The sequence below is a fragment of the Halobellus rarus genome, assembly GCF_024494595.1.
GTDB classification, from domain to species: Archaea; Halobacteriota; Halobacteria; order Halobacteriales; family Haloferacaceae; genus Haloquadratum; species Haloquadratum rarum.
The window spans coordinates 55884-111104 of record NZ_JANHDI010000010.1; the positions used below are offsets into that span (position 1 = coordinate 55884).

Annotated in this window: 55 protein-coding genes, 1 tRNA gene and 1 other RNA gene (2 of these 57 running past the window's edge); 25 read left to right on the top strand and 32 right to left on the bottom strand. The window is 67.9% G+C overall.

All coding sequences use genetic code 11. From position 1 onward, the window contains the following. Positions 1–2356: the 5' portion of a heavy metal translocating P-type ATPase gene (locus NO876_RS12445; RefSeq protein WP_256421992.1), read on the bottom strand. The gene continues 479 nt to the left of window position 1, outside the view; the window shows 2356 of its 2835 coding nt (coding positions 1–2356); it begins with the start codon at positions 2354–2356; its stop codon lies off the left edge, out of view. 100 nt (positions 2357–2456) lie between these two features. Further along, positions 2457–3050: a winged helix-turn-helix transcriptional regulator gene (locus NO876_RS12450; RefSeq protein WP_256421993.1), complete on the bottom strand. Its 594-nt coding sequence runs from the start codon at positions 3048–3050 to the stop codon at positions 2457–2459. A gap of 127 nt (positions 3051–3177) precedes the next feature. On the opposite strand from NO876_RS12450, the gene NO876_RS12455 reads away from it, so the two are divergent. Continuing rightward, positions 3178–3381, top strand: coding sequence for a heavy-metal-associated domain-containing protein (locus NO876_RS12455; RefSeq protein ID WP_256421994.1), 204 nt, complete (start codon positions 3178–3180; stop codon positions 3379–3381). 18 nt (positions 3382–3399) lie between these two features. On the opposite strand, the gene NO876_RS12460 is transcribed toward NO876_RS12455, so the two are convergent. Beyond that, a complete protein-coding gene (locus NO876_RS12460; protein WP_256421995.1) occupies positions 3400–3807 on the bottom strand; it encodes an SHOCT domain-containing protein in 408 nt (135 codons plus the stop codon). A 187-nt stretch (positions 3808–3994) separates the two neighbouring features. On the opposite strand from NO876_RS12460, the gene NO876_RS12465 reads away from it, so the two are divergent. After that, the gene (locus NO876_RS12465) at positions 3995–5947 is read left to right on the top strand and encodes an SLC13 family permease (RefSeq protein ID WP_256421996.1); all 1953 of its coding nucleotides are present in this window, start codon (positions 3995–3997) and stop codon (positions 5945–5947) included. Between the two features lie 54 nt (positions 5948–6001). On the opposite strand, the gene NO876_RS12470 is transcribed toward NO876_RS12465, so the two are convergent. The 3 genes from NO876_RS12470 to NO876_RS12480 all read right to left on the bottom strand — a co-directional run bounded on the left by NO876_RS12470 (position 6002) and on the right by NO876_RS12480 (position 8602). Continuing rightward, positions 6002–6289, bottom strand: coding sequence for a DUF6360 family protein (locus NO876_RS12470; protein ID WP_256421997.1), 288 nt, complete (start codon positions 6287–6289; stop codon positions 6002–6004). 163 nt (positions 6290–6452) lie between these two features. Continuing rightward, positions 6453–8201 carry a nitrite/sulfite reductase gene (locus NO876_RS12475; protein WP_256421998.1) on the bottom strand — a complete coding sequence of 583 codons (1749 nt, stop codon included), beginning with the start codon at positions 8199–8201 and terminating at the stop codon, positions 6453–6455. Positions 8202–8269: 68 nt separating this feature from the next. Next, positions 8270–8602, bottom strand: coding sequence for a DUF8134 family protein (locus NO876_RS12480; RefSeq protein WP_256421999.1), 333 nt, complete (start codon positions 8600–8602; stop codon positions 8270–8272). 218 nt (positions 8603–8820) lie between these two features. Here NO876_RS12480 and NO876_RS12485 point away from each other — a divergent pair, with 218 nt between their 5' ends. The 3 genes from NO876_RS12485 to NO876_RS12495 all read left to right on the top strand — a co-directional run bounded on the left by NO876_RS12485 (position 8821) and on the right by NO876_RS12495 (position 9912). Beyond that, the gene (locus NO876_RS12485; RefSeq protein ID WP_256422000.1) at positions 8821–8997 is read left to right on the top strand and encodes a hypothetical protein; all 177 of its coding nucleotides are present in this window, start codon (positions 8821–8823) and stop codon (positions 8995–8997) included. 5 nt (positions 8998–9002) lie between these two features. Continuing rightward, complete coding sequence (locus tag NO876_RS12490) at positions 9003–9143, top strand: hypothetical protein (protein WP_256422127.1); 141 nt, start codon at positions 9003–9005, stop codon at positions 9141–9143. Between the two features lie 73 nt (positions 9144–9216). Continuing rightward, positions 9217–9912 carry a DUF7119 family protein gene (locus NO876_RS12495; RefSeq protein WP_256422001.1) on the top strand — a complete coding sequence of 232 codons (696 nt, stop codon included), beginning with the start codon at positions 9217–9219 and terminating at the stop codon, positions 9910–9912. On the opposite strand, the gene NO876_RS12500 is transcribed toward NO876_RS12495, so the two are convergent. Continuing rightward, complete coding sequence (locus NO876_RS12500; protein ID WP_256422002.1) at positions 9899–12160, bottom strand: PAS domain S-box protein; 2262 nt, start codon at positions 12158–12160, stop codon at positions 9899–9901. The genes NO876_RS12495 and NO876_RS12500 overlap by 14 nt on opposite strands. Positions 12161–12355: 195 nt before the next feature. Between NO876_RS12500 and NO876_RS12505 the strand changes: the two genes are divergently transcribed. Continuing rightward, positions 12356–12429 (top strand) — tRNA-Lys (locus NO876_RS12505). A gap of 485 nt (positions 12430–12914) precedes the next feature. Here the strand turns inward: NO876_RS12505 and NO876_RS12510 are convergent. Further along, positions 12915–14345: an FAD-dependent oxidoreductase gene (locus NO876_RS12510; protein ID WP_256422003.1), complete on the bottom strand. Its 1431-nt coding sequence runs from the start codon at positions 14343–14345 to the stop codon at positions 12915–12917. Positions 14346–14558: 213 nt separating this feature from the next. On the opposite strand from NO876_RS12510, the gene glpK reads away from it, so the two are divergent. Together glpK and NO876_RS12520 are read left to right on the top strand one after the other, a co-directional pair. Then, positions 14559–16094 (top strand): glycerol kinase GlpK, encoded by a 1536-nt coding sequence (gene glpK / locus NO876_RS12515; protein WP_256422004.1) that lies wholly within the window; start codon positions 14559–14561, stop codon positions 16092–16094. Between the two features lie 5 nt (positions 16095–16099). After that, on the top strand, positions 16100–16882 hold the full coding sequence (locus NO876_RS12520; RefSeq protein WP_256422005.1) for a carbon-nitrogen family hydrolase: 783 nt from the start codon (positions 16100–16102) through the stop codon (positions 16880–16882). Between the two features lie 233 nt (positions 16883–17115). Here the strand turns inward: NO876_RS12520 and NO876_RS12525 are convergent, their stop codons facing one another. Continuing rightward, a complete protein-coding gene (locus NO876_RS12525; RefSeq protein ID WP_256422006.1) occupies positions 17116–18414 on the bottom strand; it encodes a dihydroorotase in 1299 nt (432 codons plus the stop codon). Between the two features lie 71 nt (positions 18415–18485). Further along, complete coding sequence (locus NO876_RS12530; RefSeq protein ID WP_256422123.1) at positions 18486–19136, bottom strand: lipoate--protein ligase family protein; 651 nt, start codon at positions 19134–19136, stop codon at positions 18486–18488. Between the two features lie 170 nt (positions 19137–19306). Between NO876_RS12530 and NO876_RS12535 the strand changes: the two genes are divergently transcribed. After that, complete coding sequence (locus NO876_RS12535; protein ID WP_256422007.1) at positions 19307–20278, top strand: DUF8155 domain-containing protein; 972 nt, start codon at positions 19307–19309, stop codon at positions 20276–20278. A 59-nt stretch (positions 20279–20337) separates the two neighbouring features. On the opposite strand, the gene NO876_RS12540 is transcribed toward NO876_RS12535, so the two are convergent. Continuing rightward, the gene (locus NO876_RS12540; protein WP_256422008.1) at positions 20338–20919 is read right to left on the bottom strand and encodes a cysteine hydrolase family protein; all 582 of its coding nucleotides are present in this window, start codon (positions 20917–20919) and stop codon (positions 20338–20340) included. Positions 20920–21052: 133 nt separating this feature from the next. On the opposite strand from NO876_RS12540, the gene NO876_RS12545 reads away from it, so the two are divergent. Both NO876_RS12545 and NO876_RS12550 read left to right on the top strand, forming a co-directional pair. Then, complete coding sequence (locus NO876_RS12545) at positions 21053–22510, top strand: Hvo_1808 family surface protein (RefSeq protein ID WP_256422009.1); 1458 nt, start codon at positions 21053–21055, stop codon at positions 22508–22510. A 111-nt stretch (positions 22511–22621) separates the two neighbouring features. Beyond that, complete coding sequence (locus NO876_RS12550; protein ID WP_256422010.1) at positions 22622–23788, top strand: nicotinate phosphoribosyltransferase; 1167 nt, start codon at positions 22622–22624, stop codon at positions 23786–23788. 42 nt (positions 23789–23830) lie between these two features. Here NO876_RS12550 and NO876_RS12555 read toward each other — a convergent pair whose 3' ends face one another. Continuing rightward, positions 23831–24433 carry a TIGR00296 family protein gene (locus tag NO876_RS12555; protein ID WP_103993086.1) on the bottom strand — a complete coding sequence of 201 codons (603 nt, stop codon included), beginning with the start codon at positions 24431–24433 and terminating at the stop codon, positions 23831–23833. 212 nt (positions 24434–24645) lie between these two features. On the opposite strand from NO876_RS12555, the gene rnpB reads away from it, so the two are divergent. The 3 genes from rnpB to NO876_RS12570 all read left to right on the top strand — a co-directional run bounded on the left by rnpB (position 24646) and on the right by NO876_RS12570 (position 26770). Then, positions 24646–25085, top strand: an RNA gene (gene rnpB, locus NO876_RS12560) — RNase P RNA component. A gap of 102 nt (positions 25086–25187) precedes the next feature. Beyond that, on the top strand, positions 25188–26288 hold the full coding sequence (locus NO876_RS12565) for a zinc metalloprotease (protein ID WP_256422011.1): 1101 nt from the start codon (positions 25188–25190) through the stop codon (positions 26286–26288). Between the two features lie 149 nt (positions 26289–26437). Beyond that, positions 26438–26770, top strand: coding sequence for a WNWW family protein (locus NO876_RS12570; RefSeq protein ID WP_256422012.1), 333 nt, complete (start codon positions 26438–26440; stop codon positions 26768–26770). 194 nt (positions 26771–26964) lie between these two features. On the opposite strand, the gene aceB is transcribed toward NO876_RS12570, so the two are convergent. The 3 genes from aceB to NO876_RS12585 all read right to left on the bottom strand — a co-directional run bounded on the left by aceB (position 26965) and on the right by NO876_RS12585 (position 29853). Next, the gene (gene aceB, locus NO876_RS12575) at positions 26965–28266 is read right to left on the bottom strand and encodes a malate synthase AceB (RefSeq protein WP_256422124.1); all 1302 of its coding nucleotides are present in this window, start codon (positions 28264–28266) and stop codon (positions 26965–26967) included. A 143-nt stretch (positions 28267–28409) separates the two neighbouring features. After that, positions 28410–29441, bottom strand: coding sequence for an isocitrate lyase/PEP mutase family protein (locus NO876_RS12580; protein WP_256422013.1), 1032 nt, complete (start codon positions 29439–29441; stop codon positions 28410–28412). A 1-nt stretch (position 29442) separates the two neighbouring features. Further along, complete coding sequence (locus NO876_RS12585; RefSeq protein WP_256422014.1) at positions 29443–29853, bottom strand: hypothetical protein; 411 nt, start codon at positions 29851–29853, stop codon at positions 29443–29445. A 411-nt stretch (positions 29854–30264) separates the two neighbouring features. On the opposite strand from NO876_RS12585, the gene NO876_RS12590 reads away from it, so the two are divergent. Then, positions 30265–31497: an MBL fold metallo-hydrolase gene (locus NO876_RS12590; protein WP_256422015.1), complete on the top strand. Its 1233-nt coding sequence runs from the start codon at positions 30265–30267 to the stop codon at positions 31495–31497. Between the two features lie 152 nt (positions 31498–31649). After that, positions 31650–32954, top strand: a complete 1305-nt coding sequence (locus tag NO876_RS12595; protein WP_256422016.1) for an acetamidase/formamidase family protein — start codon at positions 31650–31652, stop codon at positions 32952–32954. Positions 32955–33005: 51 nt separating this feature from the next. On the opposite strand, the gene NO876_RS12600 is transcribed toward NO876_RS12595, so the two are convergent. The 3 genes from NO876_RS12600 to NO876_RS12610 all read right to left on the bottom strand — a co-directional run bounded on the left by NO876_RS12600 (position 33006) and on the right by NO876_RS12610 (position 34642). Next, on the bottom strand, positions 33006–33266 hold the full coding sequence (locus tag NO876_RS12600) for a MoaD/ThiS family protein (RefSeq protein ID WP_256422017.1): 261 nt from the start codon (positions 33264–33266) through the stop codon (positions 33006–33008). A gap of 113 nt (positions 33267–33379) precedes the next feature. After that, positions 33380–33685, bottom strand: coding sequence for a DUF5789 family protein (locus tag NO876_RS12605; protein WP_256422018.1), 306 nt, complete (start codon positions 33683–33685; stop codon positions 33380–33382). Between the two features lie 183 nt (positions 33686–33868). Beyond that, a complete protein-coding gene (locus NO876_RS12610; protein ID WP_256422019.1) occupies positions 33869–34642 on the bottom strand; it encodes a DUF5806 family protein in 774 nt (257 codons plus the stop codon). A gap of 219 nt (positions 34643–34861) precedes the next feature. Between NO876_RS12610 and NO876_RS12615 the strand changes: the two genes are divergently transcribed. Together NO876_RS12615 and NO876_RS12620 are read left to right on the top strand one after the other, a co-directional pair. Then, entirely contained in the window at positions 34862–35230 is a 369-nt protein-coding gene (locus NO876_RS12615; RefSeq protein ID WP_256422020.1) for a universal stress protein, read from the top strand. Next, a complete protein-coding gene (locus NO876_RS12620) occupies positions 35227–35781 on the top strand; it encodes a GNAT family N-acetyltransferase (RefSeq protein ID WP_256422021.1) in 555 nt (184 codons plus the stop codon). The genes NO876_RS12615 and NO876_RS12620 overlap by 4 nt, the downstream gene beginning before the upstream one ends. A 44-nt stretch (positions 35782–35825) precedes the next feature. Here NO876_RS12620 and NO876_RS12625 read toward each other — a convergent pair whose 3' ends face one another. After that, complete coding sequence (locus tag NO876_RS12625; RefSeq protein WP_256422022.1) at positions 35826–36284, bottom strand: universal stress protein; 459 nt, start codon at positions 36282–36284, stop codon at positions 35826–35828. Positions 36285–36708: 424 nt separating this feature from the next. On the opposite strand from NO876_RS12625, the gene NO876_RS12630 reads away from it, so the two are divergent. Next, positions 36709–37941, top strand: a complete 1233-nt coding sequence (locus NO876_RS12630) for a hypothetical protein (RefSeq protein WP_256422023.1) — start codon at positions 36709–36711, stop codon at positions 37939–37941. Positions 37942–38005: 64 nt separating this feature from the next. Here the strand turns inward: NO876_RS12630 and NO876_RS12635 are convergent, their stop codons facing one another. Together NO876_RS12635 and NO876_RS12640 are read right to left on the bottom strand one after the other, a co-directional pair. Beyond that, positions 38006–39703, bottom strand: coding sequence for a glycosyltransferase family 39 protein (locus NO876_RS12635; RefSeq protein ID WP_256422024.1), 1698 nt, complete (start codon positions 39701–39703; stop codon positions 38006–38008). Continuing rightward, positions 39700–41091, bottom strand: coding sequence for an arylsulfotransferase family protein (locus tag NO876_RS12640; RefSeq protein ID WP_256422025.1), 1392 nt, complete (start codon positions 41089–41091; stop codon positions 39700–39702). Before NO876_RS12640 ends, NO876_RS12635 begins: the two co-directional genes overlap by 4 nt. A gap of 90 nt (positions 41092–41181) precedes the next feature. Between NO876_RS12640 and NO876_RS12645 the strand changes: the two genes are divergently transcribed. From NO876_RS12645 to NO876_RS12660, 4 genes are all read left to right on the top strand, one after another. Further along, positions 41182–43023, top strand: coding sequence for an ABC transporter substrate-binding protein (locus NO876_RS12645; RefSeq protein WP_256422026.1), 1842 nt, complete (start codon positions 41182–41184; stop codon positions 43021–43023). After that, positions 43023–43886 (top strand): phosphatase PAP2 family protein, encoded by an 864-nt coding sequence (locus tag NO876_RS12650; protein WP_256422027.1) that lies wholly within the window; start codon positions 43023–43025, stop codon positions 43884–43886. Before NO876_RS12645 ends, NO876_RS12650 begins: the two co-directional genes overlap by 1 nt. A 232-nt stretch (positions 43887–44118) precedes the next feature. Further along, entirely contained in the window at positions 44119–44586 is a 468-nt protein-coding gene (locus NO876_RS12655; RefSeq protein ID WP_256422028.1) for a universal stress protein, read from the top strand. A 108-nt stretch (positions 44587–44694) separates the two neighbouring features. Further along, complete coding sequence (locus tag NO876_RS12660) at positions 44695–45945, top strand: DHH family phosphoesterase (protein ID WP_256422029.1); 1251 nt, start codon at positions 44695–44697, stop codon at positions 45943–45945. A gap of 193 nt (positions 45946–46138) precedes the next feature. Here the strand turns inward: NO876_RS12660 and NO876_RS12665 are convergent, their stop codons facing one another. From NO876_RS12665 to NO876_RS12715, 11 genes are all read right to left on the bottom strand, one after another. Then, entirely contained in the window at positions 46139–46645 is a 507-nt protein-coding gene (locus NO876_RS12665) for a DUF5807 family protein (protein ID WP_256422030.1), read from the bottom strand. Positions 46646–46715: 70 nt separating this feature from the next. After that, entirely contained in the window at positions 46716–46871 is a 156-nt protein-coding gene (locus tag NO876_RS12670) for a DUF7563 family protein (protein WP_256308468.1), read from the bottom strand. A gap of 181 nt (positions 46872–47052) precedes the next feature. Next, a complete protein-coding gene (locus NO876_RS12675) occupies positions 47053–47316 on the bottom strand; it encodes a hypothetical protein (RefSeq protein ID WP_256422031.1) in 264 nt (87 codons plus the stop codon). Positions 47317–47349: 33 nt separating this feature from the next. Beyond that, entirely contained in the window at positions 47350–48186 is an 837-nt protein-coding gene (truA, locus tag NO876_RS12680; RefSeq protein WP_256422125.1) for a tRNA pseudouridine(38-40) synthase TruA, read from the bottom strand. Between the two features lie 73 nt (positions 48187–48259). Beyond that, positions 48260–48739: a universal stress protein gene (locus NO876_RS12685; RefSeq protein ID WP_256422032.1), complete on the bottom strand. Its 480-nt coding sequence runs from the start codon at positions 48737–48739 to the stop codon at positions 48260–48262. An 83-nt stretch (positions 48740–48822) separates the two neighbouring features. Continuing rightward, a complete protein-coding gene (gene hisS, locus NO876_RS12690) occupies positions 48823–50118 on the bottom strand; it encodes a histidine--tRNA ligase (protein WP_256422033.1) in 1296 nt (431 codons plus the stop codon). Between the two features lie 119 nt (positions 50119–50237). Beyond that, on the bottom strand, positions 50238–51119 hold the full coding sequence (locus NO876_RS12695; RefSeq protein ID WP_256422034.1) for an EamA family transporter: 882 nt from the start codon (positions 51117–51119) through the stop codon (positions 50238–50240). 90 nt (positions 51120–51209) lie between these two features. Continuing rightward, a complete protein-coding gene (locus NO876_RS12700) occupies positions 51210–51809 on the bottom strand; it encodes a DUF7411 family protein (protein WP_256422035.1) in 600 nt (199 codons plus the stop codon). Between the two features lie 7 nt (positions 51810–51816). Further along, a complete protein-coding gene (locus tag NO876_RS12705) occupies positions 51817–52176 on the bottom strand; it encodes a DNA-binding protein (protein ID WP_256422036.1) in 360 nt (119 codons plus the stop codon). Between the two features lie 68 nt (positions 52177–52244). Then, on the bottom strand, positions 52245–52700 hold the full coding sequence (locus NO876_RS12710) for a 30S ribosomal protein S19e (RefSeq protein WP_256422037.1): 456 nt from the start codon (positions 52698–52700) through the stop codon (positions 52245–52247). Between the two features lie 133 nt (positions 52701–52833). Further along, positions 52834–53883: a lysylphosphatidylglycerol synthase transmembrane domain-containing protein gene (locus NO876_RS12715; RefSeq protein WP_256422038.1), complete on the bottom strand. Its 1050-nt coding sequence runs from the start codon at positions 53881–53883 to the stop codon at positions 52834–52836. Positions 53884–54061: 178 nt separating this feature from the next. Between NO876_RS12715 and thiL the strand changes: the two genes are divergently transcribed. Further along, complete coding sequence (gene thiL / locus NO876_RS12720) at positions 54062–54934, top strand: thiamine-phosphate kinase (protein WP_256422039.1); 873 nt, start codon at positions 54062–54064, stop codon at positions 54932–54934. Between the two features lie 54 nt (positions 54935–54988). Next, on the top strand, positions 54989–55221 hold the 5' portion of the coding sequence (locus NO876_RS12725; protein ID WP_256422040.1) for a DUF485 domain-containing protein. The gene runs 196 nt beyond the window's last position; the window shows 233 of its 429 coding nt (coding positions 1–233); its start codon is at positions 54989–54991; its stop codon lies off the right edge, out of view.

Here is a 55221-nt window from a genome sequence, read left to right on the forward strand (position 1 = left end):
CCGCGCGGGCCGTCCGCTCGTTGTCGCCGGTGATCATATGGACGTCGACGCCGCGCTCGCGAAGCGCGCGGACGGCCTCCGCGGACGTCTCCTTGATCGTGTCCGCGTTGGCGACGACGCCGAGAACCTCGCCGGCGGCGGTGGAGGTCTCGTCGGCCGCGTCGCTCGGTTCGGTCTCGCCAGTCCGTTCGAACAGACGACCGACGAGCATCGCCGTCTTGCCCTCTTCTTCTAACCGATGCATCGTCTCCTCGGCGGGCGAGGGGTCGATACCGGCGTCTTCGAGGAGCCGACGGTTCCCCACGAGGACCGTGTCGCCCTCGACGGTGGCGCGGACGCCGTGGCCGGGGACGTTCTCGAACTCCTCGGCCTCGGGGACGTCGACGCCGCGCTCCGCCGCGCCCTCGACGATGGCCTGAGCGAGCGGGTGCTCGCTGTTCCGCTCTGCGGCGGCCGCGAGACGGAGGACCGTCGTCTCGGCGTCCTCGCCGGCACCCGCCTCAGCAGTCGCGTCTCCGTCGTCCGCGACTTCCCGGAGCGCACCGCCGTCGGGCGCGGGGTCGAGCGCATCGTCGTCGGATGCAGGATCGAGCGCACCGCCGTCCGCCGAGGGTCCGAGCGCGACGACGTCCGTCAGCGACATCTCGCCCTTCGTCAGCGTGCCGGTCTTGTCGAAGACGACCGTGTCGACGTCGCGGACGCGTTCGAGGATGTCGCCGCCCTTGAACAGCACGCCGTTCTGCGCGCCGATCGACGTGCCGACCATCGTCGCCGCCGGCGTCGCCAGCCCGAGCGCGCACGGGCAAGCGATCAGGACGGCGGAGGCGAACACGAGGACGGCGAACTCCAGCGTGGAGACCGTCCCGCCGGCCGCCGCGGGACCGCCGACCACGACGCCCCACAGGGGAAGCGCCTCGACGAATCCGGCGAGTTGAGCGGGGAACAGCATCCAGACCGTCGCCCAGACGAGCGCGTTCACGATCACCGCGGGGACGAAGTACGCCGAGATCCGGTCGGCGACGTTCTGGATCTCGGGCTGTCGGGACTGCGCCTCCTTGACGGTCTGGACGATCTGCTGAATCGCGGTGTCGGAACCGACCTTCGTCGCCTCGACGACGAGCACGCCGTTCTGGTTCACGGTCGAGCCGACGACCTCGTCGCCCGCTTCCTTCGAGACGGGGACGGACTCGCCGGTCACCATCGACTCGTCGACCGCCGACTCGCCGTCGACGACGACGCCGTCGGTCGGGATCTTCTCGCCGGGGCGGACCTTCATCCGGTCGCCGACCTCGACCTCGTCGAGCGGGACTTCTCGCTCCTCGCCGTCGACGGCTTCGCCAGACTCCGTCTGGCGGGCTGCCGAGCTTTGCTCGGCAACTTCCCCGTCTGCGGGCGGCGTCTCCGACGCCGCTCTGTCGACGAGCGTGGCCGTGTCGGCCTCCATCTCCAGGAGCGAGCGGAGCGCCTCGGAGGCCTGGCCCTTCGAGCGCGCTTCGAGGTAGTTGCCGAGCGTGATGAACACCAGGATGAGCGCGGCGGTGTCGAAGTACAGCCCCGCGTTCGGCAGGATCCCCACGAGCGCGATCACCGAGTACAGATACGCCGTGGTGGAACCGAGGGCGATCAGCACGTCCATGTTGGCCGTCCGGTTCCGCACGAGCGCGGTGTAGCTGTTCTCGTAGAACTCTCGGCCGAGAACGACCTGCACGGGCGTCGCGAGCGCGAAGGCGACCCACCCGAACGGCACGCCGGTCCCGGGGACCGTCTCCGGGAGGGCCCCGGGCGCGAACAGGTGGAGCGCGAGCATCGCCAGAAGCGGCGTCGAGAGCGCCGCGCCGAACAGCGTCAGCCGCTTCTGTCTCGTGATCTCGGCGTTTCGGGCGACATCGCGGGCGTCCTCACCGTCGCCGGTCTGGCCGTCCGCGTCGTCGCCGGTCTCCCGGACCGGCGTGTAGCCCGCCGACTCGACCGCGTCGTACAGCTCCTCGATCGAAACTTCACCGGGGACGTACTCGACCTGCGCCTCGTCGGTCGCGAAGTTCACGTCCGCGCGGACGACTCCCGGGTTCGACTCCAGCGCCGTCCGGTTCGTCTCCGCACAGTTCGCACAGGACATATCGGTGATCGCGATCGAGACCGTCTCCGAGACGGGATCGTAGCCGGCGCTCTCGATCGCGTCGTAGACTTCAGAAAGCGACACCCGGTCGGGATCGTACGTCACGCTCGCTTCGTCGGTCGCGAAGTTGACCGAGGCCGATTCGACCCCGTCGAGGGAGCCGAGGGCGTCCTGCACCGTCCCCGAACAGTTGGCGCAGGACATCCCCCTGACGTCGAGGTGGATCGTTCGTGTACTCATGGGTACTATCTAGTACGGGTCCCTCTCTTACCTCGATTGTCCCTTTCGGATCCGTGGTAGATCGGGGTTCGAAATTTCGAATCAAAAGTCGCGGGGTCGTTCACGCCGCGTCGGCCTCGAACTGCTCGTAGCGCTCGCGGAACTGCGCGAGGCACGACGGACAGCAGAAGTGATAGCGCTCGCCGCCGATGCGCTCGCTGCGGCCCTCGCTGGTGACGGTGTTGCCGCACTCGGCGCACGACAGCGCGAACTCCGCACCCCCGAGGGCCGGCGACCACTCGACGTCGCCGACGACGGTCACCTCGTAGTCGTCGACCCGGGAGAGGTCGACGAGGCGATCGAGTTGCTCGCGGACGGCATCGGCGCGGACCCGCGCGTGGAAGACCACGTCGCCCTCGGCCGTGACGAACACGTGCTCGACGGGATCAGCGCCGACGACGTCGTCGCGAACGGTGTCGACGGACTCGGGGGGGAGTTCGAGCGTCACGAGCACGGGGACGCCAGCCCGGAGCTGTGATCGGTCGACGTCGACGGTGAACCGTCGGATGACACCCGATTCCTGCAGGCGCTCGATCCGGTCTGAGACCGCCGGCGGCGAGAGGTCGACGACTTCGGCGATGTCGCTGTAGGAGCGTCGGCCGTTCTCCACGAGCAGTTCGAGGATCCGGACGTCGGTCTCGTCGAGTGTCGACATACGCCCCTTTGGGGGAGAGACGACAAGTAAGTTGCCCGTGTGAGTTTTGTTTCGAAAGTCACGAGGTCGGCAAACCGTGAATGGAAAAGCGAAAGTGCCGTAACTCGCTCGCGCTAACGACGAACCGATGACGTCGACGCGAACGATCACGGTGTCCGGGATGAGTTGTGCGCACTGCGAGGAGACCGTCGAGGACGCGCTGCTGGCGGTCTCCGGTGTCGAATCGGCGGAAGCGGACCGGGAGTCTGAATCGGCCACTGTCGAGGGGGATACCGACGTTTCAGACCTGGTCGCCGCCGTCGACGACGCGGGCTACGACGCGTCGTCGTAGCCGCTACTCCTCCGGCCGCTACTTCTCCTGTCGCAACTCCTCCTCCAGTCGCTCGCGCCGCCGGTCGTACTCCTCCTCGGAGAGGTCGCCGCGGGCGTAGGCGCTCCGCAGCTCGTCGATCGCGGAATCGCTCCGTTCGTCGCCGCTCGCAGCCCGATACAGCAGGTAGCCGCCAGCGACGAGCGCGGCCACGAGCAGCAACCGCCACAGCAGCGCGACGACCCACCACCCGCCTGCTCCGCCCGCCGTCCCGCGTCCCATCCAGCCATCGTGCATCGGCCCCCACATCCCGCCGGTCGTCCCGCCCCACATTCCACTCCCCATCGCTCCGCCGCCCATTCCGAACAGGATGGGTGCGACGAACAGCAGCGCTCCGACGGCGACGAGACCGCCGACGAGCCAGCGCATCGTGTCGGTTTCGGGCATATCGATCACCGTGTGAACGTACGCGCTCACGCCTTACTGCGGTTGTTATTTAGATGTCGAGCATCTGCCGGCGGATATCTTCGCTTTCGAAAGTCTGAGACGCGACTCCTCGTCGGGACGGACGAGTGTTCGAATCTGCCCACATCCTCGAAACGTATATGCCCGTCTGGGCACACTTCGGTTGAGTATGCCGCTGTTCGAGGTCTCCGGCGTGGTCGTCGTCTTCGCGCTGGTCGGCCTCGCGCTCGTCGCCTTCGTCACGGAAATCGTCCCGAACGACGTCACCGCGATCGGAATCATCGCCGCGCTCGTCGTCTTGGAGCCGTGGACCGGCGTCGGAGCGCGGGCCGCCATCTCCGGGTTCGCCAACCCCGCGACGGTCACGATCATCGCGATGTACATGCTGAGCGCCGGCGTCCAGGAGACGGGGATCATCCGTCGGCTCGGCGTGTTGCTCGCCGAGTTCACCGACGGCGACGAGTTCCGCGCGCTGCTGGCGACGGTCGGGACGACCGGACCGATCGCCGGCGTGATCAACAACACCCCCGTCGTCGCGGTGTTCATTCCGATGATCACGGACCTGGCCGAGCGCACGAACACCAGTCCCTCGAAGCTCCTGCTGCCGCTCTCCTACGCGGCGATTCTCGGAGGGACGCTCACGCTCGTCGGGACGTCGACGAACATCCTCGCGAGCGACTTCGCCCGACTGCTCATCGACGGCCGGGACGGAATCGGGATGTTCGAGTTCACCGGCCTCGGGGTCGTACTGCTGCTCGTCGGGAGCGCGTACCTCCTGACGGTCGGCCGGTGGCTCACCCCCGCGCGGATCCCGGTCGACGCCGATCGGGTCTCGGAGTTCGACCTCTCGGATCACCTGGCGTTCGTCCGCATCCGGGCTGAATCGCCCGCCGTGGGGGTCCCGCTCGACGCGTTCGACGCCGAGTACGACGAGATCCGGATCCTGCAGTTGCGGCGCGACGGGGAGGCACGCGCCGGCCCGCACGCGGACGTTCCGATCGAAGCGGGCGACGTTCTGGTCGTTCACGGCTCGCTGCAGGCCGTCAACCGGTTCCGCGAGGCGGCGGACGTGAGTCACCTCGTCCGGGAACCCGTCACCGCGGACACCTTCGAGACGGTCGCGACCGGCGGCACGCTGGCGCGAGCGGTCGTCCCGGAACGCTCCAGTTACGTCGGCGAGACGGTCGCCGGGACCGGGATGGACGAGTACCACCGGACGACCGTGCTGGCGATCCGCCGCGGGAAGGAGCTCCTTCGCACGGAGCTTCGCGACCGGACGCTTCAGCCCGGCGACTTACTGCTCGTGCGGACGACGCCCGCGTCGGCGCGCTACTTCCGCGACAGCGGCGAACTCATCATCGCCGACGAACGCGCGCTGGAGGATCGGACCGCCGAGGAATCTGCGACGACTGCCGACACGGCCGGCGGAGTCGGCGGCGGGATCGACGACGGTGAGGGTAGCGGGATCTACGCCGGCGACGAGAGCGGAATCTACGACGGCGACGACGCCGAGTCCGCGCTGCCACCGCTCTCCCCAAAGACCCCGCTGGCGGTCGGGATCCTGTTCGGCGTCGTCGCGGTCGCGGCGCTGGACCTGCTTCCGGTCGTAATCGCCGCGCTGGGCGGCGTCGTCGCGATGGTCGTGACCGGCTGTCTCACCACCTCGGACGCCTACGACGCCGTCTCCTGGAACGTCGTCTTCCTGCTCGCGGGCGTCATTCCGCTCGGCCTCGCGCTGAACGCGACCGGCGGCGCGGCGCTCCTGGCCGATCTGCTGGTCGCGCTCGGCGGTATCCTGCCGATCGCGGCGGTCCTGTTCGTCCTCTACGTCGCCGTCGGTATTCTCGCGAGCGTCATCACGCCCGTCGCGACCATCGTTCTCGCGATCCCGGTCGCCGTCGACGGGGCCGCCCGCCTGGGCGCGAACGAGTTCGCGTTCCTCCTGGCGGCGATGTTCGCCTCCGCGACGTCGTTCGCGACGCCGATCGGCTACCAGACGAACCTGATGGTGTACGGTCCGGGCGGCTACGAGTTCGCCGACTTCCTCCGCGTCGGGGGGCCGCTGCAGTTGCTCCTGGCTGTCGTCGCGACCGTCGGAATCGCCGTGATCTGGGGACTCTAGCGGTCGTCCTCGGATCCGTCTCCGCGACCGCGGCGTGGCGGCAGGCTATGAATCTCACTCGGCGTCGTCGGCCGCCTCGACCTTGGCGGCGTGGGAGTTCAGCGCGTCCGCGACGGTCCGGGCCTCCTCGGCCGAGAGCGTCACCTCGTCGGCGTGGGCGGGCACCGATTCCAGATGGCTGTTGTCGAGTTCGAGTTGGAACTTCACGTGGTCGGGGTTCTCGCGGGGCGACGTGACGTTCAGGACGGCGACGGCCTCGTCCTCGAAGTCGTGGCCGCGCGCCGCGGCGTCGACGAGGTCGAGCGTCGTGTAGGCGTTGACCTTGAGCAGTCGGTTGGGCATAGGTGAGATCAGGGGAGCGAGCGGGAAGTCTGTACCGCCAGAGGGAGGAGAGGTCAGCGGCGCTCAGTCGTCGGCGGGCGCCGGTAGCTCAGTCGTCGGCCGGCGCCGGTAGCTCAGTCGTCGGCCGGCGCCGGCAGCTCAGTCGTCGGCTGGCGTCGGCGGCTCAGTCGTCGGCCGGCGCCGGCGGCTTCGCGTCCATCGAGTCGTCCTCGGCGTAGGGGTACCACGTCATCTTCGTGTTGTGCATCATCGGGTCCTCGTAATCCGTCTCCTCGGGGTCGACGAACTCGTCGAGTTCCTCGTCGTCGTGACGGGCGACGAACGCGCGGAATGACTCGCCCGCCTCGCGCGCTTCGGCGAAGGAGTCGATGAGGTTCGCGAGCGCGCCGGGGACCTCGTCGACGGGAACCCGCTGGGTGACCCAGCGGGCGAACTGCGGCTCGTCGCCGAGGCCGCCGCCGAGGCCGACGTCGAGCGCCTCGACCGCCTCGCCGTCCTTCCTCGTCTTCATCCCGCGGAGGCTCACGTCGGCGATCTGCGGCTGCGCGCACGACGCGGTGCAGCCGGAGAGGTGGATGTGGAACTCCTCGACGTCCTCGGGGAGGTCGACGTTCTCCTTCAGCCAGCGGGCGAAGCGGACCTGGCGGTTCTTCGTCTCGACGATCGAGAGCGAACAGAATTCCGTGCCCGTACAGGCGATCGAACCGCGCATGAACGGCGACGGCTCGGGCGAGTAGTGTTCGAGGAGGTCCTCCTCGAGGAAGTCGTCGAGTTCGGACTCGGGGACGTCGGTGACGATGACGTTCTGCCGCTGAGAGAGTCGGACCTCGCCGGAGCCGTACTCCTCGGCGAGGTCGGCCAGTTCGAGGACGTCGTCGGCGCCCATCCGGCCGACGAGGACGTTCAGTCCGACGAAGTACTTTCCATCTCGCTGCTCGTGGACGCCGACGAGGTCGTTGCGCTCGCCCTCGCCGGTGTTGTACGTGTACTCCTCGCGGACGTCGCGGCCGGCGGTGTGGAGCTCGAAGTCGACGTACTCGTCCTGGAGGGTCTCGCGGACCTCCTCGGCGCCCCACTCGTCGACGAGGAACTTGATCCGGGCGTTGTAGCGGTCCTCGCGGTCGCCGTTGTCGCGGAAGAGCGCCGAGAGGCCGCCGGCGACGTCGGAGACGCGGTCCGGAGAGACCCACACGTCGATGTCGCGGGCGAACCGCGGTTCGTTGCGGGCGAGTCCGCCGCCGACGCGGACGTTGAAGCCGACGACGTCCTCGCCCTCGATCTCCTTGTACGCGGGCTCGAAGGCGAGGTCGTTGATGTCGCCCTGACCGGACCCGTCCGCGGAACCGGTCACCGAGACTTTCCACTTCCGCGGGAGGTTCGAGTGATCCTCGTCGCCCTTGAACGTCTCGTTGAGGTCGCGGATGACGGGCCAGGCGTCGATGACTTCCTGTCCGTCCTTGCCGGCGACCGGATTCCCGACGATGTTCCGCCAGGAGTCGCCACACGCTTGCTGGGTGGTGAGCCCGTGTTTCTCCATCTTCTCGAAGATGTCTGGAACGTCCGAGAGTTCGATCCAGTGCAGCTGGATCGCCTGCCGGGTCGTGTAGTCCGCGTAAGCGTCGCCGAAAATCGGGTTCGTGCCCGGACCGCGCGCGTACTCGTCTGCGATCTCGCCGACGACGCGCAGTTGTCCCGGTTCGAGCACGCCGTTCGGCGTTCCGATCCGCATCATGAAGTAGCCCTCCTGCCCGTTCCGCTGGTGGTACAGCCCCCACCACTTGAAGCGCTCGAACCACGCGTCTCGCTCGTCGTCGGGAATCGTCTCGAAGCCCTCCTCGGCGAACCTGAAGAGGTGCTCGCGTATCTCGTTCCCGTAGACCTCCGACTTCCAGTTTTCGACGTCCGTTGGCATCGTTGTAGGGTACAACACCCCCACCTTCAAAGGGGAACGCGTGCCGTCAACCCTTCCCGCTGCTCCCGCTAACCGGAACTTTTTGCTTCTTCTTTGTCGTCGGTCACGCGGAGGACGCCCTCGCGGTCGATATCGACGAATTCGCCGTCGACGATCCGGCCCACGGGAATCCAGCCGGTGGTCGATTTCGTCCCGCAGACGATGCACTGCCCGTAGACGCGAACCTGGACGGTTCGCCCGTCGACACCCGTCTCCAGGAAGTTCTCGACGACCATATCGGCGAGGTCGCACTCGCAGAAACCCGGCGCGTCGAGCCGCCAGAGTTCGCTCACGCTCACCCGCCGACTGTCGTCGACAGAGAGCCACGCGCCGTCGTCGAGGATGCGAAGTCGGGTCGTCATACGCTTCCCTACGCACCCGATGGACCCACCTCTGACGGCGGTCACAAACGGCGACGCTGTCGGCGACGCGATGGACCGCATCGATCCACACGCCGTGGGTCGGTTTCGCCGATCGAAGGCCGTCATAGAAGCCGGAACGGAATTCCGCTATCCGGGAGTAGTGGTTTGATTTACTCCGTAAGAGGCCCTTATGGGGGGAGGATCCAAAGGGGAGTTCGATGACCGATTCCGTTCGGATGTGCGATGTGGCCCGAATCGACGATGCCGGGGACGAGCGGCGGCAACACGCCTCCGCCGACGTCGCTCCGGAACTGTACGATGCACCGAGACGCGACAGCACCCGCGAGCGGGCACCGCAGACCGCGACTGACGGCGCGGCCACGGAGCAAAGATGACGCTAATGGAACCAGAAACCGGAGCCGACGAGACGAAGTCGACCGACGACGCAGACGCCGAAGAGTACAGCCACCTCGACGATCTCGCTGACGGGGCGGGCTGCACGGAGATCTGGGAGCACCTCTCGGACAGCCGAGAGGAGTGACCGCGCCCGCACCCGCGTTCAGCGCCCGAGGGGGAGAGGCTTTTAATTGCAGCCTCGTTACGTGGATTCGAAGATGACCGACGACGCCGGCGACCGAACGGGGAGACTCCCCGCAGACCGCGAAGAACCCGTCGGTGAGCCCGTCGTCCGCGCCGATCCCGCCGTCACGGGCGAACGGGCCAAAGAGGCCGTCGGGTTCGACCCCGACGACCCCGAGAGCGTCGCCGAGGCCGCCGAGACGGTCCGCGCCTTCTCCGAGAACACCGTCGGTGCCGCGGACAACGTGTACATGCTCCGCGGCGCGGCCGCCTGCGCGGCGCTCGTCAGAGGTGTCGGCTCGTACAAGGAGGCCGTCGAACGCGCCGGCGGCGACGTCTCCGTCTCGTTCGTCCGCAAGTGGGCCCGCGTCCACGACCTCCCGCAGGCGATCCGGCGGCACGTCGCCCGCGGCGACATCGCTCCGACGGCCGCGAAGCACATCGCCCGCGTCTCCGGCGTCGACCGGTTCGACCTCGCGTGGGCGGTCGTCGACGCCGACCTCACGGTTCGGCAGGTGCGTCGAATCGCGAGCGAGGTCGACGGGGAGACGAGCGCCGCCGAGGCGCTCAGGGCGCGCGGAATCGAACTGGGACGGATGGAGCTGTCGCTCCCCCTCGACGTCTATCGCGAACTCCGTCGACGCGCCTCGATCGAGAACAGAGCGCCCGGGGAACTGGTCGCCGAAGCGCTCGATGCCTACTTCGCCGAGGAGTCGGTCACTCCCGAGTAGCCGCGTCCGCGGCGGGAAGGTTCAACACGACGACCGAGCCGCCTTCGCTGGACGCGTCTTCGGCGGATTCGAAGCGCAGCGAGCCGCCCGAGCGCCGCGCCACGTGGTTGACGAACTGCAGACCGAGTCCCGACCCGTGGAACAGCGGCGTGATGTCCGTCGCGCTTCTGGCGGCCTCCCGTTCCATCTCGGGGATTCCGGGACCGTCGTCGGCGACGGTGACGGCGACAGTGTCGTCCGTTTTCGCGGCTGTCACGGTGACGACGGGATCCCCGCCGGTGTGGATGACGGCGTTTCGAAGGAGTTCGGTGAACGCCTCTCGAACTTCCGGAATCGCACGGACCTCGAACGGTTCCGGACAGTCGACGGTGATCGACGCCTCGGGGTGGGCCTCGCGAATGTCGGCGACGACGTCGTCGAGGAGTTCCCGGACGTCGATCCGACGCGGGCCAGATTCGTCGGTGAGTAGTTCGACGATGCGCCGCTCCTTGTCGGCGAGTTCGACCAGTTCGTCGCCGGTCTCTCTGATCTGCCGTATCGAGCGCTTTTCGTCTCCACTCGTCCGGTTTTCGAGGATTTCCGCGTGCCCGAGGATCAGATTCATCTTGTTGTAGAGGTTGTGCCGGAGGATCCTATCGAGGACGCGGAGTTGGTTTTCGCGCTCGGCCTGCTCTGTGATGTCCCGGCAGATCGCGACCGTACCGTCGATGTCGCCGTCCTCGTCGTAATGCGGGTAGCGGGTCGTGACGAACGAGCGCTCGCCCTTCGTCGGGAACGTCGGCGTGAGTTCGTAGGTGACCGAGCGCTCCGTTTCGAGGACGCGCGCTTTCTTTTCCTGGATCGTCCGCGCCGCGGAGTCGTCCATAAAGTCGAACTCGTCGCCGCCGATGAGTTCGGACTTGGACAGGCCGGCGTACTCGGCGACGGTGTCGTTGACGACCTCGAAGGCGCCGTCGCGGTCCTGCAGCATTATGGGATCCTCGAGGCGGTTGACGATCTCCCGGAACGTTTCGAGCCGCTCGCGCGCGTGGACCTGATCGGTGATGTCGGTCTGGATCGCGACGAACCCCTGAATCGTCCCGTCGTCGACCGTGATCGGCGCGATGGTCTCGGAGGCGTGATAGTGCTCGCCCGATTTCCGCTTGTTGACGATCGGCTCGGACCACACTTCGCCGGAGAGCACGGTGCTCCAGAGGCTCCGGTAGTACTCTCGATCCATTTTCCCGGATTTCAGGATCGACGGATCGCGGCCGATGGCCTCCTCAGCGTCGTAGCCGGTGATGGCCTCGAAGGCCGGGTTGACGTACTCGATCGTCCCGTTCCGCTCGGTGATGAAGATCGCGTGACCGGCGGCCTCGACGGCCCGCTTGAACTGCCGGATGTCGTCCTCGCGTCGCTTCGCCTCGGTGACGTCCTGAAACGAGCCGCGGACGCCGACGATCGACCCGTCCTCGACGGTCGGGACCCCCTTCGAGCGGACCCAGCGAACGTCGCCGTCGGCCCGGAACAGTCGGTACATCGAGTCGAACGATTCCCCCTGCAGGGCGGACTCGACGTCCTCGCGAACCGCGTCCCTGTCGTCGGGGTGGTAGAACTCGATCGCGTTTTCGATCGTCGGCTCGAAAGACTCCGAAACCCCGTGGAGGCGACGCGTCTCCGCGGTCCAGACGAGCGACTCGGTGTCGGCGTCGAGTTCCCACCCGCCGACGTTCGCGAGCGAGGACATCTGGACGAGGAGGTCGCGCTCGGCCGCGTGGGCTCTGAGTTCCCGTTCGCGCGCACGGTGTCCGATGGCCTCTCTGATAGCGTCGACGAGCAGCGTGCGGTCCTCGGTGTCGATCGACTGCGGGACGTATCGGATCGCCTCCGAGTCGGTCGACCGACGCGCCAGTTCGTCCGTCGGGGTCGCCGGATACAACACCAGCGGAACGGTCAGGCCACCGGACTCTCCAGCGGCGACAGTCTGTGGCCCCACCGAGTCGTCTTCGGGACTCGGCGTCGTCTTCGGATCGGAGACGGCCACTCCGTCGGGTGAACCGCGGGGAGAAACTCCGTCCAGCGGTGGCAGCCGTCGGGCGACGAGGCAGTCGATCGGACGGCGCTCCACCGCTCGTTCGCACTCCTCGGCCGTCGCCGCAGTGGCGATCAGGATCGTCGTCGGGTCGTCGGCGAGGATCGCTCGGAGCGACGACGCGAGCGCTTCGTCGTCGAAGATCAGGACGGCGGGGGGATCTATGCGATCACTCATCGCTCGAAGCGCTCCCGTGGCCGGCCGTCGCGCTGGCGGGAGCTATCGACAGAAGCGTCGCCAGTTCCTGTTGGATCCCTCGACACGCGATTATGTCCAGGTATCCGCGCGCGGTGGATATATCTTCTTCTACGCCGCTGTCGTCGCACACCGAGAGTAAACGCTTATCACGGCCGACCAGTTAGGCCTCAGTGCGGGCCGGTAGCTCAGTTCGGCAGAGCGTCTGGCTTTTAACCAGACGGTCGGGGGTTCAAGTCCCTCCCGGCCCGTGAGCCGTCTCTGAACGAAGTGAAGAGCGGCGCGAGTATCCGGGAGGCTTGAGCCAGGGAGCGACGCTCGTGGAACGAGCAGAGCGACCGCGGTTCAAGTCCCTCCCGGCCCGTCCCCATCGTCTCCGAGCGACAGCGAGGAGCGATGCGGCTACCCGAGGGACTTGAACCCGACTGGGCGCGCGCAGCGAAGCGAGCACGTCCAGGCTCGGTTCAAGTCCCTCCCGGCCCGTGAGCCGTCTCTGAACGAAGTGAAGAGCGATGCGGCTACGCAGGGATTGGACGACGCTTCGCAGCGTCCTCTCGGTGCGAGATGACTCCTGCAAGCCCCCGGCCCCTCGCGATCCCCCCGACGGCACCGCACAGCCACGTCCTCCCCAGCCGACTCCTCGCTCGCAGCGCTCGCTCGTCGTCCCTCGCGTGGCGTGGACGCGCGACGGAGCGCGCGGCAGCACGCGCCGTGGTGTTCCGTTCCAGGGCGTCGACTACGGCAGCGAGCCGTTCAGCACCTTCGCGGCGACGAGGACGGGATCCCAGACGGGGCTGAACGGCGGCGCGTAGCCGAGGTCCTGCCGTTCGAGTTCGGCGACGGTCATCTCCCCGCCGAGCGCGGTCGCGAGCGTGTCGATCCGGATCGCCGCGCGATCGGTCCCGACGATGCTCCCGCCGAGGAGTCGACCGGTGTCGCGGTCGGCGGTGAGCGTGACGGTGGTCTCAGCCGCACCCGGGTAGTAGCCCGACCGCGACCCGGCGGTGATCGTCTCGGAGACGGGGTCGAACCCGGCCTGTCGGGCGCGGTCGTGGTCCAGAACTCCCGTTCGACCGCATTCGAGGTCGAACGCCTTCACCATCGCCGTGCCCGCGACGCTGCCGACGGGTGTGGGATCGCCGCCGACCGTCGCCCCGATGGCCCGACCGGCGCGGTTCGCGGGGAGCCCCAGCGGGTCCCACGTCGCCTCACCGGTGACCGTGTGCGGTATCTCCGCGGCGTCGCCCGCGGCGTAGACGTTTGTCACCGACGTCCGGCCGTGATCGTCGGCGGCGACCGCTCCCGACGGACCGAGCTCGACCGGCGTGTCGTCGAGGAGTGCCGTGTTCGGCCGAATACCGATCCCGACGAGCGCGGCGTCGACCGCGAGTTCGGACCCGCTCTCGCAGACGACGCGGCCGACGTGCCCCGACTCGCCGTCGAGTCGGACGACCTCCTCGCCGAAGTGTAGGGTGACGCCCGACTCGCGGAGGTGTTCTGTGACCGCGTCGCCGACAGCGTCGCCGAACCCCGGGACCGGACGCTGGGAGCGCTGGAACAGGTGGACGTCGAGGTCCCAGGCGTCGAACGCCTCGGCCATCTCGACGCCCACGTAGCCCGCGCCGACGATCGCGACGGTCTCCGGAGGCGTCATCGCGCCGTAGCGCTCGACTTCCGGTTCGTTCAGGGCGTCGCCCCCACCGAGGTCCGCCACGTCGAACGCCGACGGCGGCGTCAGATACGCCCGGATCGCGGCGGCGTGATCGAGACCGTGGAGCGTGAAGACGCCGTCGAGCGTCGTTCCCTCGATCGGATCAGAGACGGCACTGGCACCCGTCGCGACCAGCAGGTCGCCGTAGGGCTGCTCGAACGTCGTTCCGTCGACGTCGACGGTGACCGTCTCCGCGTCGGTGTCGACGCCGACGACCTCGTGGCCGCGCCGGACGTCGATGCCGCGCTCTTCGGCGGCCTCCGGGGAGAGCGAGAGGAGGTCTTCGAGCCGGTCGACCTCGCCTTTCACGAAGTAGGGCGTCCCGCAGTGAGCGTAGGAGATCCACGCGCCCTTCTCGAAGACGACGACGTCGCGCTCGGGGTCGGTCCGTCGGCACTTGCTCGCCGCGGAGAGTCCAGCAGCGTCACCGCCGACGACGACGAACGGTTTCGACATACACCCACGTGCAGTCGCCGGAGGTAGATAGCTTTCGCCGGACGGCGCTTGTCACACACGGGCGAAGAGACAACCCAGGTTTTAGCATCCCCGGCGTCGGACCTGTACCGACAACTCGCAGACCGGGCCGCCGGTTCGACGCCGCTGCTCGACGAACACCGGCGGCACCGGCGGCGAATCGACGGCCGAACGAAACACATCGAACACACGAGTATGAAAGCACGCACCTACGTCGGCGCGATCGATCAGGGAACGACCGGAACGAGATTCATCGTCTTCGACCACGGCGGCCAGCCCGTCGCGAACGCCTACGAGACGCACGAGCAGATCTACCCCGAGCCCGGGTGGGTCGAGCACGACCCCGAGGAGATCTGGGAGAACACCACGGCGGTCATCCGCCGCGCACTCGACGACGCCGGGATCGACGCCTCGCAGCTGGCGGCGCTCGGTATCACGAACCAGCGCGAGACGACGGTCGTCTGGGACCGCGAGTCGGGGACGCCGGTGTACAACGCCATCGTCTGGCAGGACCGGCGGACGACGGACCGAATCGAGGCGCTCGAACGGGAGGGAAAAGACGCGTGGATCCGAGAGACGACCGGCCTCGAACCGGACGCGTACTTCGCCGCGACGAAGGCCGAGTGGCTCCTGAACAACGCCGACCCGATCAAACTCCAGCGGATGCGCCCCGAAGACGTCCGAGATCGTGCCAGGGACGGCGAACTCTGCTTCGGGACGATCGACTCCTGGCTGATCTACAAACTGACCGGCGAGCACGTCACCGACGTGACGAACGCCTCGCGGACGATGCTGTTCGACATCCACGACCTGTCGTGGGACGACGACCTCCTCGCGGAGTTCGACGTCCCGCGAGCGATGCTCCCGGAGGTTCATCCCTCCTCAGACGACGACTACTACGGGACGACGGACCCCGAGGGGTTCCTCGGGGCCGAAGTCCCGGTCGCGGGCGCGCTCGGCGACCAGCAGGCGGCCCTGTTCGGGCAGACCTGCTTCGACGCCGGCGACGCGAAGAACACCTACGGGACGGGGTCGTTTATGCTGATGAACACGGGCGAGGAGGCCGTCGCGTCCGAGAACGGCCTGCTCACCACCGTCGGATTCCAACGGTCGGGCGAACCGGCGCAGTACGCCCTGGAGGGGTCGATCTTCATCACCGGCGCGGCCATCGAGTGGCTCGAAGATCTGACGCTCATCGACGATCCCGCCGAGAGCGAAGCGCTCGCGCGCTCCGTGGACTCGACGGACGGCGTCTACGTCGTCCCGGCGTTCACCGGACTCGGCGCGCCGCACTGGGACCAGCGCGCCCGGGGCACGATCGTCGGGATGACCCGCGGGACGCGGCGCGAACACGTCGTGCGCGCGACGCTGGAGTCGATCGCCTACCAGACGCGGGACGTCGCCGAGGCGATGACGGAGGACAGCGGCATCGAACTCACGGACCTGCGCGTCGACGGCGGCGCGGTGAAGAACAACTTCCTCTGTCAGCTGCAGGCGGACGTCGTCGGCACGGAGATCGTCCGACCTGAGGTCGACGAGACGACCGCGCTCGGCGCGGCCTACGCGGCCGGTCTCGCGGTCGACTACTGGAAATCGCCGGACGAACTCCGCGAGAACTGGCACGTCGATCGCGAGTTCGAGCCGGATCGGGCCGACGACGTCGAGGAGCGGTACGGCCGCTGGCAGGAGGCCGTCGAGCGCTCGCTCGACTGGGCCAGAGACGAGGAGTGAGGCCGATGAACGTCGCTGTCGTCCAACTCCCGGCGGAAGCCGATCCCGAAGCCAACCGCGAACGGGCGGAATCGCGAATCCGCGCGGCCGCCGCCGACGGGGCGGATCTCGTCGCCCTCCCGGAGATGTGGCCGGTCGGCTACTTCGCGTTCGACGCCTACCGCGACGCCGCGGAGTCGGTTCCGAGTCCGACGACGGATCTGCTCGCCGCGCTCGCGGACGAACTGTCGATTCACCTCCACGGCGGCAGTCTCGTCGAGCGCGACGGCGACGGCGACGACGCCGCCTTCTACAACACCTCCGTGCTGTTCGGTCCCGACGGCGCGCTCCTCGACACCTACCGGAAGATCCACCTGTTCGGCTACGAGTCGAAGGAGTCGAAACTGCTCACCCCCGGTTCACAGGTCTGCGCCGTCGAAACCGATCTCGGCACGCTCGGACTGACGACCTGCTACGACCTCCGATTCCCGGAACTCTACCGCTCGCTCGTCGATCACGGCGTCGAGATACTGCTCGTCACGTCGGCGTGGCCCAGAGAGCGGATCGACCACTGGCACCTGTTCACCCGAACCCGGGCCGTCGAGAATCAGGCGATCGTCGTCGCTGCGAACCTCACCGGATCGGTCCGCGGGGTCGAACTCGGCGGCGAGAGCGTCGTCGTCGATCCGTGGGGAATCGAACGGGCGAACGCCGGAACCGAAGCCCGAACGGCTCACGCGAACGTCGACCTCGACGAGGTCCGCGAGACGCGCGAGTCGTTTCCGGCGCTCGCGGACCGCCGGCTCTGAGGTCACCACCAATCACGGACCGCCGGCTCCGAGCGGAGGATCGGCGCGAGTGTTTATATCCGATGGCGGGACCAGCGTCTCCGTGACGTGAACTTCGCCCCGCGTCGGGCAGCGGGTGTCCGGCACGTCGGCGCGGGAACCGAGAGCGACGGGCGGTCGAACCGGCCCGCCGCAGTGGGTGCCGGCTGTTCGCAAGCGGCTTCGGGCCAGAGAAACGTCGCTCCCGATTCCGCTTACCGGCGGACGTTCCGCCCCTTCGGTTCGCCGACGACCTCCTCGCCGTCGTAGACGACCTCGCCACGGACCAGCGTCAGCGCTGGGAAGACGCCGGACAGTCCCTCGAACGGCGTCCACCCGCACTTCGAGTGGAGGTCGTCGCCGCGGATCTCCCGCTCGTGTTCCGGATCGACGAGCACCACGTCCGCGTCGTAGCCCTCGGCGACGCGGCCCTTGGTCGGAAGTCCGAATATCTCCGCGACGTTCGTCGACGTGACGTCGCGAACGCGCTCGTGAGTGATCGCTCCCCGTCGCGCTCGCGACAGGAGCAGCGGAAGCATCGTCTCGACGCCGGGAACGCCGCTCGGTGCGTCCCACAGACCCACCTCCTTTTCTTCGACGGTGTGCGGGGCGTGATCGGTCGCGACGATGTCGACGTCGCCGTCGACGAGCCGTTGCCACAGCGCCCGTCGGCGTTCCTCGCTCCGGAGGGGCGGATTCATCCGCCCGTACGTGCCGAGTTCGGTCGCGTCATCTCGGGAGAGAAACAGGTGATGCGGCGTCACCTCGCAGGTCGCGCCGCCGGCGACGGCGGCGTCGACGCCCTCGGGCGTGCTCGTGTGCGCGATGTGGATCGACGCGTCGGTCTCGGCACCGACCTCGATGGCGCGCTCGACGGCCGCCGCCTCGGCCTCGGCACGCCGGTACTGGCTCCAGACGTCGGCGTCGGCGTCGCGGCCCACGCCGCCGGCGTCGCGCTCCCGCGCCGCCTCGTCGAACAGGTCGGCGTCCTCGGCGTGCACAGTGACGACGACGTCCGCCTCGCCCGCGCGCTCGACGGCTTCGGCGAAGAGCTCGGCGTCGATACCCATATCGCCCGTGGAATCGGCGAGAAACACCTCGCCGAGGGCGAACAGCGGCCGATCGAACAGCGAGTCGGGGTCCCAGTCGCGCGTGACGCCGCCGTTGACGCCGTAGTCGACGTGCGAGTCGGCGGCGAGCGACGCCTTCTCGTCGAACGCACTCCCCGTGACCGTCGGCGGCGTCGTGTTCGGCTGATCGACGACCGTGGTCACGCCGCCGGCCGCCGCGCTCTGTGAGCCGGTGCGCCAGGTCTCCTTCTGGGAGTGACCGGGCTCCCGAAAGTGAACGTGCGCGTCGATCGCACCCGGGAGGAGCAGTCGTTCGTCGGCGTCGATAACGCGGTCTCCGGCGTCGCCGTCCGCGTCGCCGACGTCGGTGATCGTTCCGGACTCGATCCGGACGTCGCAGATCCGGCCGTCGGCGAGTCGCGCGTCGCGAAAGAGCGTCGACATACTCCGGTGTCTCGCGCGGGCGACCTAAGCGCGACGGTTCAGGGAAGCGCAGCGGTACTGTGCGATCGGCGTCACACGCGAGCGTCGCCGTATTCGTCGAGCAGCGAGGCGAGAGAGACCGACCGTCTGGGGCGGTCGCCGCAGAAGGAGTCACAGAGCGCGTCGGCCACGGCATCGGGAGCCACCGCACCACCGCTGCGGGCGACGCTTCCGACCGAATCGGGGTCGAACGGCACGTCGAGCGCCTCGTAGATCGGAGCGAGGACCGACGCGAGCTCGTCGTGGGAATCGACCACGACGACGCCCGCCACGAGCGCCGTTTCGCGCCGGACCCGCTGGGCGATCCCGGAGATCTTTCCGCGGGCCTGCACGGAGTGCTCGCCCGGGCAGAACGACGCCTCCGGCTCGCCGCGGCGCGCGGGGACCCCGATCGACCGCAGGGCCCGTACCACGGCTGTCGTCGCGGCGTCGTACCGGGATTCGAGCCCGCGCCGGTTGTCTTCCGTCGGGACCGCGACGGCGAACGCGACCGTGGTGCCCGTATACGCGACTGCGCGTCCGCCGACGCTCCGTTCGACGGCCGGATAGCCGCGGGACTCGGCCGCCGCTTTCGCCCGTTCGTATCCCGCGGACCGCGCGTCGCGGCGGCCGAAGGCCACGTGGCGGTGCGGCGTCCAGACGCGGACAGTCGGGGCACCGGATTCGGCCGTCAGAGTGAGCATCGCGTCGGTCCCAGTCCGGTCGGTGTCGAGCGTGGACGCCCGTCCGCGAACGACTCGGACGTCCTCCCCGTCGGGTGTGATCTCTTCGAGCACGTCGTGAGGAGATTGGGCCGACGAACCTAAGCGCTCTCGGTCCCCCGAGAGCGTATGATCGGTGGTCGCGAGTGACGGTGGACGCCACCGTCCACGTACCGGCGTCGACGCTCCGTGCGTACGATCGCTTCTCGCTGTACAACTCGCCGTATCCCGCCCACGACGCCGGATGTGCGATCGATCTCTACCCGGAGGACAACGTCGGACGCTCGCCGGTCGCCGGCGTCGTGCGAGAGACCCGTACCGTGCGTGCGCCGGGAAAGCCGTACGCGGCCGACGAGGAGTACCTCGTTCTCGTCGACGTCGACTGCGAGCGCAGCGGGGTTCGCGTCGAGGGGACCGACGAGGAGGGGCTCGTGGCACGGATCCTCCACGTCCAGCCAGCGGTCGACCCGGGCGAAACCGTCGCCGTCGGCGACCCGCTCGGTCCGATGATCCGCTCGGGGTTCTTCGCGCCCTGGGTCGCGAACCACGTCCACGTGGGGTTCCGGCGGGCCGAACAGAACCTCCACCGCGCGGGCGGATCGCTTCCGGTCGTCGCCGACGTCGACGTCGAATCGGTGTCGTGGAACGGGATCGGAACCGTCGTCGACGTCGGGGACACCTACGCGCTCCTCGACAGCCCGGCCCATCCGGATCCTGGCGAGCGGTTCGTCGGCATCGCCGGGAGCCTCTCCGGAGCGGCGGAAGCGGCCGCGGGAGGTCCGTCTCCGGCCAACGACACCGCCGAAAATCGGATCGCCCTCGACGGCGGGCTGGCCCACTACGCGGCCGGGGGTGCGCTGGGCGGCGATCCGAGCTCCGCTGTCGCCGAGCGCACTCCGGTGTCCTTTCTCGGCCAGCGGGTCGGCGACGCGGACGGGCGAGACGTTGCCTGGCGCGACATCGACGTCGTCGCGAACGGCGAGCGAATCACCGGACTCTCCCTCTTCGTCAGCCTCGGTCCGGCGTGCGGGGCGAAACTCGTCTGTCCGGATCGGGAGTTCGAGGTCGGCGAGCGCGTCGAGGTGTCCCTCCGGGAGAGCGAGGAGCCGATCCGTCTGGGTTAGCGGCGACGACCGGAAAGCAGCCCGGCGACGCGCGGGCTATGGAAGTAGCGTGGCGGGGCCTACTCGAACGTGATCTCTTCGCGCGTCGCCACCTCGCCGAAGAGCCAGTCGGCGTGTCCTAAGGCGTACTCCTTGTGCTCTTCCTCGATCGCGCCGACGGCGTCCTCGACGAGCACCGGCCGGTAGTCACGGAGCCCGGCGCTCCCCGCGGTGTGGAGGACGCAGACGTTCGCGAGCGTTCCGCAGACGAGGAGGTCGTCGACGCCGCGAGCCGACAGCCAGCCGTCGAGTTCGGTCTCGTAGAAGGCGTCGTAGGTGTGCTTCTCGACGACGTGGTCGGCCTCGCGGACGTCGAGCTCTTCGACGAGTTCCGCCTCCCAACTCCCCTCGACGACGTGTTCGCCCCAGCGGTCGAACTCGTCGTAGTAGTGCGCGTCCTCGAACTGCTCGGGCGGGTGGACGTCGCGGGTGTAGACGACGCTCGCGCCGGCGGCGCGGGCCTCCTCGACCAGGTCGGTCACGTCGTCGATCACGGCCTCGCTGGCCGGCGCGTGCAGGCTCCCGTCGGGGTGACAGAAGCCGTTCTGCATATCGACGACGACGACGGCGGTACGCGCGGGATCGAACGCAGCGATAGCCATATCGGACCGTAGCTCCGCGGGCGACAAAGGCGTTCTCCCGGCGGGCACAGGGGTCCTACAGAGTCAGAGACGGAAGGGAGGAGAGAGGGTCGATGCGGAAAGGTACTTCCCCGCGTGGTCCCTTCCCCCGGCAATGACGCGGAAACGCGGCCTCGCCGTCCCGGCGGTGGCCCTTTTGCTCGTCCTCGCTGGGTGCAGCGCGCCGGCGTTAGACTCGGGCGCTTCGGCCCCGCCCGCAGCGGGCGGAGGCGACGCCGTCGCGACGCCGAACGCCGACTTCGACGACCCCGAGCGCGACGTCCTCGGCTGGGAAGACGGCTACTGGTACAACGAATCGATCGACGTGAATCAGTCCGACGGCCTCTCCGACGAGGAGTTGGACGCCTACGTCGGGCGGGCGATGGCGAGGGTCGAGTACGTCCGCGGGGAGGAGTTCGACTCGCGCGTGCCGGTGAACGTGATCTCCCGCGAGGAGTACCGGAACCGATCGTCCGGCGGGTCGAGCGGCGGCGGACCGAGCGAGTACGAGCGCTGGAACGATCAGGTGTGGGAGGCGCTGTTCGTGACCGGCGAGACCGAGAGCAGCGGCGAGGCGATCGGCGAGACCAGAAGCTCCTCCGTCGCCGGCTTTTACTCCCCCTCCGACGACGAGATCAAGATCATCACCGACACCCCCGAGTCGCCGACGATCAACAACGCGACGCTCGTTCACGAACTCGTCCACGCCCTTCAGGACCAGCGCTACGATCTGACGAAGGCGAAGTACGGCGGCGACACCCAGGACGAGCAGCTCGCGACCGACGGCCTCGTCGAGGGCGACGCGAAGTACGTCGAACAGCGGTACGCCCAGCGCTGTGGCGGCGCGTGGGAGTGCGTCGCCACGCCGTCGAGCGGCGGCGGAGGCGGCGGTAGCGGTGGAACGCCGAACCTGGGTATCTTCCTGACGATCTTCCAGCCCTACTCCGACGGGCCGGTCTACGTCCACGACCTCGTCAGTAGCGAGGGGTGGGACGCCGTCGACGAGCGCTTCGAGAACCCGCCGGCCTCCTCCGAGCAGATCATCCACCGGACCGACGAGGAACCGGTTCCCGTCGACTACCGCGATCGGGCGCGGAACGGCTGGGACACGTTCTCCGAGCAGGGCGAAGACGGCTCCGACACCGTCGGCGAGGCCTCGATGTACGTGATGTTCTGGTACCAGGCGCGAACGTACGACGCGGAGACGATCGACCCGCGGAGCATCGGGAACGTCCAGAGTCGGTACGACACGTACAACTACGAGTCCGAGCCCTCTGCGGGCTGGGGGAACGACCGACTCTACCCGTACCAGAAGGGGACCGACGCCGAGGCCGAGTACGGCTACGTCTGGGTGACCGAGTGGGACACCGAGGAAGACGCGAGGGAGTTCCAGCGGGCCTACCGCGCGATACTCGACGCCCACGACGCGGAACAGCGCGCCGAGCGCACCTACGTGGTCCCCGACGGCGAGTTCGAGGACGCCTTCCGGGTGACGCGCTCGGGGACGCGCGTGACCGTCGTGAACGGACCGACCGTCGACGACCTCGACGACATCCGGCCGCGGCGGTCCTGAGGCGGTCGCGGCCGCCTGGTTCGACGAGCGGTCCCGACTTTGAAGAGGAATCCCCTTCGGAAAACGGGGCCGAACGAGTGTATTTTTCAACGCGCGCGGCGAACGCCGCGTATGGAGTTCGACATCGTCGGTCCCGACGCCATCGCCGAGGGGTCGGCGACCGACGCGTACTTCGATCGGACGGAGACGACGCTCCGCCACGCCGAGCGGAACCCCCACGTCGTCGCCGAGGTGACCGCCGACCAGTTCCCCGACGGCGACTTCGAGCTGCTGGCGGGCGTGAAAGACGCCGCAGCGCTTCTGGAGGGCCGCGACGTCGACGTCGACGCCGTCCCGCCGGGGCGGCTGTTCGACGGCGGTCCCGTGATGCGGATCGAGGGCGATTACCTGGCGTTCGCCCGGCTGGAAACGTCGCTTCTGGGCTTTCTCTCGCACGCCTCGGGCGTCGCGACCGCCGCCCTCGACGTCAGGGTGGCGGCGCCGGAGTCGACGGTGCTCTCGTTCGGCGCGCGCCACGTTCACCCGTCCATCGCGGCGATGATCGAACGGGGCGCGCTCGTCGCCGGCCTCGACGGGTTCTCGCACGTCGCCGCCGGCGAGGTCATCGGCCGGGAGGCGGGCGGGACGATGCCGCACGCGCTGCTCATCTGTTTCGGCCGCGGGAACCAAGAGCAGGCCTGGCGGGCGTTCGACGAGGCGGTCGACGAAGACGTTCCCCGAGTAGCGCTGTGTGACACCTACTCCGACGAGGCCGACGAGGCCCTCCGCGCCGCGGAGGCGCTCGGCGACCGACTCGACAGCGTCCGACTCGACACGACCGGTTCGCGACGGGGAGACTTCCGACACATACTCAGAGAGGTTCGGTGGACGCTCGACGCGCACGGACACGAGGACGTCGACATCTTCGCGTCCGGGGGGCTCGGCCCCGCGGAGCTACGCGAGCTCCGCGACGTCGCCGACGGCTTCGGCGTCGGGGGCCACGTCTCCAACGCCGACCCCGTCGACTTCGCGCTCGACATCGTGGAGGTCGACGGGGAACCGGCGGCCAAGCGCGGCAAGCTCACCGGCGCGAAGCAGAGTTACCGGACGGCCGACGGCGGCCACCACGTCGGACTGCGGGACCGCGCGGGGCCGGAGAACGGCGAGGCGCTGCTGCGGCCGCTCGTCCGAGACGGAGAAATCGTCGACGACGTCGATCTCGGCATCGACGCGGCCGCCGAGCGGGCCGCCCGGGACGCGGAGCTGTGTGGGTACGGCGACGCCGACACCGGTGAGTAACGGGTCGGTCTGAACGCGTATCGGACCGTTCGGGTCCGTCGCTTACAGTTCTTCGACGCTGCCGCCGTCGGCGCGCTCGCGGAATACCTGTCCGTCGAACAGCGTGACGGTCGTGTCGTCGTCCTGCCACGCGAGCGGGGAGAGGCCGGCCTTCCGGCAGGCGTGCGTGAGGAATTGCTGTTCGTTCCAGCCGTTTTCGACCGGGATGGTCGGGTAGAGCCAGCCGTGGTCGTCACCGTTGTCGATCACGACCCCGTGTGTGCCCAGTTCGAGATCGTCAAGCGGGCTGTCGGTCTGGACGTAGTCGCAGACGACGCAGACCGAGATGGTGAGATTCGAGAGTTCGGGCTGTTCGATCTCCGAGCCACAGGAGTTCTCCGAGGCCGCCTGGATCGCCGCGTCGACGATGGCGTGTCCCAGTTGGTCGCTACCGCGATAGGCCCCCGCACAGCCGCGGAGACGCCCGCGTCCGCGCGTCGATCGAATTCGGACGAACGCACCGGTGCGCGCGTAGAAGGCGTCGCGCATACTTCCCGGCTGTTCGCGTTGACCGTGTAAAACGTACGATTCGACCGACTCACGCGCTAACTCGACCGCCCTCGCCCCATCGTCGTAGGTGAGACGAACGGTCTGCGCCTCGGACATATCTCTGTGAAAGCCCTCCGCTGACTTGAACGCTTCCCTTCTATCTGCGGCGTATACGGCCCCAGAAGTCCGTTCGAGCGGTCCGATATGGTTTATGATGATACTTGAGGCTGTGTTCGTCCACGCGCACATCGACGGACACATCCCTCCTTTCTCCGCCCGCGAATCGAACGACCGAACGCCTTATTGGACACTATCGCCTCGAATCGAACGGCAGAGAGAGCTCGGCTCCCGTCGGTCCACCCCGGACTGACGAGGAAAGTCCCCCCACCGTCCGGACGGGTGACCGGGCGCAAGCCCGGAGTCGGAGACGACTGGCTCTGGAACAGAGACGAGACCCCTCGACCCGACCGATGAGACGCGAGCGGCGGATTCCGCCGCCGGCGCTCGCGGGGCGACCCGCGAGCGCGCGAACCGACCCGCGAGGGGAGGGAGTTGACCCGTCGAGGGCAGCGCAGTCGCAACGCGACCGCAGAAAGTGAGCGGCGTCAGCCGCGAACGGCGCAGTCGCGACACGACCGCCGACGGTCGAGAACGGATGGAACGGCGAATCCTCACCGGTGCAAGTCCGCGCCGCCAAGGTAGTCCGGACAGGGCGCGGCCGCTCAGCCGAATGCCGAGACGAACAGAAGGGGGCTTACTCCTCTCAGCCGCTTCGGACGCCCGAGCGACGGCTACGATTGGATGACAACGGAGAGATGCGTCTCCGGCGCGTTGCCGAACCTTCTTGTTCGTCAGCGTTCTCGGAGCGGCTATGTCGAACCGGTCGCGTCGACTCGCCGCCGCCTCGCTGGCGCTCCTGCTCGCGCTCTCGGGGTGCGTCGGGCCAGTGATCGACTTCCCCTCGCCGACGACGGTCGAGGGAGGATCACAGGAGACGCCGGGAGAGCGCGGGACGGAGACGGCTCCCCGGACCACATCGGGGGCGTCGATCGACGGAGAGACGCCGACGGCCACAGCCGTTCCCGACGCGACGAACCCGTGGGGGACGGAACCGATCGTCGTCGCCGTCCGCGACACCGCGGGGACGGGGAGGGAGTGGACGCCCCTCGTCCGGGAGGCGACCGAGTTCTGGGAGTCCAACGCGGAGCGCTTCGCGGGCTTCCCGGTCGACTACGAGGTCCGACCCGACGCCTCGGATCCCGATCTGATCGTCGAGTTCGTCGACGAGGTGCCAGAGTGCGACGGAGCGACGGATGCGGCAGGCTGTGCGCCCCTGATCGAGGATCGACGACAGATCGATCGCCCGCAGACGGTGTCCGTCAAGACGGGCTTTTCGGACGAATCGACCGTGCTGGTGACCGAACACGAACTCGGACACACGCTCGGGCTCACGCACGACGACGCGCCGGCGGACGTGATGGCCAGCCGCTCGGTCCTCTACACGGAACCGCAACCGAACGCGACCGAGCGAGCGTTCCCGTGGGACGACGCCGAGTTCACCGTCTACGTCGACACCGCGAACGCGTCGGACCCCGAGGAGGCGCGCCAGCAGATCGATCACGCGCTGGAGCACTACGAGGACGGGGCGGAAGGGATGCCGACGAACCTCTCGTTCACGACCGTCGGCGACCCCGAAGAGGCCGAGATCGTCGTTCGGTCGGTCGAGACGTCGCCGTGCGGTGAGGGTGCCGCCTCCTGCGGTGCGACCGCCGGAACGGACACCGACGGCGACGGGGAGATCGAGACGTACTCGCGCCTGCGGATCTCGCTCGTCGACCTCGACACCGACGCCGTCGCGTGGCACGTCGGCTACTGGCTGGCGTACGGGTTCGGAGCCGAAGACGACGCCGAAAAGCCGCCGCCGTTCCGCGACGCTTCCTACGATGACCGTCGCAGCGAGTGGTGGGAGTGAGCCCAGCGAGAGAAGCAGCGCGTCGCGGTGGGCGGAGGGAGGAAGTGTTGTCAGTGGGCGACAGTGAGCGGGGACGCGACGATACGGGTCGGGCGAGACGGGCGGACATCACCGGCGGATTCTTTTTCCTCGGGAACGAACGTCCGAGTATGACGGGGAACAGCAACGTCGGCGGCGACACCGCACTGGAAACAGCGGGGTTCACCGCCGACGAACTGGCCGAAGCACTCGAAGCGGCGTTCGAGGGCGACCCCGCGGAGTACCGCGTCGTCGCCCGGCAGGCGCGCGACCTCGCCGACGCCGGCATCGTCGCCGACGACCGGGGAGAGCCCCTCACGGTCGAGGAGGTCGTCCGCAATCTGGAGGACGCCCCCGACGAGTCGAGCGTCGCCGACCGCTGGAACTGGTGGCTGGGAGCGCTCGAGACGGCCTACGGCGGCTACCGCGAGTTCGAGGTCCGGGCTGTGCCGACAGAGGAGTAGTCTCGCGACGGCGAGAAAAGGCAGTTTGAGCCCGTCGCGGCGTCGGCACACCGACGTGTGCGCCAGGGCGCGATTCTGCGACTCGCGCCGACGCGGGTCACACTATGTTGCTGCTTTCCTGAGCGTTGTTCTGCGCCCATCGAAGGTCCGCACCGTCGCGATTGGCGCGACGGGAGCGGAGAGACCGGAAGGAGTCAGTTCCCGACGGCCGTGGCCCGCTCGACGACGTCCTCGCTGTACAGTTCGACCAGTTCCTCGTGTTGGTCCGGACGGTGTTCGTAGACGTCCTGGAACAGTTCGATGGGCGTCATCGCGGCCTGGTACGTCGCTTCGTCCCACATCCGGTCGGATTCGATGTCGATCTCGATGCCGTCGAGGCGGAGCGTGGCCGCGCGAGTCATCGCGATGGCGCCCTTGCCGGCTTCCTTCGCCGCCTCGAACTCCTCCATCGAGTCGACGGCGTCGTCCAGACTCGGGATGTAGGCGGTGCGGTCGAGCAGTTCCTCTCGCAGTTCGTCCTCATCGACGTCGAGTTCCTCGTTGCCCACGGTGAGGTGATAGCCGTCGGGCGTCTCGACGAGCGAGAGGTGGTCGCCGTCGTACACCTGTGCGTCCCCGGCGTCTTCGAGTTCGACTTCACGGCTTCCCAGATCGAGCAGCCAGCTTCCGGTCTTCGGTGGAAGCGGGGCCGTGTTGGCCTCTTCGACCTGCCCGGGGGTGAGCGACCAGATGCCGTTCATCCCCTTGGCCCGGTTCGCAGTCATCCGTTCGCGGTACCCCTCGACGTCGCGAATGTCGTCGTAGGGGCCGTCGACGGCGATACAGCCGGCGGCACTCGCCCCGCGCGAGGTGTTGTGACGGAGTTCCGGCCAGGCCGGGAGTTCGCCAGTCGGCGTCATTGCGCGCATGTCCTTGGTGTAGTCGACCTCACCGTCGACGAGGAGGAACAGGCGTTCGAGGTTGTTCGAGGGCTTGCCCATCTCCTCGCGGAGATCGCCCATCGCCAGTTCGGCCGCGCCGCTCTCGACGATGACCGACATCGTGAGGCCTCCCTCTTCGAGGTCGTTCTCGGTCTCGACCCAGGTGATGGCTTCGTCGGCCTTCTTCCAGTCGTCGATGTCGCCGACTTCGGGGATGACGAAGCCGTCGATGTGTTCTGCGGCGCCGCCCGCTGGGTCGGTGATCGTGAGCATCTGCTGGAGCCCCTGATACCGGGTGGCGGGGCGGTCGCGGTGCCACACGACGCGTGGGTGGATCTCACCGGGGAAGTCCGCGCCGTGTTCGGCGACTGCCTCGACGATGTTCTCGGCGCCCTCCTCGCGCATCGAGGGCGCGGTGGCGTCTTCGTTGTCGGGGACCCAGACGTCCGGTGCCTGGAGTCCACGCAGCGTTGCGGCTCCTTCGAGCATCTTCGCGCTGTTGTCTTCGCCCTCGACCGCCGTCGGCGAGGTGAAGAACGTCCGCACGAACTGCCTGTCGTGTCTTCGTTCCATAATCGTGGGGTGGGTGAATATCTGTGGAGGGTGCTATCGGGTCGTCAGAGAGACCGGCGGATGTACTGATCCGTCCAAACTGTCGGAGTGCGTGAGAAGCGTCGGCACTCCGAAGTGCCGAAGTCATTCACGCCCGTCCGACAGGATCAGTCGTCGGACTGGAGCGGTTCGGACTCTTCCTCGGTGAAGCCTGCGCTGGACTCCATCCGGCGCTGGGCCTCGGGGTCGAACTCGGTCTCGATGTCCTGGAACCGAGAGACGAACGAGAGTTCGTGGTGGGACTCGGTCTCGTGACCGAGATACCGGTCTTCGAGTTCGATCTGGGCCTGCTCGTCGCCTTCGGCCAGTCGCTCGAAGTCTTCGTAGACGCTGTGGGCGCCCGAGTGCAGGCCGAAGAGCGTGATGAAGATGTACTTGTAACCCAGTTCGCCGAGTTCCCGGAACGTCAGCGGATCTTCCTCTTCGGACCACGCGAACGACGAGGAGTAGTTGAACGCAAGGTCGAGGTCGGGGTGCGTCTCGTGGATCGTCTCGGCGTAGTTGATGGCGTCCTCGCGGCTCGGGTCCGGCATCTCGGGCCAGACCAGGTCGGCCCCGGCGTCGGCGTAGATGCGCCCGCGTTCGAGGTGTTCCTCCCAGTCGCCGTTGGCCGAGCCGTAGGCGTCGGTCCGGGCGATAATGACGGTGTCGTCGCACTGCTTCGCGTCGACGGCGGCCTCGAAACGTGAGCGGGCGGTCTCGCGGTCCTCGATCTGCTTGCCCGCGATGTGGCCGCAGCGCTTCGGCGAGGTCTGGTCCTCGATGTGGATGGCGGCGACGCCGGCCTTCTCGTACTCCCGAACGGCCCGGCGGACGTTGTGGACGCCGCCGTAACCGGTGTCACAGTCGGCGATGACGGGGAGCGTGGTCGACTCGACAATTCGCTTCGCGTTCTCGACCATCTCGGACATCGTCACCATCTCCAGGTCCGGGAAACCGAACTGGCCGAGGACGGTGGAGTACCCAGACATATAGGCGGCGTCGAGGCCGGCCATCTCAGCGAGACGGGCATCGAGCGCGTGATAGATGCCCGGCGCGAAGGTGAACGTCTGCTCGTCGAGCATCTCGCGGAACTCGCGGGCCGCAGGGTTGTCGAGGTCCTCGCGGATATAGGGATCAGACGGAATATCGAGCGGCATCTCAGCGGCCCTCCTGCGTCGTCGAGCGGCTGTCGGTTGTCGTGCGAGTCGTCTGCGTGTCGGTCGACGCATCAATATGTCGTGTCATCGAATCTGATCGAGAGTTTGAGTCGGATCGGTCGGTCGTCTCGCGAGTCTCAGAACGTAGCGTAGTCGACGTCGGCTGGCCGTCCTGGATCCCGCGGAGATCGGGGACCAGCGGCGCGTCGCGTTCGTCCTCGGCACGGGGGTACTGAGGTATCGATTGGGCCGTGCGGGTCGTCGTCTCGATTGACGTCGGCTGGCCGTCCTGGATCCTACGGAGGTCGGGGACCAGCGGCGCATCGCGCTCGGCGTCGGTTCGAGGGGCGTTCGTGGTCGGTGATCGGTTCCGTTCGTCGGTCGTCGTCTCGTGCTCGTTCGAGCGTGTCATGTCGGTGGATTCGGGGGTTGTGTCGGCGAGTTCGGTCGTCTGTTGCGGTCCAAAGAGGCGTGCTCCGGATTGGAGTGAGAGATCCCGGAACTGGGTACGTGTTTCATCGTTCAGCGCTCGATGTATCGTGACTGGTGGCAGGAAATAAATATTATGATTTATAATGATAATATTCTATAATGAGTTTATCCAGTGCAATTGAATATGAGGAATATAATTGGGTGGTGTTCTCTAGCATAGTGTGGGCGACAGCGACATCTGTCATCGTCGACCGGGCATCGCAAGCCACCGACACACCGACGGCCGGGCCGTGAGCCACACACCGAACGAACAGGCAGTGAGGCTGCAGGTGTCCGAGCGGGCTACCCGAAAGCGACGAGGCCAAACGGATGGCCTCTATAGAACCCGAAAATGGATATTCGCTTTCTCGGCGGAACGCGCGAGGTCGGCCGCAGCGCCATCCTCGTGAACGACCGCCTGCTGCTCGATTACGGGATGTTGACCGGAACCCCCCCACAGTTTCCGGTCGAAACGCCGGAACCGGAGGCGGTCGTCGTCAGTCACGGCCACCTCGACCACGTCGGTGCGATTCCATCGCTGCTCTCCGGCGACCGCCGGCCACCGATCCACTGGACCCCACCGACCCGCGAACTGGCGTTGACGCTCGCTCGCGACACGCTCAAACTCCACGGCGGGACCTACGACTGCCCGTTTACCGAGGAGGAGGTCCGCCGGGTCACACAGGTCTCGGAGACGCACGGCTACCGGGAGTCGTTCGAGGCAGCAGGCCACGAGGTGACGTTCTACAACGCCGGTCACATTCCCGGGAGCGCGCACGTCCTCGTCGACGACGGCGACACGCGGCTGTTCTACACCGCCGACTTCCACACCGAGGATCAGCGACTGGTGGCAGCCTCCACGGCCCGCCCCGACGCCGACGTCGTGATCTGCGAGAGCACGTACTCCGATGTCGAACACGACCCGCGCCAACGGATCGAAGGCCAGTTCGTCGAGAGCGTCCGCACGACAGTCTGGGAGGGTGGCACCGTGGTCGTACCCGCGTTCGCCATCGGCCGGACACAAGAGATGCTACTCGTCTGCGCCGCGAACGATATCGACTGCTACGCCGACGGAATGGGAACGCGAGTGACGAAGATGCTCCGGCAACACCCGTCGTTCGTGCGGGACGAGGAGGCCCTCCGACGAGCGAAGTCGAACGCCCGCTTCGTCACCGGCCGAGACGGACAGCGAAGGCGCATCGCGGCCCAGAACACGGTGATCGTCACGACCAGCGGGATGCTCTCAGGGGGGCCAGCGATGACCTACATCCCGGAGATTCGCTCGAATCCGACGAACAAGGTCACGCTCACGGGGTACCAAGTCGAGGGGACGCCCGGACGCTCGTTGCTCGAGACGGGACGCGCGGAGATCGATGGTCGGGTGATGCCGGTTAGCGCGCGCGTCGAATGGTACGACTTCTCCGCACACGCAGATCGGCAGGGGCTGCTGGACCTCCTTGGGGAGTACGAGGGAGCCCAAATACTCGTCAACCACGGCGACCGGTGTGCGGCGTTCGCTGACGAACTCGCCACCGAGGGGTTCGATGCCTCGGCACCGAAACTGGGTCACGAAGTAGTCGTGTAACACACTGTCGGAGCGACGGTCAGCACCAACACCGAAAAAGACTTTCTCGTCGTTTCTGAGCCCTCTATCCCCTGTATCTGACCGGTTCGAGAGACACCCCTCCCACCGACCACGAGAATACTTAACATAGTTCACACGAAAGATAATATACAATGTCTCAGCAAGTCGTCTCCGAACTCGACGTCGACGAGTACACGCTCGGTCTGGTCGGTCCGGACCAGGAGTGGGCGGGAACCGTCGCCGACGGCGGCACCGTGCGGACACACACCCCGCCGGCGTGCTGGGGACCGATGATCACGCCGAAGTTCCGCGGCGGCCACGAGGTCACCAAGCCCATCGCCGTCGAGGGCGCGGAGGTCGGCGACGCCGTCGCGATCAAGATCCGCGACGTCGAGGTGACGAGCGTCGCGACGAGCACCGGTTCGATGGACGAACGCGAGGGGGCCTTCGGCGACGACCCCTTCGTCGATCACAAGTGTCCCGAGTGCGGCACCGAGTGGCCCGAGAGCGTCGTCGAGGGGACCGGCGAGGAGTCGATCCGGTGTGCGGAGTGCGGCGCGAACGCCTCGTCGTTCGCCTTCGAGTACGGCATCACGACCGTGTTCGACGACGACTACGAGGTCGGGATCACGGTCGACGAGGCGGCGGCTCACGACCTCGCCGAGCGCGCCGGGGAGGCGAGCGCCCTCCCGGAGAACTCGCGGCAACACCCCATTCTCCTCTATGAGCCCTCGGAGATGCCCGGCACGCTCGGTCACCTCCGACCGTTCGTCGGGAACATCGGGACGACGCCACCGATCGAACTCCCGGACTCGCACAACGCCGGCGACTTCGGCCAGTTCCTCATCGGTGCCGATCACGACTGGGGGCTCGACAGCGAGGCGGAACTCGACGCCCGCACCGACGGCCACATGGACATCAACGCGGTACGCGAGGGATCGGTCCTGATCTGTCCCGTGAAGGTCGACGGCGGCGGCATCTACGTCGGCGATCTGCACGCCAATCAGGGCGACGGCGAACTCGCCCTACACACGACGGACGTCAGCGGACGTACCGAGTTCGAGGTCGAACTCATCAAGGACCTCGAGATCGGGGGGCCGCTCCTCCTCCCCAACGAGGAAGACCTCTCGCACATCAGCAAGCCGTACACGGACGGAGACAAAGCGCGCGGCCGCGAACTCGGCGCGGAGTACGGCGTCGACGTCGAGACGGATATGGGACCGATCCAGGTGATCGGCTCGGGCGCGACCGTCAACGACGCCACCGACAACGCCTTCGACCGCGCCGGCGACCTCCTCGGGATGAGCGAGGGCGAGGTCCGCACCCGGTGCACGTTCACCGGCGGCGTCGAGATCGGTCGACTCCCGGGCGTGGTTCAGCTCACGATGCTCGCGCCGATGGACGTCCTCGACGACCGCGGGCTGGCACACCTCGTGCGCGAGCAGTACGGGCTCTAGGCGGGGCCGACCACCGGGGGCGGTCGCTCGACCGAAGACCGCGAGGGAGCGTCACCCACCCCGCATCGCGGGATGGACGCTGAGCGAGGCGTCCGCCGGACAGGGATCGTCGGGCTCGGCGGAGGCGCCGTCCACAGAGAGGCGAACGCTCGACGCGAGTCGCCCGTCGTCGCCGAACAGGTGCCCCTCGGCGCGCGGATACGCGTCGACGAACGCGTCGACGGCGTCCCGCACGGTTCCGCCGCCGAAGTCGACGCTGACGCGTTTGCCGCCGGTCGAACTTCGGAGCGGGCCGTATATGGTCACGTCCATAGCCAGTTGTTCGCGTTCGAGACAGTTGGATGCTTCCACGTCGCCGGCGTTCGAGTGTCCCTGCGGAACCCGGCCGACCGGGCGAGGAGACGCAGCCGCGAATTCGGAGAATATCAGAAAGAGACGTTGGCGTCGTCTTTCGGAGCGGATTCGGACTCCGCGGGATTGCCACCTCGATCGTCGTAGTACTTGCGCCCGATGTACTCGTCGCTCACGTTACCGATGATGGTCTTGTACAACTCGTCGGCCGAGCCGTACGTCTCCTGACCGACGCCGCTGACGATCGTCGAAACCGTGTCGCTCTTTTGATCGGCGGGCGTCCCGATTTCGACGTCCCCGATCCGCTCGATCATCGCGTCGTGGTCGATCGGATACTCGAGTTCGTCGTCGAGGAAGTCGAACAGCTCGTTAATCTTCATAATTAATGATTCATCTATGCGGAAATAACCCTTGTGGTGTTAGAGTACCGCCGGCTCTCAGCGAGGAGACAGGGGGAGCCGACAGTACGATCCGGACGGTTGTAACTATGTACCGGCGATCGCGAGACCTCGCGGGAACGGACGCGCGAGGCGTTCGACGGGAAGAGACGACGACACTCCGTATCAGTCGTCGCCGGCATCGGCGTCTGACCCGATGCCGTCCTCGCCGGCCAACTCGTCGGCGCGGAGGTCCGCGCTCGCCTCTCTGACCTCCCGCATCACGCTCGAGATCCGTTCTTCGGCCTCCATCTCCTCCTCGACGGAGAGGTCGACGCCCTCGACTTCGAGCAGGAACTTCGCGATCTCGGTCACCTCGTACATCAGTTCGTCGAGTTCCTCGGCGGTGAAGAAGCCGGACATCGCGCCGTAGAGGAAGGTCGCGCCCGACTTCCGGATCTTGTCCTCGAACGACGACCGCGCCTGATTGACGGCCTGCGGCGTGTACGTGTCGGTCATAAACGGCACGAGTTCGGGGAGGTTCTCTCCGATCTTAGTCATCTCGACGCCCGTCTCGGTTCGGAAGTCCGCACACAGTCGGGCGATGGCCCACTCCCTCGCGGTGATGTACGTCCGGTCCCGGAGGAAGTCGTTGACGCGGTCGTACTGCGCGCCGTCGACCTTCTTGAACCGCGCGTACTTCCGCACGTCCGCCGGCGTTTCGGACCCCTCATCGACGGATTCAGACGCCGGGTCGGGGTTCTGTGCGCTCTCATCGGCAGATGCCGAATCCGGCTCAACGCCCGCTGGACCGCCACCGGAATTTGTGCCTCCGACGGCGTCCGCCTCTCCGGCGTCGCCCCCGTCAGATTGGTCCGAGCGCTCCGACTCCGCTCTCGACGCGTCGACGTCGGTCTGTGACGCGTCCGGCGTCGACGCCTCGGCGTCGTCGTCTTCCATACTGCCGCGTGTCGCTCCGAACGCAAAAAGCGTTCTGTCGGCGTGTTCTCGGTCGGTCCGAATCGGATCGCCGGTGAATTCCCGGGAAAACGTCGGGCACTCCGAAGACGCATAGGGTGTCTCCGTCCCGGCCGACGGTTCAATCTCGGCGCGGTCTTGACGGATCCGTCGGTGACCACACCCGACGATTTTTCTACTCCCGCGATGACTTCCCGGCATATGAGAATCCTCTTGGGCGTCGGCGGCTCTGACGACTCCCTCCGGGCGCTGGAACGGACGATCGAACGGGCGAACGAGGCGGGCGACGACCTGACGGTCGCGATCCTCGACGAGGGCGGCACCGACCGCACCGTCGACGATATCGAAGCCGACGTCAAGGAGGCGCTCGACTCCGGCGGTATCGAGGCCGACATTCGGTACGTCGAAGGCGACCCGGGAAGCAAACTCGTCGACATCGCCGAGTCTGAGGGCTTCGACCGGATCGCGCTCAGCGGCGGGACGACCAGCCCGATGGGGAAGATTCAACTCGGCAGCACCGCGGAGTTCGTCCTGCTGAACTCGCACGTCAGCGTCTCACTTATCCGATGAGTCGAGACCGACGGTTCCCCGACGAGGTCGCCGGCCCGTTCGAGAGTCCGCCGCGGCGGTTCGAAGACCGCGAAGGCCGCGAGATCGAGATCCGGGCACACGACGGAAGCGAGCGGGAGTACGAGGCGCTCGCGTCGATGTACGGCGAATTCGACCCTGCCGACCGGGCTCAGGGAATCCCCCCGAGCGACGATCGCCGCATCCGAGAGTGGCTCGACAACATCTTCTGCGACGCGTGTCTGAACGTCATCGCGTGGGACGGCGACACCGCCGCGGGACACGCCACGCTCGTCCCCGACGACGACGCCCACGAGCTGGCGATCTTCGTGCTACAGGAGTACCAGGAGGCCGGAATCGGCACGCATCTGATGGAAGCGCTGCTCGGCCACGGCGCAGAGTCGGGCGTCGGGAAGGTGTGGCTCACGGTCGAGCGATGGAACCAGCCCGCCGTGGGACTCTACAAGAAGATCGGCTTCGAGATCAGCGATTCCGAGAGCTTCGAGATGGAAATGGCGATCCGCCTGACGGACGGCAGCGACGAGGGCGGATAGGAGATCGGACGCGTCGAAAGTCTCCGCGACGGCGGGGTCGAATCTCAGACGGACAGCACGGGCTGGCTCGCGTACAGCAGCACGTACTCCGCGGCCTTCGCGAGCACTTCGCCGGGGTCGCCCGAAACCGGCTCTCGGGGGACGACGAGGAAGTCGGCGTCGAGTTCCTCGGCGGTGTCGAGGACGACGCTCCCGGGGTGTCTGAGCTTCATTTTCGTCGAGAACCCGTACGCGACAGACGTCGACAACGGGACCTCGTGCTCCGCGGCGATCCGCTCGGCCGCCTCCATAATCGCTTCGCCGTCAGCGGCGACCTGCGCGTCGTCGACGACCCCCTCTTCGATCTCGCGGACGACCTCCTCGCCCAGGACGTGGACGACGTGGACCGTCGCGTCGTACTTGGAAGCGATCGCAGCGGCGTACGCTACCGCGTCGGTCGACTCGTCGCTCGCGTCGACCGGAGCGAGCACGAGGTCGACGGACAGCGGTCGGCGGTCGGTCATACCCGCACCTGCAACGTCCGACGGCAAAAATCCTCACTTCCGAGACGGCCACCGACCATCCGCGTCAGGGGTCCCGCGGATTCCGAGATCCTCGAAGGGAGCGATCGTTTAAATACGATCGGGCGGCCACCGACGCTGTGACGTGAGTGAGGTCCCGCGTCGAAACGCGGTTGTTCGGCACAGTGACGCGGGGCGGCGACGACCACCGGGAGGCGGGGGTCCGGCCGTCGGGCGGTGTGCCGACTGTTCGCCATCCGTCGAATTCGACCGCATTCGGGAGAACGCCACTCCGACCGGAGGGGGAGATAGGGTATCCTGTCGGACGAAAGGCCCGATACTTCGGCTCGCTCTCCCGGGCGGGGTGAGCGAACGTAGTGACACTTTCGTCCGAAAAGATATGTATTCTGATGAGTGATGTGTACCCGTGCGGTATCGCTGGACAGTCGCCTTCGCCGTGCTCGTCGCCGCCGGGGTACTGGGAAGTGCGTTTATCGGCCCGGGGGGAGTCGAGAACGGCGGCGATCCACCGCGGGAGCAGCTGCTTCAGCCGGGGCAGGGAGCGGACTACGTCTGGCCGTACACGAGCCGGAGCCAGTCGATCGACGGGCGAACGCTCGCGCTGAACGTCGTGATCGTCGGGACGCCGGCGGAGGTTCGCGCCGTGCTCACCGATCAGTCCGAACTAGAGTGGGCCGCCGCCGAGAGCGATCAGGGTCTCAACGAGTCGGTGTCGGTCTCACAGCTCGACGAGCCGGTGTCGATCTCGCCGTGGCGGTCGGCACGCGGGGCGGCACGCTACACCTACGTGGCGGAGCGCCCCGGCTCCGGCGAGTGGGTCGAATCCGACTACCAGCTCGCGACCGGCACGTACCTCGGCAGTCGGACGCACATCCGCGCGTATCCCGGTCCGTCGGACAACTGGACGGCGCTGCAGGCGCACACCGAGTACTGGGACTGGTTCCGCCTGCGACACTCCGTGACGGGCATCGCGGAGGGGAGTCGGACCGTCGAGCGCGACCTCCGTGACGAGCGGTTCGTCGACGAGGTCAGCCGCGTCTACCACGGTCACGCGGGCGGCGGCAGCGACGGCTGGATCTCGGTGATCAGGCTCACGTCCGCGACGGACGTGTCCCCCGGATCGATCGACGAGGCACCCGGTCCCGGGTCGACGCTGGGGCTCCTGAGCGTCGTCCCAGCCGTGGCGGTGCTGGCCGCCGCCGTCCCGCCGGTTCGGCGACGGGACCTCTGGGACGCCGCGCTCCCGCTGTCGATCGTCGTCGTGGTCCTCGGGGTCCGATCGGTCGGGATCGCCGCAGAAGGACTGTTTCCGGCGGCGAATCCGAAAATATTCGCCGGGGTTCTCTATCCGATGCTGGTCGTCGGGCCGCTCCTCGCGACCGCGCTCTTGGCCCGGGGTCGCCCAGCGACGCGGATGGCGCTCCTCGCCGCCGCGGGACTGGGTGCCGGGTTCGTGCTCGACCTGAGCGGCGTCGGGGTGAGGACCGTCCCGATTCGGCTCGTGCTACACCGAACGGCGCTCGTCGGCGTCATCGGACTATTCGCGCTGGGCGTCGCCAGCGAGGAGCGCCGGGTAGCCAGTGCGGGCGCGGTGCTCTGGGTGGCGATCCTCGCCGCGACCCTCCTCGGGATGGTGTGACCGCGCGGGAGTCGGTGCGTGTCCACGAGCCGGGGGCGTCGGCCCGCAGACCGGCGGTATCGATTCACGAACCGTCGGTGTCGGTCGCGCGATAGATCACGACACCGTCGTTCTCGTAGGCGCGTTCCCAGCGATCAGAGCGCTCGAAAGAGCGTTCGATCGTTCCGAACTGGGCGGCGTTCTCACCTCGGATCGTGTACTGTCCCTTCGGGACGTACACGTGCGTCGGGCGCTCGCCGACGTCGGCCGCGACGCTCTCGACGCACTCGGCGCGCTGACACGTCGAGACCGTCTCGTACGCCGTCATCTGTCGATCGAACGCGTCGGCTCCGACCCACTCCACGCCCCAGTAGCCGACGAGGAGCGTGCGGTCCGTCAGCGCCGGGAGCCACTCGGCGGCGTCACCGACGACGACGAATCTGGCCCCGGGATCGGTCTCGGCCGCGATCCACGCCATCGCCTCGTCGTCGTCCTCGTCGAGGAACTCCGGCGTCGACGGGTCCGTCACGAGCGTCGTCTCGTAGGCGAAGTACGCCCCGCCGACGAGCGTTCCGAGGAGAAGCACGGCCGCGGCCGCCGCGGCACGGCGGTCGATATCGGGTCCGACGCGTCGGCGTCGCGGCTCCGATTCGGAGCGCTCTCGCTCCTGTTTCCGCTCGGAGCCGTCTCCCGCTCGCTCCGGTATCGCCTCCGACTCGCTCTCCCGAGCGCGTACCAGTACCACGACAGCCACGGGGACCAACACCGCGCTCACCGCGTAGGCGAACCGGGGCTGTCTGAACAGCAGTTCGGCGACGACGAGCCAGACCGGAAGGAGGTACTCGCGCCGAAGCAGAAGGTAGACCGCGGGCACCAGGGCGACGGCGACGCCCGGGGAGATCGCTCCCGCGAGCGCGTTCGCTCCGCCACCGACGCCGCCGTGCGTTCCCGACGCCGCGGCGAACACGCCGATGCCGTGCGTCGTGAGGACCCACACCAACCACGGAGACGCGAGCAGCGCACCGCCGAGACCGACCGCCAGCCCCGAGGCGAATCCCGACAGCGACCGGTCGCGGACGAGCCAGAAGAGGACGTAGCTCACGACGACGAAGAGCGAGTACACCGGGTGCGTGAGCACCGTCAGGCCGAACGCGATCGCGCCGAGGGCGACCGCGCGACGTCCGCCGACGCCGTCGTGGACGAAGACGCGGTAGCCGGCGTAGATGGACGTCGTCGCGTAAAGAAAGGCGAACGCGCGGACCACACCGCCCGCAGAGAGGTGCCACTCCAGGATCTGCGGGTTCAGCGCCACGAGCGCAGCCGCCGCGGTTCCCGCGGGTCGCGAGTCGGCGGCGTCGCGGCCGAGCAGGTAGATCGGAACCAGCGCGAAAAGCATCCCGAGACTGGGGAGAAACCGGGAGACTGTGACGGGATCACCGCCGAGATCTACGAGGAGGGCATATAGATAGAACTGAAGCGGGGGGTAGGCGAACGGCACCCCATCGGCCGTGTACCCCGGAATCCACGCGGGGAGCGAGTACCCGTTCGCGACGATCTCGGCCGCGATCTTCGCGTACAATCCCGCTCCGTACGCGGGGTAGGGGTTCGTCGCGAGGTAGATCGCGACGGCGACGACGCCCGGCAGCAATCCGAGAGCGAGCCAGAGCCGGTCGTCGTCGTCGATCGGGACGGCTGCTCGTGTATCGGCGGCGACGGAGCGGAGTCGGGCGAGCAGCCACCGACGCCCCCGGCCGGGGGGGTCCGGAGAGTTGCTCCCGGTCATCGTCGCTCGAATCGCAGTGGAGACCTGATTTCGAGAGTCAGCGACGCTCTCCGGTACTCGATGATCGACCACGCGGGGATCGCGACGGCCAGCACGAGAAGCGCTAGTCCCTCGGGTACGCCGATCCACCGCGGGAGCAGATACGAGACACCGTTCACGACCTTCGACGGAAGTGCGCCGGCGAGACGGTCGAGCGCGGACCCACCGGCGGAGTCTGCGGATCGAGACGGCAGGCCGAGCGACGCAGCGCTCTCGCCACCGGAGCTCTCGTCGCCCGTGCCGAGCCGTTCGGCCTCGTACGGGAAGCCGACCGTCGCAGACCAGACGACCTCACCGTCGGTGTCGATCTCGAAGACGCGGTCGCCGTTCGAGTCGGTCACGAGGGTGTGTCCGTTCGGGAGTCGGTCGGCGTCGCGCGCCCACTGCATCCGCTGATCGCTCCACGTCCACGAGCGCTCCCACGACCCGTTCGCGCGCTGGTACTCGACGATCCGGCTGTTTTCGGAGTCGGCGACGAGCACTGCAGGCCCGCCGCGTTCCGGCGGGATGTAGTCGGGGTTGTGCTGTTCGTACAGCGTGTCGTAGTCGCCGTCGGAGCCGAGCGTCCAGTCGTCCAGCAGTCCGCGCTCAAAGTCGACGAACGCGACCTGATCCTGGTTGCGGAGGCTCACCATCGCCGCCTCGCGACCGTCGACTTCCACGTACTCGACGTCGTTGACGTGCGTCCAGTCGTCGGGGAACGGGCCGCCGCTCGCGACGTCGTAGTCCGACTGCGCATCCCACTCCCACACGGTGAGCTCCGTCGTCGTGTTCACGACGAAGACGCGGTCGCGGTCGATGTCCGCCACGAGCAGTCGCTCCTCGTCGATGCGGTCGACGTCGTGCCACCGCGTGGAGTGCTTTCCGGGCGTGATCCGGCTGAAGACGGCCGTCCGCTCGCCGGTCGTGAGGTTGACCCGCTCGACGCCGTTCCTGGTGCAGACGGAGTCGCCGCCGCACGCGTCGGCCTCCAGATGATCGGCGTAGACGAACTCGACGGTGGCGTCGGTTCCGGAGACGGGATCGACGTCCCAGTAGCGCGTGTGTCGATTCTCGTAGTAGCGGATGCGGCCGTCGGGCGCGAACGCGACGAGTTCGGCCTGCGCCCGCGGGGCGTCGTTCTCGTCGGTCACGAACGCGTTCGAGTCCGTGGCGACGACCGTGCCGTTCGGTCGGGGCTCGGCGACGGGTGATCGATCGCCGGTTCGGAACGCCTGTTCGACGCCGGGGTCGCCGGTCACCTGGTCGCTCGTCCGCTCGGCTTCGACGTAGCCGCCGACGAGCGTGACGGCCGAGAGCAACACGAGGACGGCGAAGAGTCCTCGACTGATCCGGTGAGGGAGGGCCATAGCGAAGGGTCGAACGCGGTGGTAATATACTGCCCGCTCCGACGGGAAGAGACCCAAGCGCTATTATTGTCGTGCAGCTATGAAATAGATATGTCGCAGTCAGCGAACGGGAAAAGTATCCGCCGTCGGGCGGTGCTCGGAGCGCTCGGTGCGGGCGCCTCCGCGAGCCTCGGCGGCTGTCTCCGCCGCGCCCGTTCGGTCGCCGGATGGGATTCGATGGATCCCGTATCGCTCCGGATCAAGACGCTCCCGGCCGATTCGGATCCCTACGCGCTCCACGCGGCCAGAACGATCACGTCGTGGTACCGAGCGGCTGGCATCGACGCACAGGTCGTCCCGGTTTCCGAGGAAGAACTCCTCCGACAGGTGCTTCTCGGAACGGATTTCGACGCCTTCCTCGTTCGGACGGCGAGTCTGCAGCGGGACCCAGACCTCTTTTACGGACTGTTGCACTCGCAGTTCGCCGACGCGCGGGGCTGGCAGAACCCCTTCGGATACACCAACCTCGACGTCGACGAGTGGCTGGAGACCCAGCGTCGCGCGACAGGTGACCGGAGGCGGGAAGTTGTCGCCGAGTTACAGTGGTCGATCGCCCGCTCCCAACCGTTCACCGTCGTCGGATTCCCCGACGAGATCCGGGCCGCACGAAGAGAGAACTACACGAACTGGCGGAGCGCGAACCTCCGGTCGCCACAGGGGTATCTGGCGCTCAGGCGAGTTGCCGGAGGGACCACTGAACGGACCAGCGACGACGACTCCGACGAGGAGTCGGTGCTCCGGGTCGTGGGGACCGATCGCCGAGCGACGGAGAACCTGAACCCGCTCTCCGTGGAGTACCGGCGCTCCGGCGTGCTGACGGGCTTGCTGTACGACGCTATCGGACACGTCACGTCCGAAGGAATGGCACCGTGGCTCGCGGAGTCCTGGGCGTTCGCCGATAGCGACGGGAATCCGCGCGCGACGGTTCGACTGCGCTCGGGTCAGACGTGGCACGACGGCGAACCCGTGACTGCCGGGGACGTCGCCTTCACGTACGCGCTGCTCGCGGACACGTCGCTCGGCTCGTCGGAAGGGCAGGACGGCGAGACGGCCGCGGAAACACGGGTCCCCGCGCCGCGTTTTCAGGGCCGGAGTGGACTCGTCGACGACGTTCGAGTCCTCGACGACGACGTCGTGGTCTTCCGGTTCGGCGACTGCTCTCCGCGAGTGGCGACGCGTGCGTTCACCGTACCGATCCTGCCGAAACACGTCTGGCAGGAGCGGACGGATCCAGCCTCGATCAGCGGCATCGAGGTCGGGAGTGCGACGGAGGCGCTCGTGACGAACAACATTCCACCGGTCGGGAGCGGACCGCTCCGGTTCGTCCAGAATACGCCTCGGGAATCGTTGCGCCTCGAGGCGGACGAGAGCCACTTCCTCTTCGACGGTGAGTCCGTGGGCGTGCGACAGGGCATCGGCCCGCCGGAGTTCGACCGACTGGAGCTTCAGGTGGTCGGCTCCGACGACGCCGCCGTCGGGGTCGTCGCCGAAAGCGGTGCCGACGTGACCTGGACGCCGGCCGGCGCGGATACGGTCCCGCGGATCGGGCGGACGGCAGGCCTCGGACTTCTCGTCCACCGATCGACGTCGCCCTACCTCGTGGGTTACAACACGCAAACGCCGCCGCTCACGAACCCCCGGTTCAGGCATACCCTAGCGCGCCTGGTGGACCGGTCGTATCTCTCGACGGAGGTATTCGACGGCTACGCGCGTCCCGCGGTAAGCCTCCTCGAGGGGACCGAGTGGGTCCCGGAGGAACTCAGGTGGGGCGGAACCGATCCGGTGACGCCGTTCCTCGGCACGGAGGGTGAACTGGACGTCGAGCGAGCGAGAGAAGAGTTCCGAAACGCCGGATTCCAGTACGATGACGGACGGCTCGTGAGGGGAACGTAATGGCGCTCGTTGACGTACTGCTCCAAGTCGGCGTCGTGGTGATCGTCGGTCACCTCCTGACGATGCTGCTCGTCGTCGAGAGAACCGATCGCCGTCGGGACCCGGAACGCCTCTCGGCGGTCGGCCGAATCCGATCGAACCTGACGTCGGTCGCGCCGACGCTCGGCGTCCTCGCCGCCGTCCTCGCGATCAACAAGGTTGTCCGCGACATCGGCGTCGAGCTATCGTGGCTCATTGGCGTCAACCTGACGGGGTACATCTACCTAGTCGAATCACAGTTCGTCGCGACGGTCCAGAGTTTCGCACACCCGGCCCTGACGACGTACTTCGGTTTCGTGTACGTGTTCGGCTACACCTTCCTCCTGACGTTCCCCGTGCTCGCGTACGCGATCTGCGAGCGGGCACGGCCGCTGCGCGTCCTGTTTCTCACGTACATCCTGAACTACGGGTTCGGCCTCCTCTGTTACGTCCTGGTCGTCGCGTACGGCCCACGGAATTTTATGCCGGAACTGGTCGATCCGCTGTTGTACTCGAGTTGGCCGCAGTCGCAGTTGCTCGTCCAGCAGGTCAACGTGAACACGAACGTCTTTCCGTCGCTGCACACGTCGCTGTCGGCGACGGTCGCGCTCCTCGCGTACCGGTTCCGAGCGCTGTATCCTCGCTGGCTTCCGATCGCGACCGTCCTCTCCGTCTCCATCATCGTCTCGACGATGTACCTCGGCATCCACTGGGCGACGGACGTCGTTGCCGGCGTCGCCGTCGCCTGGGCGAGCGTCGAACTCGCAGAGCGGATCGACGACGGGACGCTCTCGGGATCGTTGCGTCGCTGGCAGCGGCGCGGGGCGGACGCCATCCGGAAGTGAGTGGGGCCCAAGAAGTGAGCGAGGTCGTCCAAGAATGGGGGATCGGGCGAAGCGAACGGACCTGGCGGGGATTCGCCACGAAGCGAGACAACGCTCGTTCACACGGAAACGCCACAAAACGGATCCGACGGGACTCCCACGAGCCGGGCGAGTGGGAGGTCGTCGGGGGAGTGAGGCCGAAGGCCGAACGGACCCGACGGGATTTATCCGGGATCGAAGCGAACGGGGGAGTATGTTCGAGACGATCGTCGTCGCCACGGACGGCTCCGAGAGCGTCAGACGGGCCGTCGACGTGGCGCTCGACCTCGCGGATCGATTCGACGCCGAGGTGCACTGCCTGTACGTCGTCGACGAGGGCGACGTGGCGTCCTCGCCGGAGCGCCTCCGCGACGAGATGGAAGACGCGCTGGTCGAACGCGGCCAAGAGGCGATCGACGAGGTCCGCGACTCGACCGATCGAGACGTCGTCGCTGCCGTCAACGAGGGCCATCCGCCCTCCGAAATCGACGAGTACGCCCGCGACGTCGACGCCGACGTCGTCGTGATGGGGACCCGGGGAAGACACGGCGAGAACCGGTTTCTCCTCGGCTCGGTCGCAGAACGCGTGGTCCGGACGTGTCCGATCCCGGTGCTGACGGTCCGACAACTCGCCGACGACGAGGGGGAAGCGGAGTTGACCGGGACGCCGGAGACGGCCTGATCGGTTCGATAACCGTTTCTGACCGGTCCGAACCCAACAGATAGCGACCGCGAACTCCGCGGCTGCGGAACCACGGCGGTTTTCACCGGGGCTCCCGTCGGTGTGGCTATGGAAGACGAACTCATCGACAGCGGAAACCTCTCGCTGTCTCGGAAGTCCCAGCTTCCCGGGACGGGCTTCTTTTACCCCGACTCCCTCGACGAGGACCGGGCGGAAGAACGGGTCGCAGAAGCCGTCGACGGCGCGGAAGCCGTCGTCGTCGCGGACACCGACGCCGACGGTCTCGGGTGCGTCGCGCTGATCCGCGAGGTGTACGACGCGACGCTCGAATGGGCGAGCTTCGAGGACGACCTCTCCGACCGCGTCGGTCGATGGGGGGCCGACGGAGCGACCGAGGACACAGATTCCGAGGACGACACCGATGCGACCGAAAACGAGCCTGACGAGGACCCCCGGTCCACTGTCGCTCTCGTCGGTGCCGGGCCGTACTCGCTGGACGAGGCGCTCGAAAACGTCGCCGAGCACGCTCCCGAAGGGATCGACCTCTACGTCTGCGACCTCTGTCCCGACGAGTACGAGTGGATCGCCGAGGAGCTCGACGCCGCCGTCTCGGTCGCGTCGTCGGTGGCGTGGTACGATCACCACCAGTGGAACGACGCCGCCGCCGCGGCGGTCCGCGACGTGGGCGTCGACCTCGTCGTCGGCGAGTCCGACGAGGAGTGCACGGTCGACGTGGCGCTGCGATCGCTCGATCACGACTTCGACGAGCGGTGGGCCGAACTCGCGGCAGTCACGCGCGATCACGACCTCTGGCTGAAGGAGGACCCCCGCAGCGACGACCTCGCGGACTACGCCTACTGGACGGACCCCGAGGAGTACGTCACGGTCGTCGGGCGGTTCGGCGTCGACCTCCCCGAGGTCGTCGAGGAGTACATCGAACTCCGTCGCGTCGAGAAGGAGGACCTGATCGAGGCGGCCGTCTCCCGGGCCGAGACGAAGCAGGTCGGCCCGTGGACGGTCGGCGTCACCTACGGTCGGTGCTCGCAGAACGAGGTCGCCGAGGCGCTCCGAAAGGACGGTGCAGACGCCGCGGTCGTCGTCAAGCCCGCCGGCAGCGCGAGCATCCGCGGCTCGGAGGGGTTCGAGCGCGCCCACGAGGTCGCCGGCCACGTCAACGGCGGCGGTCACCCGAAGGCCGCGGGCTGCAAGCCGGACATCTACGACGATATGCTGGACTACGCCCATCACTGGACGACACAAGGTGCGACGACGAAACGCGTCATCCTCCGCGCGTTCGAGCGGGTCGCCGCGGAAGCCGAAGCCGAAGCGGACGAAAATGAGGAGGGCGGGGACGAATAGACGAAATCGAAAACGGACCGAAACGAAGCCGAAACGGGGATAGCGAACGAGTGGTTCTCCGGGCGGACGTTTATATACGATCGCGGGGCCAGAGCCCGCGTGACGTAGCGTTCGCCCCGCGTCGGTCAGCGGTTGCCCGACACGCCGTCGTGGGTCTCGCGTCGATAGCGGCCGCCCGTGTCGGCTGTTCGCCCTATTCGGCTCCCTCGGCCGGTTCCGACTCGCCGGGTTGAACCCCCGTCTCGGTCTCCTCGCCGACGACCCACTTGTCCGAGTAACTCGCCCCGCAGGCGCAGTGGGCGTAGGCGTGAACGACCGCACCGCGGGCGTAGAGCCCGCCGACCTCCTCGTTTTGCGCCTCCGAGAACGCGAAGATGAACTCGACCGCGTGGTCGCCGTCGGCGTCCTCGCCGGAGTCCCCGTCGGTAGCGTCGGCCTCGGGGCACTCGCCGCCGTCAAGGTCGCGAGAGATGTGCCCCTGCGACTCCATCGCCCCGCGGGCGAACTCCATCGCGTCCATCCCCGTCCCGGCGGCGAACGCGCGTCGGCCGTCGTCGCCCGGGACGACGAGCACGTAGCCCGATTCGACCGCTTCGCCCATCTTCGGGAGTTTCCCCTGACTGTCGAGGTAGTCCTCGGTCAGATACAGCGCGACGTCGTCGTGGCGCTCGCCGGCGAGGAACGCGTCGAGTTGGCTCATGGCGTCGAGACGTCGCGGAGAGGGAAAAGCCGCGTGAAATTCGACTCTCGGTATCGACCCGACCGCAGTGTCAGTGTCTCGTGGCGCGCGCCTCGCGGACGTCGGCCCCGTCGCGGACCTTGTCCTCGCAGTTCGGACAGACCCGGGGATGGTCCATCCCGTTCGGTGCGAACACCCGGACGTACTCCGCAGTGACGAACGACCCGCAGTTCTCGCATGTCGGCATCGGTCAGATATTTGTATTGAATCAAAATAATATTTCGGGGGAGATATCACGACTGATCACACGGGCGGGAGCGGAGCAGTCCCCCGACACGGATCCGGAGGGTTGTACGGTCGTCACAACGGTATCAGGGAGGACGTGACCGCGGGAGAGCCATCAGTGGCGGGTGACGATGCCGTCCATCTCAGTTCTCGATCGACGGGTCAGCTGTCTCAGCGATCGCGTGACGAACGAGGAGGTCGATCCCGCGAGCGACCTCGATGCCGCCGTAGTAGACGCCGAGCAGCGAGACCAGGACACTCACGACGATGCCGTAGGGGCCGAAGAGCAGCGCGACGAGCGAGCCGAGACCGGAGACGACAGCGAAGTAGAGCGCGCCGACGGCGAAGCGGTAGGCCGCGTCTCGGTGTGCCTGTGCGGTCGAGGGGAGCGGGGTGGCGGCGGACATACGTCCGGGGTCGGCCACGGCGGGCATAAGCTTTCACCGGTCGGCACAGTCGGTTGCTTCCTCGCTGTCGACGCCGTCGACGACCCGACCGGCGACCCGAGCGCGGGCGAGCGCATCACGCCGACGGGCGGCGAACACGTCGACGGCGCTCCCGACGCCGCGTTCGTCGCGCTCGAAGTCGAGCGTCGGGTAGACGACGTCCGCGAGGAGGAGCGGTTCCGGCGGTGCCGAGGGGACCCCCTCGGGACCGTCGCGCGGTTCCGAACCGAGGAGTCGACGCGCGTCCTCGACGGTCCGATCGCCGGCGGCGACCCCCCGGACCACCGACGCGAGTCGGCGAACGAGCGCACGCGGGAAGCCGCCGGCGACGACGCGCAGCGACAGGAAGTCGCCGTCGCGGGAGAGGTCGATCGAAACCTCGCGGACCGTTCCTCGATCGTCCGGCGTGAGGTTGTGGAAGTCGTGTTCGCCGCTGAGCGCCGCGGCGGCAGCGGCGGCGCGCTCGTCGTCGAGCGTCGGCCCGTAGAGGTCGTAGACGTACTCGCGGCGGACCGCGTCGTGCGTGGCGTGGAAGTCGTCCGGCGCGTCCGCGGCGGCCCACGCGCGGACGTCGGCGGGCAGTTCCCCGTTCAGCGCCCGGGGCGTACACCACTCGGGACACTCGAACGCGACGGTCTGTGCGAGCGCCGAGACGCCCGCGTCCGTCCGACCGGCGGCGGCGTACCCCGGCGGTCGGTGCCGAGCCGTCCGGTCGAACACGCCGAGCGCGTCGAGCGCGTCGAAGATCGCGTCCTCGACGGTCGGGACCGACGGCTGGCGCTGGAAACCGTGGAACGGTCGCCCGTCGTAGGCGATTCGAAAGGCGCGCAGGCGACCGTCGGTAGGGCGTTCTCCGTCCTCGGGAGTCCGTTCCCGACCGTCGCTGCGTTCACGCCCGTCCCGGCTACTCATCGACCGAATCGTCTCGCTCGCCCGCATCGGGATCCTGATAGTCCCCCTCGTCGCTGCGGAGGACGAGCACCGGGGCCGGAGAGAGTCTGAGAACGCGCTCGGTCGTGCTCCCGAGGAGGTAGCGTTCGAGGCCGCGTCGGCCGTGACTGCCCATCACGACCAGGTCGGCGTCGACGGCCTCGGCCCGGTCGAGGATGGCCCGGTACGGCGCGCCGCGGAGGACGGCGGTTTCGACGTCGACACCCGACTCGCGGGCGCGGTCGGCGACCGCCGCGACGTGGCGTTCGGCCTCGGCCTCGTAGCCGTCGAGCAGGGCCTTCGTGTCGAGTTTGGCCGCGGAGAGCGCCTCGACGTCGACGACGGAGACGACAGAGAGCGTCGCGTCGGCGTCCCGCGCGAGTCTGATCGCGTGGTCGGCGGCTGTCTCGCTCGGTGCGCTCCCGTCGACGGGCGTGAGGATCGTCTCGTACATAGTCGTAGATACGGCACTGAGGGTAAAACAGCACCGTCGAGATCGGCGGTCCCTGCCTCTCGCCCAGCGTCGGTCCGCGGAGGTTACCTGAGATCCGCGAACGTCGGGGAGTCGCGGTCGCCGGGGAACTCCTCGACGGGGACGGTCGTCTGGTCGCCCGACTCCATGTCCTTCACCGTCACCTCGCCGTTCGCGAGGTCCTGCTCGCCGACGATCACGACCGTCTCGGCGTTGACGCTGTCGGCGTAACCCATCTGTGCGCCGAAGCTCCGGTCGGAGACGTCGGCCTCGACGACGTTCCCCGCCGCGCGGAGGTCGCGGGCGATCCGCGCGGCGACGTCGCGGGTGTCGCCGACGGTCAGAACGTAGTAGTCGGTCGTGAGCGCCTCCTCGGGCCAGACACCCGCCCGTTGACAGAGCAGCGAGAGCGGGGCGAGGCCGGGCGCGACGCCGACAGCGGGCGTGGACTGCCCGCCGAAGCTCTCGATGAGATCGTCGTAGCGGCCGCCGCCGAACACCGATCTGGAGATCTCGCCGGTCGAGTCGAAGCACTCGAAGACGACTCCCGTGTAGTAATCCAGCCCGCGGGCGGTCGTCAGCGACACCTCGCAGAACTCCCGCGCGCCGAAGTCCTCGGCGGCGGCGAGGACCTCGCGGAGGTTCTCGACCGCCGATTCGACCTCGTCACCGCCGAACGCTGCGATCTCGTCGAGGTCGCCCGTCGTCACGAGGTCGTCGAACTCCTCCGCCTGTTCGTAGGCGAGTCCGGCGTCGGAGAGGAGACCGAGATACTCGGTCTCCTCGACCTTCGCGCGCTTGTCGACCGCCCGGATGGCCGCGTGGGTGTCGACGTCGGCGTCGAAAGATCTCAGCAGGCCGCCGAGGATGTCGCGGTGAGAGACCCGGAACTCGAAGTCCTCGCCCGTGAGTCCGAGGTCGGTGAGCGCGTCGGCCGCGAAGGCGAGGATCTCCGCGTCGGCCTCGGGCTCCGATGAACCGAAGATGTCCACGTTCGTCTGGTAAAACTCCCTGAATCTCCCTTGCTGGACCTGTTCGAAGCGCCAGAACGGCCGCGTCGAGTACCACTTGATCGGCTTCGAGAGCGCTTGCTGCTTGGCGACGACCATCCGCGCGACCGTCGGCGTCAGCTCCGGCGTCAGCGACACCTCGCGGCCGCCCTTGTCCTCGAAGGCGTACAGTTCCTCGACGATCTCCTCGCCGCTCTTGTCGACGTACATCTCCGTCCGTTCGAGCGCGGGCGTCGAGATCTCCCGGAAGCCGTAGCGCGCGGCGGCGTCCTCCAGCGTGTCGATGACCTGCCGCCGGGGGGTCATCTCCTCGGGGTAGAAGTCCCGAAAGCCCTTGAGTCGGTCGTACATACCCCGGGATTCGGCGGTGCCGCGCTTGAAACTGTTGAAGCGGGAGCGACGAGCGGCCGCTCTCCGATCGTCGCGGCCACGGCACGAGGTGGCGCTTCGGTAGCCACGGACTACGCCGTCTACGCCGCGATCAGACCGACGCCGACGACGGCGAGCGCGGCGGCGACGAGGCGGATCCCGAAGGAGTCCTCCCGGAGCAGGATCCCGCCGAGGAGCACCGCGACGACCGCCTGGGTGTTGATGATCGGCGACGCGATCGACGCCGGGACGGTCGAAAAGGCCAGCGACGTGACGTGCTCGCCGACCGCGACGCCGCCGCCCGCGAGGACGAACTTCGGCAGGGCGTCGCGGATCGGGACCCACTCGCGGGCCGCGAGCGGAAGGACCACGACGAGGACCCCGCCGAGCACCGTCGGGACCCACAGTTCCAGGGGGATCGCGAGTTCCTGCAGCGCGACTCGCTTGCCCACGTCGCTGACGGCGAAGAACGCCGCGCTCAGCAGGCCGAACTGCGCCGCCCGCGACGACGCCGCTTTCCGGATCGGATCAAGGAGCGATCCCGTCCGGTAGTTCGCGACGTACACCGCGAGCGTGGCGACGACGACCCCCGTGATCTGGATCGGGGTGAGCCGCTCCTGCAGGAAGAGCACCTCTATCGGGAGGACGAACACGGGGACGATCTTGCTGATCGGCGCGACGTAGGAGACGTCGCCGAGACCGAGCGCCCAGAGGAACACGAGAAACGCCGCCGCGGTCGCGACGATCGTCCCGAGGACGAGCAGCCCCTCCAAGAGGCCGAACCCCGAGAGCGAGGGGAGGTCAGCCGGGTCCGTGCGCCGCACCGTGAGCGGGAGATACCACAGAACCGCAGCGGCGTTGACGCCGACGGTCACGACCGTGCTGGGGTACTCCTCGAAGTACTGCTTGAGGACGAAGATGTACGTCCCCCAGACGAGCGCCGCCGCGAGAGAGTAGCCGATTCCGGGAGGGAGAGAGAACACGTTCGGAGGTGGCCGCCAACCGGAGAAATGTGTTCGGATTCGGTTTTCGGGGCGGCGCTCGACACCGGAGCGCGGCGTCGGTCCGAAGTGTCAACCGTCGTCCCGGAGCCCGCGGACGTAGGACTGTTCGTGCGCCGGAAACACCGATTCGACGGCGTCCTCACCGTTTCGCTCGGCGATCAGCGCTCGGAGCTCGGTCTCGTAGTCGCCCTTCGGGATCGTCTCGGACGGACCCGTCTCGACGGTCAGCGTCTCCTCGACGAGCCGATCGACCGCGTTCCGTCCCAGTCCCGCGAGCGGCGAGAGGTAGTCGACGCCGTGTCTGTCTTCGAGGCTCTGCGCCTGCGCCCGCGAGATGGTCGGGACTCGGTCGTCCCGGCGGCTCCCGTCGGCGACGGCCTGGAAGTCGAGTTCGGCCACGGTTTCGAGCGCGTGCTCGTGGACGCGCTGGATGCCGTTCCGGGGGTAGCCGTCGTCGATCATCTCCTCGACTGCCGCCTCGGCGACGGAGCGGTCGAGGTCGACGGCCTCGAACGAGTAGCCGAGGCGGTCGGCCGCGGCCTCGGCGTGCTCCCAGTCGTCTGTGACGCCGAAGCGGCCGGTCACGAGCGTCACGTCGTAGAAGGAGTCGAGAAACAGCGCGGCGAGCGTCGAGTCCTTCCCGCCGCTGTAGAGGAGCGCGAGATCCACGGTTCCGCTACCGCCGACGGATGTCGAAGCTCTTCGATTCGGGCTGCAGTTCGCGGAGCAGGTCCTTCATCTGGTCCTCGTCGATGCGGTCCTGAATCCGGCCGCTCTGCGCGAGGGCCACGACCTGCTTTTTCACCGACTCCGCGAAGTCGGGCTTCGACATCTCGACGGCGTTGAGCCGCTGGCGCGCGCCGTCGGTCAGATACTGCTTCAGCATCGCTTCCTGTTTGGCCTCCGCCTGCTGGCGGGCGGCCTCCTGTGACTCGCGGTTCTGCCCGCCCTGTTGCCCCTCGGCCTGGTCGCGGAGCTCCTGCATCTTCTTTTCGCGCAGTTCCTCCAGTCGGTCGTCGTCGGGGGTTCCACTCATCGTCGTAGGATTCTGTCGCGGCGCTAAAAACGGTTACGTCGTTCGGCCTCGACGCGCGAATCTGCGCGTTACGCGTAGCGTTCGAGTTCCGGCCGGTCGAGATCCGCGAGCACGTCGTCCGCGGCGTTGTCGAGGAAGCTCTGCCCCTCGCTGGTGATGCGGCGGCCCTGGCCCTTCGCCGTCTCGACGAGGCCCTCCTCTTCGAGCTGTTGGAGCGCCGTCCGGATGATCTTCTTGCTGCCGGGCGCGGAGCTGTTTCCGGAGACGCGGTAGCGGGTGGAGCCGCGCTTGCGGCCGCCGTACTCCGTGGAGAGCCGGTCGACGCCGATCGGGCCTTCCTTGGCGACCTTGCGGAGCAGCGACGCCGCGCGGACGTGCCAGAAGTCGTCCTGTTCGGGCGGGAGTTCGCGGGTCTGTCCGGTCTTGGCGAACTCGATCCAGTCGGGCTCCTCGATTCGATCCGCGAGGCGGTCGGCGACGTCCTCAATGAGGGCGTCGGCCGGAACGTCGTAGACGCTTACCATACGCACTGATTCCCGTCCGCGTCGTTTAAAGCCATCGTATCGGGCCTACGACGCGTGAGACGGTTCCTCAGTCGATTCGGGAACGGGCGTCGTCGGAACCCGGGGCAGGTTCGGAGCAGCCCCGAAACGGCAGTCATCCGCCGTCGGATCCGATCCCGAGGCCGGATCCGAGCCAGCCGACGACGATCCCGCCGAGGATCGTCGGGATCCAGTAGACCGCTCCCCGGAAGATGACCACCGCCGCCACCGCGACCGGCTCCGAGACCCCTGGGAGCGGCGCGGCGAGCAGCAATAGTACCAGAACCGTCTCGATGCCGCCGGCCCCGCCGGGAAGCGGCGTCACGCCGGCGATGGCGGCGATGGGGACGACGATCAGCGCGATCGAGAGCCGCACGTCGACGCCGATGGCCGCGAACGACAGCCAGAGCGCGATCATCTGACAGAGCCATCCGAAGCTGGACGCGCCGAGCGCGAGCGCCAGCCCTCGCGGGTTCGATGCGACCCGTTCGATCGCCCGGAAGAACCCGTTGATGCGCTCTTCGATCCCTTCGGGCGTGGGCACGGGGACCCGAGGGAGCCGGTCGGCGATCGCCCTGATAACCGGCGTCAGCGCGTCGATGACTCGGGCTTCGAGCCGGTAGCGTCGCGTCCAGCCGAGGTAGACGGCCGTCGGGACGATCACCGCGAGGGCGACCACCGCGCCGATCGCCGCGAGGAGGTTCTCGTTGGCTCCCAGGGCGACCTCCGAAGCGAAGTACCCCGCGCCCGCGAGTGCGAGCGTGATCGACGGCACGAAATTCAGCGTGTCCACGCTGGCGATGGCCGCGAGGCTCCGCTCGTACTCGGCGTCGGCCGCCCGGGAGATCAGATACGCCGTCACCGGCTCGCCGCCGGCCTGCCCGAACGGCGTGATGTTGTTCGAGAACGTCGCGCCCGCGAAGACGAGAAAGGACGTTCCGTACGAGAGGTCGACGCCGAGGACGTCCAGGACGGTGTTCAGAGAGACGCTCCACGCCGCGAGCCACGCCAGCGTCGCGAGGACGACGAGGGCGACGTACCCGGGGTCGGCGCTCTGGAGCGTCGCGAGGAGTTCGTCGACGCCCGCGAAGTAGAACAGGAGCGCGAAGACACCGACGGCCGCGAGGAACCCGAGCACGGTGGCGCGAAGGTTCTCGCGGGCCATACCCGGGGGTAGATCCGTCCGGCAATCAAGCCATCGAAACCGACCCAAAGCAGCGACCACCGCCACTACCGCCACCACCGCCACCACTGCCGTCGCCTCCGCATCCACCGCGGCCCGTCCGAGCGAGACCCCCCGGACGTGACGCCGACTTTTTGCCCGCCCGGAACGCACGAGCGCTATGGACGAACGCTCGGCGCTCCGACGGCTCGCGGCCGCGCTCCCGGCGGCGGGCGACGACGCGGCCGTCGTCGACGGCCTCGTCGTGACGACGGATATGCTCCACGAGTCGACGGACTTCCCGGCGGGGACGACCCGGTACACGGCGGGCTGGCGGGCCGTCGCTGCGTCGCTCTCGGACGTCGCCGCGATGGGGGCAGCGGCGACGGCCGCGGTCGCCGCGTACGCCGCGCCGACGCTCGACGAGGCCGAACTCGACGCCTTTCTCGACGGGGCGGTGGACGTCTGCGAGGCGGTCGACGCCGAGTACGTCGGCGGCGACCTCGACACGACGAGCGAGTTCACGGTCGCGACGACCGCGCTGGGAGAGACGGACGCGCCGGTGCGCCGCTCCGGCGCGAACGTCGGCGATGTCGTCTGCGTAACTGGCGCACTCGGTCGAACGGCGGCGGGACTCCACGCGTTCGACGCCGGCGACGCGGAGCGCGGAAACGCGCTCTTTCAGTTCACCCCCCGCATCGCTTCGGGCCTCGCGCTCGCCCCGCACGCGACCGCGATGATGGACTCCTCGGACGGCCTCGCGCGGTCGCTCCACCAGCTCGCGGAGGCCTCCGACGTCGGCTTCGACGTCTCCTGGGACGCGGTCCCGGTTCACGGCGCCGTCGATCGCTACGCCGACGACGAGGCCGACCGTCGGTCGATGGCGACCACCGTCGGCGAGGACTTCGAACTCGTGTGTACGCTCCCGGCGGACGCCGTCGACGACGCACGGGCGGACTCGCCCGTCTCTCTCTCGATCGTCGGCGACGTCGTCGAGAGCGGGATCCGTCTCGACGGCGACCCGCTCGCGGACGAGGGATACACTCACGAGTGAGACGGGATCGGAAGTTACCGAGGATTCTTATTTCCGCCGGCCGAGCGACGACGTATGTCCTCCAGACGCCCGTTTATCGACGTCGAGAGCGGGACGCTCGACAGGAGTCAGATACTCGTAGAAGCCGTCCCACTGGCCAGGCTCGTGCTGTACGTCGGTCTGATCGCGCTCGTTCCCTTCGCGCTCGCGTTCTTCTTCGGCGGGTCGATCGTGGGGACGCTCCTGGCCGCCGTCGGACAGTTCGTCCTCGCGGTCGGGGCGGGGATCGTCCTCATCTACGTGGTCGT

What these genes read in the sequence shown, in the direction of transcription:
- NO876_RS12655 (WP_256422028.1), top strand. Translation starts at nt 44,119, where the DNA reads ATGTTCGAGACGATCGTCGTCGCCACGGACGGCTCCGAGAGCGTCAGA.
- NO876_RS12660 (WP_256422029.1), top strand. Translation starts at nt 44,695, where the DNA reads ATGGAAGACGAACTCATCGACAGCGGAAACCTCTCGCTGTCTCGGAAG.
- NO876_RS12640 (WP_256422025.1), bottom strand. Translation starts at nt 41,091, where the DNA reads ATGGCCCTCCCTCACCGGATCAGTCGAGGACTCTTCGCCGTCCTCGTG.
- NO876_RS12610 (WP_256422019.1), bottom strand. Translation starts at nt 34,642, where the DNA reads ATGGAAGACGACGACGCCGAGGCGTCGACGCCGGACGCGTCACAGACC.
- NO876_RS12455 (WP_256421994.1), top strand. Translation starts at nt 3,178, where the DNA reads ATGACGTCGACGCGAACGATCACGGTGTCCGGGATGAGTTGTGCGCAC.
- NO876_RS12540 (WP_256422008.1), bottom strand. Translation starts at nt 20,919, where the DNA reads ATGGCTATCGCTGCGTTCGATCCCGCGCGTACCGCCGTCGTCGTCGTC.
- NO876_RS12470 (WP_256421997.1), bottom strand. Translation starts at nt 6,289, where the DNA reads ATGCCCAACCGACTGCTCAAGGTCAACGCCTACACGACGCTCGACCTC.
- NO876_RS12485 (WP_256422000.1), top strand. Translation starts at nt 8,821, where the DNA reads ATGACCGATTCCGTTCGGATGTGCGATGTGGCCCGAATCGACGATGCC.
- NO876_RS12450 (WP_256421993.1), bottom strand. Translation starts at nt 3,050, where the DNA reads ATGTCGACACTCGACGAGACCGACGTCCGGATCCTCGAACTGCTCGTG.
- NO876_RS12480 (WP_256421999.1), bottom strand. Translation starts at nt 8,602, where the DNA reads ATGACGACCCGACTTCGCATCCTCGACGACGGCGCGTGGCTCTCTGTC.
- NO876_RS12565 (WP_256422011.1), top strand. Translation starts at nt 25,188, where the DNA reads ATGTCGAACCGGTCGCGTCGACTCGCCGCCGCCTCGCTGGCGCTCCTG.
- thiL (WP_256422039.1), top strand. Translation starts at nt 54,062, where the DNA reads ATGGACGAACGCTCGGCGCTCCGACGGCTCGCGGCCGCGCTCCCGGCG.
- NO876_RS12570 (WP_256422012.1), top strand. Translation starts at nt 26,438, where the DNA reads ATGACGGGGAACAGCAACGTCGGCGGCGACACCGCACTGGAAACAGCG.
- NO876_RS12525 (WP_256422006.1), bottom strand. Translation starts at nt 18,414, where the DNA reads ATGTCGACGCTCTTTCGCGACGCGCGACTCGCCGACGGCCGGATCTGC.
- NO876_RS12530 (WP_256422123.1), bottom strand. Translation starts at nt 19,136, where the DNA reads ATGCTCACTCTGACGGCCGAATCCGGTGCCCCGACTGTCCGCGTCTGG.
- NO876_RS12555 (WP_103993086.1), bottom strand. Translation starts at nt 24,433, where the DNA reads ATGTCCGAGGCGCAGACCGTTCGTCTCACCTACGACGATGGGGCGAGG.
- NO876_RS12645 (WP_256422026.1), top strand. Translation starts at nt 41,182, where the DNA reads ATGTCGCAGTCAGCGAACGGGAAAAGTATCCGCCGTCGGGCGGTGCTC.
- NO876_RS12650 (WP_256422027.1), top strand. Translation starts at nt 43,023, where the DNA reads ATGGCGCTCGTTGACGTACTGCTCCAAGTCGGCGTCGTGGTGATCGTC.
- NO876_RS12600 (WP_256422017.1), bottom strand. Translation starts at nt 33,266, where the DNA reads ATGGACGTGACCATATACGGCCCGCTCCGAAGTTCGACCGGCGGCAAA.
- NO876_RS12625 (WP_256422022.1), bottom strand. Translation starts at nt 36,284, where the DNA reads ATGACCGACCGCCGACCGCTGTCCGTCGACCTCGTGCTCGCTCCGGTC.
- NO876_RS12665 (WP_256422030.1), bottom strand. Translation starts at nt 46,645, where the DNA reads ATGAGCCAACTCGACGCGTTCCTCGCCGGCGAGCGCCACGACGACGTC.
- NO876_RS12585 (WP_256422014.1), bottom strand. Translation starts at nt 29,853, where the DNA reads ATGACACGCTCGAACGAGCACGAGACGACGACCGACGAACGGAACCGA.
- NO876_RS12475 (WP_256421998.1), bottom strand. Translation starts at nt 8,201, where the DNA reads ATGCCAACGGACGTCGAAAACTGGAAGTCGGAGGTCTACGGGAACGAG.
- NO876_RS12460 (WP_256421995.1), bottom strand. Translation starts at nt 3,807, where the DNA reads ATGCCCGAAACCGACACGATGCGCTGGCTCGTCGGCGGTCTCGTCGCC.
- NO876_RS12685 (WP_256422032.1), bottom strand. Translation starts at nt 48,739, where the DNA reads ATGTACGAGACGATCCTCACGCCCGTCGACGGGAGCGCACCGAGCGAG.
- NO876_RS12635 (WP_256422024.1), bottom strand. Translation starts at nt 39,703, where the DNA reads ATGACCGGGAGCAACTCTCCGGACCCCCCCGGCCGGGGGCGTCGGTGG.
- glpK (WP_256422004.1), top strand. Translation starts at nt 14,559, where the DNA reads ATGAAAGCACGCACCTACGTCGGCGCGATCGATCAGGGAACGACCGGA.
- NO876_RS12590 (WP_256422015.1), top strand. Translation starts at nt 30,265, where the DNA reads ATGGATATTCGCTTTCTCGGCGGAACGCGCGAGGTCGGCCGCAGCGCC.
- NO876_RS12520 (WP_256422005.1), top strand. Translation starts at nt 16,100, where the DNA reads ATGAACGTCGCTGTCGTCCAACTCCCGGCGGAAGCCGATCCCGAAGCC.
- NO876_RS12620 (WP_256422021.1), top strand. Translation starts at nt 35,227, where the DNA reads ATGAGTCGAGACCGACGGTTCCCCGACGAGGTCGCCGGCCCGTTCGAG.
- NO876_RS12710 (WP_256422037.1), bottom strand. Translation starts at nt 52,700, where the DNA reads ATGGTAAGCGTCTACGACGTTCCGGCCGACGCCCTCATTGAGGACGTC.
- NO876_RS12500 (WP_256422002.1), bottom strand. Translation starts at nt 12,160, where the DNA reads ATGAGTGATCGCATAGATCCCCCCGCCGTCCTGATCTTCGACGACGAA.
- NO876_RS12670 (WP_256308468.1), bottom strand. Translation starts at nt 46,871, where the DNA reads ATGCCGACATGCGAGAACTGCGGGTCGTTCGTCACTGCGGAGTACGTC.
- NO876_RS12595 (WP_256422016.1), top strand. Translation starts at nt 31,650, where the DNA reads ATGTCTCAGCAAGTCGTCTCCGAACTCGACGTCGACGAGTACACGCTC.
- hisS (WP_256422033.1), bottom strand. Translation starts at nt 50,118, where the DNA reads ATGTACGACCGACTCAAGGGCTTTCGGGACTTCTACCCCGAGGAGATG.
- NO876_RS12615 (WP_256422020.1), top strand. Translation starts at nt 34,862, where the DNA reads ATGAGAATCCTCTTGGGCGTCGGCGGCTCTGACGACTCCCTCCGGGCG.
- NO876_RS12605 (WP_256422018.1), bottom strand. Translation starts at nt 33,685, where the DNA reads ATGAAGATTAACGAGCTGTTCGACTTCCTCGACGACGAACTCGAGTAT.
- NO876_RS12495 (WP_256422001.1), top strand. Translation starts at nt 9,217, where the DNA reads ATGACCGACGACGCCGGCGACCGAACGGGGAGACTCCCCGCAGACCGC.
- NO876_RS12465 (WP_256421996.1), top strand. Translation starts at nt 3,995, where the DNA reads ATGCCGCTGTTCGAGGTCTCCGGCGTGGTCGTCGTCTTCGCGCTGGTC.
- NO876_RS12510 (WP_256422003.1), bottom strand. Translation starts at nt 14,345, where the DNA reads ATGTCGAAACCGTTCGTCGTCGTCGGCGGTGACGCTGCTGGACTCTCC.
- NO876_RS12705 (WP_256422036.1), bottom strand. Translation starts at nt 52,176, where the DNA reads ATGAGTGGAACCCCCGACGACGACCGACTGGAGGAACTGCGCGAAAAG.
- NO876_RS12545 (WP_256422009.1), top strand. Translation starts at nt 21,053, where the DNA reads ATGACGCGGAAACGCGGCCTCGCCGTCCCGGCGGTGGCCCTTTTGCTC.
- NO876_RS12675 (WP_256422031.1), bottom strand. Translation starts at nt 47,316, where the DNA reads ATGTCCGCCGCCACCCCGCTCCCCTCGACCGCACAGGCACACCGAGAC.
- NO876_RS12490 (WP_256422127.1), top strand. Translation starts at nt 9,003, where the DNA reads ATGGAACCAGAAACCGGAGCCGACGAGACGAAGTCGACCGACGACGCA.
- NO876_RS12580 (WP_256422013.1), bottom strand. Translation starts at nt 29,441, where the DNA reads ATGCCGCTCGATATTCCGTCTGATCCCTATATCCGCGAGGACCTCGAC.
- NO876_RS12715 (WP_256422038.1), bottom strand. Translation starts at nt 53,883, where the DNA reads ATGGCCCGCGAGAACCTTCGCGCCACCGTGCTCGGGTTCCTCGCGGCC.
- NO876_RS12550 (WP_256422010.1), top strand. Translation starts at nt 22,622, where the DNA reads ATGGAGTTCGACATCGTCGGTCCCGACGCCATCGCCGAGGGGTCGGCG.